Here is a 57,671-nt window from a genome sequence, read left to right as displayed (position 1 = left end):
GCAAGGACAAGGAAGCTGGGCCAGGCATCGAGGTGGCGGTGAGCCAGCTTCTCCACCTCCCGATCAGAGACTCTGGCCGTCACTCTCAGAACCAAATTGCCAGGACGCAGATCCAGACCGTGCAGCCCGACGGACAAGGACTGTTCGATCGCCTGTTTCACCTGGGCCAGCACCAGGCGTACTTCTACTGGCTTCAGGCAGCCCCGCTCTCGCAACACATTCAGCAGCGGCAGGTCATGAGCGCGCTCTTCCAACAGAAAGGCAAGACTCCCCCCCTCCCAGGCCCCTGCGCATCGCATGATGTTGGGGTGCGCATCCGTCTGCAGGTCCCCCAGCTGCGGAGCGAGGCATGAAGGGTTGAGCACCGTCATCACTCCTGGAGGTGGCAGCAGCTGCACGGTCAGCTTCCTACCGGATGGAATCTCCGTCACTGGAAGCGAAAAGGGATGTCGCTCGCCTCCCACATCCTCCAGTTGATACCGCCTGGCCAGCACCTCCATGTTGGGGGGATTAGGAAACAACAAATCCCTCAGCGAGGAATGCGGCACCATGCTCTCCAGCGCCACGACATGCCGGCGGGTGTCCTTGCCATGAAGATCACGACTCTGCGCCAGGAAGGACTCCAGCACTTGGGCACGGAGGGCTTCCAGCGTCGCTGGCACCTCGCCCGGCACCCCCAGGCAGGCCCGCAGACTGTTCCGCAACCGACCCGGCAGAGTATTCAGTACGGCCACTCGATCTGGATGAATGCCAGCTCGCAGTGGTCCGGTGAGCAGACGGCTCAGCACCAGGGAAACCTCACGCACCTGGCGGGCCATTTCATCGGGCGGATTGCCCCCTGACGAGCGACAGTGGCCATAGTCCAGAATGCGCAGCCGCAACAAGCTGTCATCCTCCAGACAGACCAATACCCGCTCCAGGCTCACCCCTTGTAAGTTCCCGCGCACTTTTTCCAGTTCCAGAAGTTCGTCCAGGAGATGCAGGACGAGACTGAAGGCCGTGGGGGCAATGAGAGCCCCGCGACGGGAAATATAGTGCTCCAGCAGTTCGCCATCGCGGAAGGCGGTGACATAAAAAGCAGTGCCTTGAGCCTCACCCGAATCCAGCACGGGGTCCCCGCCCTGCTCACTCCCCGCTGGGAGGTAAATCTGGAACTCAGGTGCGGTTTCAGCAACAAGATGCACCTCTACGAGCTGGCGGTGCCGCCGGTCCACCGCCAGGTACACATCCTCGCACGACGCCCTAAACAAAGGCATGGGGGCCTCCCCCGCGCTCATCGCCAGTTCGTAGTGTTTGAAACTTCCAATGTGCCGCATGACCGATCACGATCCCCTTCCAGATCCGCGTTTGCGCCGGGGGTGCCGCTTGTGATTTCCTGAATTTCGAGGCACTTAATGTACCATCTTGCTGGCCTACTGCCACGCACATTCGCGTCCGCAAGCACCTTGTTACGAAAAATTCTCTCCCGAAAACGGCACGCCTCGCACAAAAGCGCGCAAAGGTTGGACAACCTTCATCCCGTATTGGTATTGAATGGATATCCGCACCCAGCCATGACCGGAGCCCCCCGCCCTTCCCGTTTCCTGTCGGCCCTCCCAAAGGCTGGCCTTCTCCTCGCCACCACTGCCCTGCTTTCCTGCCAGAATCTGGCTCAGAAGAAGGAGGGTGACCAAACCACGAACTCTCCGCCAGTCTCGGCCCCTGCGCCCCCCACTCCCACGGATGCCCGGTTCATCTACAAAATGGCCGACGTTGAGTCCGTCGCCGCCACCCTCGCTCCCGGCCAGACCCGCCAGGCCACGGTGACTGTTTCCGGCCTGCTACACGATGGAGCCACCAGCCTGCACGAGGTCAAGCAGCAGCGCATCTCTGGAGGAGTGTTCATCACGGTGATCACTTCCAGACCTCGCGATGCCATGGCCACCTTGGCCATCATCCCCTTTGAGCGCACGGTGGAAGTCGATCTCGCAGGTCTGCCTCCCGGCACCGCCGTCATCACGGTCAATGGCAAGCAAGCTGCGCTGGAACTGCCTTGATCGGCCAGCTACGGCCGTTTCTTGAATGCGCCAGACTCCCAATCCGCCTCTGTGATCCGATCTTTAAATGGGTAGGGCAACAAGGCGCCGTCCACCAGATAGCCGCGATACCGCGTGAGCTCATCATGGTTGCCAAAGTCGATGATGGTCGCACTGTCCAGCTTCAAGACCTCGCCATCGAGTTGGTAATCCGCGAGCTCCTGCCGAGTATAGGCAACTACTTTGCTGGCGGCAGCATCCAGGCAAACTAGGGAAAAGTGCCCTCTGGCCGGCGGCACATCGCTTCCATGATTTCGAGAGCGGATGTAGAATGCCGTCACGAGCACGACCGTCTCGTCCTTCCAGCTCAAGGTACCCAGATATCTGGCCTCCTTCAGATGATACGTTGTGCGGACACCACCTTCCTGGTGCTCACCTGAGGTCAGTTCATCCACCCCGGAACTTTCCAGAGCACCGACCACCTTGAGCATGACCTTTGGCTGCACCACCGGAGCCTCTGCGCCCTCCCCCATGGCCATACTCCATGCCATGCCTCCGCAAATCAAAATCGCGAGCGCAGCACGACGAAGAACTGACGCTGTATCCGCCAGGAGTATTTTCATAGGTGACACAGACGCCAGTCCCTCCAGTCATGTTCACCCATCATCACCTGGCTTGCTCTGATGCTGGTACCGCCGTCTTGGCGGGTGACTCTGGGTTGGCCGGCGCAGGAATGATCTTGATAACCAGCCTCCCTTCGGTTTTGGGACGGTCGGGATACATGAGCCGCACACACGTGGCGGCCGAGTCCACCACCTGCTCGATGGTGAACGGATAGCCCTCGGGGACTTTTGCCTTCGCAGCATCAATGGTCACCACGAAATCCTCATCGAAATTGCCTACGTGGCAGGTAATGGAGAGGCCGTACCGTGAGACCATGTTCACATCGCCTTTCTCCCGCCAAAACTGGTCTGAAGGCGGCACAAAGGGGAGCCCTAGTGCATGCACCCACCACTCAGGTGAAGCACCTCCAGCGACAAAAGGCACATCGATGACCTGGAGGTAGGTGTCGCTGTCCGAGCCGTGAAGGTACACGGGCAGCTTGAGGGTTCCAAGACCCAGCGTGGTGGCCTGAACCCGGGAGCACACGATAGCCAGGAGGATCGACAATGACAGGAGGAGGGCTTTCATGTGGCCCATTTTACCCTGCCGCCTCCCCAACGTCGAGGTGCAAACGGGCCGGACGCTGGCCGGACGCTGGCCTGTCTCGCATGCAGGAAACAACCTTAATTCGAAATCCCCGCTCGACCCGCCTCCCTCCCTCTTCTAACTTGCGACCCCATTCCATGCCCTCCTTTCCCGTTCTTGAAGCTCTTGCGAGGCGCTATCACGCCTCCAAGCAGGGGCGCACAGGGACCGGAGTACGGGATTTTTTGGTGGACTACCCCGATCTGTTAAAACTGGCTGGCTGCACCGACGGAGATTCCCGAGTCCAGGCAGAAAAGGAACTGAACGCCGCTTCTGGACTGCCAGGCAGCAAACTGGTTCTGGAGCGCCATCCACGTGATCCCTCCATCATCTGGCAGGTTCGTCTGCTGGCTGACGGAGGCGAAAGCTGGCTCTTTGAAGTGCTCGGGCAGCCAACCCCCACGGCTCTTCGTGCCCAATGGGCTGCCTTTTTTCACCATGCGGCTAAAGACGTGTCCGACCTGCCAGCGCTATGGCAAGAAAGATGGGACCGATGGTGCACCAGGCTGGCAAGCGCCGCTCACCAGGGACAGTCGATCGCGCCCTTCGCGTTCAACAACCAGGATACCGCTGCGGAATTGCTGATGATCTTGAAGGGCGTGCTGAACTGGCAAACCCCGACGCTTGTGCGAGTGGCGAGCTGCACGCTCTGTGGTGATTCCAAGCAACTAGAAAGAATGGCCCCCCGCCTTGGCCAGGCCTTGGACCAGATCACCGGAGGACAATGCTCGAGTCTGGCCGACATGGGCCTGATGGAGACGCCGCGATCCGTACTGCTTCACGGCCCCCTTCAGATTCATACGACAGCGGGCGTCGTGGATCTGGGACCGCTCAAGGAAGCTTCCCGCATCTCTGCTGCAGACATAGAAAACGCCATCACGTTGGCGACCAGCGCCACCCGCTGCCTCAGTGTGGAGAATGAAACCACCTTCCACGGCCTCGCCCGCCTTCAGAGCGGCGTGCTGCTGATTCACACCAGCTACCCGGGTTCTGGTGTGTTGCGCCTCTATGAACGGCTGCCTGCTGAATTGGAATTCTGGCACTTTGGCGATACCGACCCTGCTGGATTTGACATCCTCAGGGACCTGAGAACACGCATCGCCCGGCCCATTCAGCCTTTGCACATGAATTTTCGCGAAGACGAAGATTCACCATGCCTCACGTCTCAAGAGATTCGCCTGCTTGAGCGATTGCTTGTGAGTCCGCAACTCGCGGATGTCCGGAAAAGCCTAACGGCGCTGCGATCCTCTGGCCGAAAAGGCCGTTTTGAGCAGGAAAGCCTCGGGCACCCCACCGCCAACTGGCCGTTTTTCGAATGCGCCAACGAGCCACAAACCTAATTTTTAACCGACAAAACCTCAATACACCCCCTCCGCCGTGGCTGATTTTGACAAGACAATTGAGACTTTCTTTTGCCTCTTCTTGCCAAACGGCGGCGTATCGCCATCTTGGAATATCTGCCTATGAGCGCCCTGACTAAGTCCCTTTCCGCGTTTGTTTGTTCATCCATTGGCAAGAAATTTCTTGTAGCCCTCACCGGGGCAGCTCTGGTCATCTTCATTTTGGGCCACATGCTCGGAAATCTCCTGGTCTTCTTGGGGCCGGACGCACTGAATGCCTATGGGCACAAGCTGCAAAGCATGGGAGCTCTGCTGTGGATCGCCCGCATCGGCCTGCTCGTCACAGTGGCCATCCATATTATCTTTACCATCAAGCTCACGCGTGAGAATCGCGTGGCCCGCGCGGACCGCTACGGTTACCAGGCCACCATCCAGGCCTCCAAGTCCTCCCGCTACATGATCTTCAGCGGGCTCACCGTCCTGGCGTTCATCGTTTACCACATCCTCCACTTCACGCTGCATGTGGGGAACAACTACGGCGACCTTCATGCCAACCTCCATGGCGAGACCGTGCATGACGTGTACACCATGGTAATTCACGGCTTTTCCTGGATTCCGGCCTCCATTTTCTACATCTTTGCGATGGGTCTGCTCTGCTCCCACCTGAGCCACGGGGTCTCCAGCATGTTCCAGACGCTCGGTCTGGCCACCGCTCGCTCTTGGCCGGTATTCAAGGGCCTGGGTCTTGCCTACGCCGGACTCATCTTCATCGGCAACTGCTCCATCCCCCTCGCTGTCATGTTCGGCTGGGTGAAGTAAGCGCGATTCACCACCCCTTTTCCCGCTCCGATCCCCTTTTCTGACCACGACCTTTCTCCGCTGCCTGCCATGACCATCGATCCAGATCCTGCTTTGAACGCCAAGATTCCCTCCGGCCCGCTGGCTCAGAAGTGGTCCAAGCACAAGCAGGACTCGAAGCTCATCAACCCGGCGAACAAGCGCAAGTACACGGTGATTGTGGTCGGCACAGGTCTGGCAGGCTCTTCCGCAGCCGCTTCGCTCTCAGAGATGGGCTATAAGGTGAAGTCCTTCTGCTTTCAGGACAGCCCGCGTCGTGCCCACAGCATTGCCGCTCAGGGGGGCATCAATGCGGCCAAGAACTACCAGAACGACGGTGACTCCGTTCATCGCCTCTTCTACGACACCATCAAGGGTGGCGACTTCCGTGCCCGTGAGGCCAATGTGTACCGCCTGGCCGAGGTCAGCGCCAGCATCATCGACCAGTGCGTGGCCCAGGGTGTGCCTCTCGCCCGCGAGTACGGTGGCCTCCTCGCCAACCGCTCCTTCGGCGGCGCCCAGGTGAGCCGCACCTTTTACGCCCGTGGCCAGACGGGACAGCAGCTCCTTCTCGGAGCCTACTCCGCACTGAACAAGGAGATCGCACGCGGCAACATCCAGATGTACGCCCGCACGGAAATGCTGGAGCTAGTGATCGTGGACGGTCATGCCAAAGGCATCGTGGTGCGTGACCTCGTCACTGGGAAGGTCAGCAGCCACTCGGCTGACGCCGTCATCCTCGCCACCGGAGGTTATGGCACCGCCTTCTACCTCTCCACGAACGCGATGGGCTGCAATGTGACCGCCAACTGGCGCGCTCACAAGAAGGGAGCCTTCTTCGCCAACCCCTGCTACACGCAGATTCACCCCACCTGCATTCCCGTTAGCGGCGACTATCAGAGCAAGCTGACGCTCATGTCCGAATCCCTGCGCAATGACGGCCGAGTCTGGGTGCCGAAGCGCAAGGAAGACTGCCCCAAGCCTCCGCATGAGATCGCGGAGGAAGATCGCGATTACTACCTGGAGCGCAAGTACCCCAGCTATGGGAACCTGGCACCGCGCGACATCTCCAGCCGTTCCGCCAAGGAAGCCTGCGATGAAGGTCGTGGCGTCGGCCCGGGCGGACTGGGCGTGTATCTTGACTTTGCCGATGCCATTCTGCGCTACGGCAATGACAAAGCCGGCGGCAAAGAGATGCCGAAGGAGAAGCTCATCGAGATGGGAAAGGCCGTCGTCGCTGAGAAGTACGGCAACCTCTTCGAGATGTATGAGAAGATCACGGGGGAAAACGCCTACAATCAGCCAATGCGCATCTACCCCGCCGTGCACTACACCATGGGCGGCCTCTGGGTGGACTACAATCTCATGAGCACCATCCCAGGCCTGCATGTGCTGGGTGAGGCCAACTTCTCCGACCACGGCGCGAACCGCCTGGGTGCCAGCGCACTCATGCAAGGCCTCGCGGATGGTTATTTCGTCGTTCCCTACACCATTGCCAACTACCTGGCGGCACAAAAGCCAGGCACCGTGACGACCGCTCACCCCGCCTTCAAGGAGGCCGAAGAGGCAGTCGCGGTTCGCACCCGGAAGTTCCTCGACAGCAAGGGCAAGCGCAGCGTGGACAGCTTTCACCGTGAGCTGGGCCTCCTGCTCTGGTCTCAGTGTGGCATGGCTCGCAGCCAGGAAGGCCTGCAGCTCGCCATCGACAAGATCCCGCAGCTCCGCGAGGAGTTCTGGAGCAATGTGGTGGTGCCCGGTTCCGGTGAGCAGTTCAACCAAGAGCTTGAGAAGGCCGGCCGCGTAGCAGACTTCCTGGAGTTCGGTGAACTCATGTGCCGTGACGCTCAGCACCGCCAGGAGAGCTGCGGTGGTCACTTCCGCGTGGAGTATCAGTACACCAAGGAAGACGAAGCAGCCAAACGTGGCCAGGCCGGTGAGGCGCTTCGTAACGACGATCAGTTCGCCTACGTTGCCGCCTGGGAGTACTCCGGCGACGTTTCCAAACCCGTTCTGCACCGCGAACCGCTCAACTACGAAGAAGTGCACCTCGCTGTTCGCAGCTACGTGTGATCCCCGCCCCGTTCCTCGTCTTTTCGCATCCTTTTTCCCCGTCCCCACCATGGCCCGCTCTCTCAATCTCCACATCAAGGTCTGGCGCCAGGCAAGTGCCAACGCCAAAGGTAGTTTCCAGGATATTGAAGCCACCAACATCCCGGAAACCGCCTCCTTCCTGGAGATGCTGGACATTGTGAACCAGCGCATCATCGAATCCGGTGGTGATCCGGTTTCCTTTGACCACGACTGTCGCGAGGGCATCTGCGGCACCTGTTCCATGGTGATCAACGGTATCCCCCATGGTCCGGAGCGCGCCACCACCACCTGCCAGCTGCACATGCGGAAGTTCCATGATGGCGACACCATCTGGATCGAGCCCTTCCGCGCCAAGGCTTTCCCGGTGATCAAGGACCTGGCGGTGGATCGCAGCGCCTTCGACCGCATCCAGGCCGCAGGCGGTTTCATCAGTGTGCGTACGGGCTCCGCTCAAGACGCCAACTCGCTGCCCATTTCCAAAGAAGCGGCCGATGCCGCCATGGACGCTGCCGAGTGCATCGGCTGCGGTGCTTGCGTCGCCTCCTGCAAGAACGCGAGCGCCATGCTCTTCGTCTCGGCCAAGGCCGGCCAGCTCAACAGCCTTCCTCAGGGTCAGCCCGAGAAACACCGCCGCGTGCTCGGCATGGTGAAAACCATGGACGAAGCTGGCTTCGGCAACTGCACGAACCAGTACGAGTGCGAAGCCGCCTGCCCCAAGGAGATCAGCGTGCGCTGGATCACCAAGCTCAATCGCGACTACGCCATGGCCGTGACTCACGAAGCCCTCCTCGCCCCCGTGGGCAAAGGCAAGGGTGAAGGTGGCGGCTAGGCGCGTTGAAGAGAATTGGAGGATTTTTGATCCTGCTGGATGAGCTTGGTCTCCGGGCCAAGTAAATCAGTGGGCAGTGCGTCAGTGAATGTCGCTTGGACGGCTGGTGAGTTTGCGCCGCCGTTCCGCCTCAAGTCAGGCCGACCTCATTAGAAGCTCTTCCTCGAAGAGGATGCTGCTAAAAGCCCAACGTTAACGAGCTTCCAGCGAGTCTACGTTGGGGTGACCAGAAGACGAACCCTACTCCAAAGGAGTTGCGGCGGTCTTCCGCGCTCCGACTAAGCGGCTACCACATACACACGTGGCCGGGAGCCATGGATGGACGCAAGCAAACTGCGGCCTCGCAAACCACATGTTGCACCAGCGCCGCGTCTCAACCAGCGCCGCGTCTCAACTTCTTGTATGTACTAAGCAACTTCTTTAGAAGGTGCAATTCTTCTAGGTTTTGCCGCTCGGGTTTGATAAATTTCACCCCGAAAAATCAAAACCCCCAATGCGCTTTCATACTTCGGCCCCTTCAACGGGAAATGTCCGCCTGCTTCGTCGTGGGATGAGTCTCATCCTGAACGTCCTGGCAGCAACAGTCGGCCTCTCGCTAACGCCCGCCGCACAGGTTCAGGCCCAGTCTTTGTATTGGGATGCCAACGGTACCACTGCAGGCACGGGTGCTGCCAGCAGCAGCACTTGGGACACGACAACCTCGAACTGGAACACCGACGCCACGGGAGCCGCCGCACCGGGCCTGTGGGCAGATGGCAATATCGCTGTCTTCAGCGCTGGCGCGGATGGTACAGGCATCCAGGCCATTACCGTCACGGGCACCATCAATCCTTTGGGGATCACCATTGAAGAAGGCACCGTAAATCTCTCCGGCGGCACGCTTGATCTGGGCGGAGACACGGTTTCCGTAGCGTCAGGCACCAGCACCATCAGCTCCGTGGTGAGTGGCACGGGCGCTTTGACGAAGACCGGCACGGGCACTTTGGTCCTCAGTGGCAACAACACCTTCACAGGCACTATGACTACCAACGTGGGAACACTGCGTGCCACAGCGAACGTCAATGCCTTGGGGACCGGTGCCGCCACGGTGAATCTCAATGGTGGCACGCTCTGGCTGGCCAATGACACCAGCCTCGCCTTCAACCGGAACACCACCGTCTCCGCCGCGACAACAATCACCCTGGGCCGCGCCACCGCTGGCAGTGGCTCGCAGACGTTTGGGATGGGCACGCTCGCCATGGGCAGCGCCACGCTCACCGTCAATGCCGACAGCACGACGTTGAATGTGGCGAACAATGCGGCGACCACCCTGACCTTTGGCGCAACCACCTTCTCGGCTGACGCTACATTCAACATCGTGAACTCAACGGCAACCGGTGGCAACACCACCGTCAGCTTGGGGGCCATCACCAACGACGGCACCGCCCGCAACTTGATCAAGAACGGCAACGGGCGGCTCACCCTCACGGTGGCCAACAGCTATGGCGGCAAGACAACGGTCAATGGAGGCCTGCTAAGCGTTGGCGCAGAAGATAGACTGGGAGCAAATCCGGCAGCCTACGCAGCGGACCAACTGACTCTGAACGGGGGTGGTCTCGAAGCCAGCGCCAGCTTCACCTTGGATGACGCCAATCGTGGCATCACCTTGGGAAGCAGTGGCGGAACACTGGATGTAAACTCTGGTGCCACCCTCACCCTGGCAAATACCATGGTCATCTCGGGCTCAGGCAACCTAATGAAGGCTGACGCTGGCACCTTGATTCTGGGCAACGCCAACACCTACACTGGCACCACCATTGTCACGGGTGGCACGCTCCGGGTGGACCAGGACATCGCCAGCGGCGGCGGGGCTGGGCAGTTGGGCAACAGCACTGCTGCCATCCAGGTGGCATCCGCAAGCCTGGTTACGAGCGGCAGTTACACCATCAGTCGGGGCGTCCAGATCAACGCCTCGGGTGGCACCACCACGCTGGGCACGCAGGCGACCACTGGCACCACGACCTTTAACGGGAACATTACCCACAACAACAGTGGCAGCAGCCAGCAACTCGCCCTGCGGGCCGAAGGGACAAGCATCGTAGCGTTCAACGGCAACATCAGTGGCAACTCCAACAACAACTTCGACGGCGACTCCTCCGTGTACACCAGCAGTACGGGCACGGGCACAGTGGTGCTAGGAGGAAACAACACCTACCGCGGCTACACCCAGGTGAGCGCGAACACCACCTTGGTAGCCCGACACAACAATGCACTGGGCACAGGCACGACGGGCGTCACCTTAGGCACAGGCGTGGTCTCAGGGGCCACGCTGGAGTTGCAGAACAACATCACCACACCTGAGGAGATCATCATCAATGGTACAGGCGTCGCGAGTGCCGGAGCCCTCAAAAGTTCCGGAGGAAACAACACAGTGAGCGGTCCCGTGACACTCGGTTCTGCCGCCACGGTGAATTCTGCCACTGCCGGCCAGACGCTTACATTGGCCGGGAATGTGAAGGCCGACTACACCCTCACCATCACGGGAGCAGGCAACACCACCATCAGCGGCGTCGTCTCAGGCCAGACGGGGTATGTGGCAGGCCTGAGGGAGGGGCGCGTCACAGCTGGATCATCGTTCAACACCACCACGGCCAACCCCGGCGGAGCCCAAGTGCTCTCAGCCATTGCAGGGTACTCGGCAGACAAGACGACTGCCGGAAAATGGGCCGATCAGGAGACATGGGTTTACACTGGTCAGTTTTTTGATGCCGATGGGAAGTTTGCCTTTGCCGAGAACATTGACGACTCCGTACAGATCATCGTCGATGGCAAAGTCGTCTTGACGAACTCAACCTACAACGTCGTCACCACCACCAACTCGACGACGGCCAACGGCGCTCCAGCTGGCAACATCACTTCCGATTTCGGCATGGGGACCAATAACGATGGTTGGCACACGATTGAGATCCGCTTTGGCAATGGTGGCGGCGGGGCCGGACCCGTGGTGGGGTCAGGATGGACCTCCACCTTCGGATTCGGCTACAATCCGATGGCAAGTGGGACTCCGGTCGTCTCCTTCAATGCGAGCGATTACCTCAAACTCCAGGACGATGGCTCCGGCACGCTGCTGCGCACGCAGGTATCCAACAGCCTAAATAAAACCGGCGTCGGCATCCTCACCCTGAGCAATGCCAACACCTATGATGGACCGACCACCGTCACCCAAGGCACCCTGCTGGTGACCAACCTCTCCGGCTCCGGCACGGGCACGGGCGCTGTCACGGTTGCCAGCGGTGGCAGCCTGGGTGGCACTGGCCGCATCGCGGGCAGCACCGTCATCAGCGTGGGAGGAAGGCTCATCATGGGTGCGGATACCGCCGCCGTGGGCACAGACTTCGGTACCGGCACCTTGAGCTTCGCGTCAGACCTCACGGTCTCAGGCACGATCAACTTCGATCTCGCTTCCAGCACCGTTTTCGACAAACTGAGCGTGGGCGGACTTTTGAGCCTGGATGCCAATACCGTGATCAACATCAGTCTCGGTGCATTCACCCCCACTGGCACAGAAGTCTTTGACATCATTGACGCCAGTTCCATCGCCCTCAATGGCTTCAACCCCGACAGCTTGGGCGACCTCGTACTGCCCAGCCTCTCATCCGGATACCAATGGGACACCACACGCTTCGCCTCCGAAGGCATCATCGCCATCGCCGTGCCCGAGCCATCACGGATGATACTGTTCTTCCTGGGGTTTGCAGCCTTGGTTTTGAGGCGGAAGCGCGCCCAGGGTTGATGAGGGCACCGCCGGGCACGCCACCTATCAAAGATTGCCCCTTGCCTGCCCCAAGCGTAGCGCCTAAACCAGCGTAGCGCCTCAACGGCCCGCTTGCGGCCCACCTCAACCAGCGCAGCGCCTCAACTCCCTCGCTCCTCTCCCCTTGAACTTGTTCATCACCGGCACCGATACTGACGCAGGCAAGACCTATGTAACCCGCCTGCTATTGGATGCACTGAAACAGAGCGGCATTCAGGCGGCGGGCTTCAAGCCTTTTTGCTGTGGGGGTCGGCAGGATTCCATCCTGCTCCACCAAGGCAGCGCCGAAGGGCCGGGATTCACACTGGAGGAGATCAACCCGATCTGGCTCAAGACGCCCGCCTCACCGTTCACCGCGGCACTGATTGAGAACCGCAAGCTAGACTTCGCCGATTTGAAGCGCAGCCTGGACAACCTCACCTCCCGAGTCGATCACGTGCTCATTGAAGGTGCCGGCGGTTGGGAAGTACCACTCGCTCCAGGATACACCCTGGCGGACTACGCGCAGGAAATTGGCTGGCCTGTACTGGTGGTGGTCAACAACCGTCTCGGAGCCCTTAACCACACCATCCTGACAGTAAAGAACATCCAGGCCAGAGGGCTCAAGTGCGCAGGCTTGGTGCTGAACTACGCCCATGAAGAGCGAGATGCCGCCAGCATCTCCAACCGCATGGTGCTGGAATCCATGGACCTCGCCCCAGTGGTGGCAGACATCATGCACGGCGAGACAGACGGCCGGGAGTTGCTGGACGCACTGCAAGAGTGGATGTGAGGCGGCCGAAATGCCGCTTTCGGGACGCCTGTGTGAAGCTCGAACCGCAGCACGCGAGGCGGAGACAGTTGACCGGCAGCGCAGATTGGCAATCTGCTGTGCCGCCCATTGGCAATCGGCACAAGGTGGGAGCGGAGGAAGATTGGAGAAGCTGCCGCGACGCTCGATCGAGCAGACTGAAACTGTGCTCCGAACAGCTAGCTTCAGGCGAAAAGGAGCTGGCCCCGTAACTCGCCAAGATCCCTCAGCGAGCCCCTTTCTGAGTGCACGCCCTGTGCACCCCACATTAGATCTCGCCTAACCCATCATCCATAACTCCTAACTCTCCCCCTCCTCCTTCACCTCAATCCCCACACCGTGGTGCTTGAGATACTTGGCGCAGGCTTCTTCCCCCATGTACTTGCAGAGCAGCTTGGGATCCGTTTCCGTCACGTCCACGAGGATCAAGCCATCAAGACAAGAGCCGAAGTCCTTGTCCACGTTGAAACTCAGCAGCGTGCCATTCAGACGCAGGTAGTGCTTAAGCAACACCGGGATGCCCTTGCCGTCCTCCTCCAGGCTGGAGATGAGGGCGGAGAAGTCATCCACGTTGCCCAGGTCTGCGGAAATAAACTCCCGCAGCAGCTTGCGATTCTTCCCATAGCGGAAGGGCTTCCGCGGCTTCACCAGGGTGGCCAGATCGGGATGAAAGTTGTTCTCCCGCAGGAACTCCACCATGAGCTTGCGTGAGAGCCCCTGATAAGCCTGGCTGATGCTGACAGGTCCGTAGAGCTTGGTGTAGTGGGGATTCTGGCACACCCAGGTCAGCACGCCTTTCCACAAGAGTGGCAATGCCGAGACGCTCCGCTGATAATTCGGGGCCACAAAACTGCGCCCCATCTCCAGCGCCTGCTCAAGGTGTTTCAGGAAAGGCTTCTGGAACTTGAACAGAGTGCTCGTGTAGAGCCCCTTGGCGCCATAGCGACGCATGATCATATCTGCACGGCCAAGACGATAGGCTCCCGCGACGCGGCGCTCTTTCTCATCCCATAGGAAGACGTGCAGGTAGTAGTCATCAAACTTGTCGAGATCCACATCCTCACCGGTCCCCTCTCCCACAAGACGGAAACTCACCTCGCGCAACCGGCCAATTTCCCGCAGAAGGTTGGGAATCTCCGGAGCCGCGGCAATAAACACGCTGAAGTTGCCCTGCTGCGCAATGGGCCCGCCCGCCTGCCGAAGGGCGGCGATCTCGGCCTCAAAGACCTGCTGCAACTTCGGGCTGTCAGGAGAAAGCGTCAGCGCGGGAGCCCCAGTCGGAGCCGGAGCGTCAGCGTCAGGTGCCGCGACTGCACCGGGCCCTCTGAGCGGCGCCTTGGGTCGCTGGCTCAAGATGAAAGTGTGAAGCCTGAGGTAGCGGGTGAGACTCTCATCGTCCTCAAACTTGCGCAGGCGGTTGAAGGGTATGGGCTGCCCCACCTTCACAGACACCACGCCCTGGTCATTATGAAATAACTCGCGAAAGATCAGACCGGTGCGCAACATGGGATGCACCAGACCGGCCCCATGAAACAACATGCTGTTCTGCCCCTCAAAATAGACCGGCAGGACGGTGGCCTTTGTGCGACGAACGAGAGCCCCCACATGGGAGCTCCAGGGGCTCTCCTCCACGCCGCGGCCCATCTTGAAGTGGGCCACTTCTCCGCTCGGGAAGATGGCAAGCGCACCCCCCTGCTTGAGGAAGCGCAACGCCTCTTTCATAGGACCGAGGTTGCGCTGGGCACTGTTCTCCCCGTTGAAAGGATCCACCGGAATGATCCAGGGACGCATCTCCTCGATCTCACCCAGAAGGAAGTTCGTCATGAACCTCACATAGGGACGATACTGGGAGATCAGATCCCCCAGAATCACCGGATCGAGAATGCCAAAGGGGTGATTCGAAACAATGATCAGCGGTCCTTCCGCGGGGAAGGTAAAGTTCTGAGGCAGATCCACCTCATACTTCGTGCCGATCTCCTGAAGTCCCGATGAGAACCACGCCCGTGCGGAAGGGTAGTCCGGGTGCTTCAGGTAGCGGTCGCGAGTGCGTTCATACAAGTGGTTGAACGAACGGATGGCGAGTCCGCGCTCTACGACAGGAGCTGCGAGTTTGTAGAGATTCCGCTTAAGGGGACCCTGCAAACGTGAGGAAAGATCAATGACCATGCGATGTGCGTCGGCCAGGTAAAGGCGTTGGGGGTTGAAGGTGCGGCCGGAACACGGCGGCAACGGTGGTGGGCGCGCCGAAAGAGTCAAGGAACAAGCCTGTTACCTTTCCTGTATGAAAGGTCCTTCATGCCAGGACATACCGACTGGTCGGGTGACATCTTCGCCACTTAGAACCTGTTTGGATAAAAACGCTGGGTGTGTTGCGAGGCATTTTGAGTCTGGACAAGGCGTGAAGAGGGCGTGAATCGAGATTCACAACCGATAAGCAACGCCGTCCAGGCTCAAAAGGACCGCAATCCGGAGGGGGCAGTTCTCAGGCTCGGCGAAGCCGCTCCTATCTCATTCCCTTAATTGAACCTGCCACACCCGGAGGTTTTTATCCAAACAGGTTCTCAGTACCTTTTTATCCGAAGAGGTACTTAGTCATCAAAGCGGACGTCCTCGACAAATTCCCCCACTTTCAGCCCCGATCCTTCTGCGGTGACAACGGGCAATCCAGCGACTTCCAGCCCGGCGAAAGTTACCCCTTGGATGCAATGGTCCGCCCCCAGGCCCCGCAGAAAACCGGGGCGGAATTGCTTGAAGCTTACATTCTCAAACCGCACCCCTTTTACGCCCCCTCCATCCAGTAGCTGAATCACGATGCCGTTCCTGCCACAGTTCTCCACGCGGATGTCCTTGAAAACGATCTCTCCCCACTCTCCCTTGCCCTCCCCGTGCATCACATTCATGGCATCCCGGCAGTGAACGATATCGACGTCCTCAAAACGAATGCGTTGGAGCGCAGAATGGGCCGGAGGCCCACAGCGGAGCGCCCGCGCACTGGTCAGCGCGATAAGGCGGCGCATCACGACCTGCTCACTCACCGCATCTTCTGGTGAAGTCACAGCAAAGGCATCCTCGGTGGTGTGAACAAGACAGTCCTCGACCAAGGCGCGCTGGGTGCCAGCGAGCCGGATCCCATCCACCCGGTCCTCACTGCTCAGGTCATTGATCACCTTCACCCGCCGCATGGCCACGTCCTGGCAGTGTGTCACGGGCAGCGCCACCGCCGTAGCTTCCTTGCAAATCACCCCCTCCAAGGTCACGCACCGCGACCGCTCTACCACCACGCAACTGGCAAGCAGCCTCTGCCCCTCCCGGCTGCTGGCCGCACCAGCGAGAGCCAACCCGCGGGCATCCAGCGTGCCACGCCCAAAGATGCGCACATGCTCCACCCCGTCCACCTTGACCAAGGCGGCGGTTCCCGTCTTGCCGGGAGTGGTAGGATAGTCCGGGTAGCTCTCGGCATCGTCGCTGCCTTGCAGCACCGCGCCAGGTGCCAGATAGAGCTGGGTGCGGCTCCTCAGGTGGATCCCCGTAGTGGTGTAGAGCCCAGGGGGCAGCATGACAACGGCTTCGTTAGCCAAGGCTCCCGCATCGTCACAGGCCTTCTGCAGCACGGCGGTCCCATGCTTGGCCCCCGAGCGGTCTAGATTGTAGGGCGGAGCGGTCACATCCAGCACTTTTTGGCCCTCTGGCAACTCGTCCTCTGGCGGATCCGCTAACAGCAACAGTCGCAACCCGTTCACTGTCACCACCATATAGCGGGAGGTCAGCATGGTGAACTTCAGGCGACCATGCTCCATCCGCGTGGGGACATCGCATTTCTCAGGGCTCATCGTCCAATGCCTCACTCCACCAGGGACTTCCACCTCCACCTCTGCAGAACCTGGGAGGGTGACGGGTGCGTAGGTGCAGTTAAGCCGCCCCCCTACCCAATGCTCAATCACCGGCACCTGCTTGTCATTCACCCAGACGCTGATCACGGGTGGCCGATTCCCGGCCTCACGCGCAGATGCACGCCCTCCGCCGACCAGAAAGAAGCCCCCCGCCACAAGGACCAGCGCTAGAGGATGGAAAACAGCTCTCCGACCGGTCCGCGCCGGTAATCCGGAGAATGGCAGCTTCATGACAAGGCGGAGACGGGTCGCAGGTGGCAAGCATCCCATGGCGGACAGGCCAAGCCTGTTCACCCCATCCGTTCTTGAGACAACTCCTGCCCGTGCGGCGTTGCGAAAAAGATTCAGCCAATGCCGCCCCTACTATCGGACCGGACATCTTATTCGATCTCGGTTGCAGTCATCACCCTCACGGCGGGTTGCGCTTCGGCGAGGCGCTCCAGAGTCGATCGCATGGAGGCATCAGACCGCATCACCTGCAGGTCCACCGGCTTCACAACACCTGCAAGGTCCAGGACGAAGTTCTTCCCCACCGCATCCGATACAGCCAGTTGCAGCCCGGGATGGTGATACATCCCCTCTCCCACCCGCAAAAAGCCCAGCGTCGTCATGTACGACCAGATCTGCAGATCATCGGGATGCACCGCCGCGCCGTTGCGGGTGCGATACCATGGCTGCGTGACCACCAGCCGCACTCCCTGCTCCCCGGGAAACTCGACCCAACCAGCCACTCTGTAATCATCACCAAAGACCTCATTGGTGAGCGCCAACCGCTCCAGATAAAGCTCGATCTCCGAGTCGTTGACATCCTCCATCGGATGCAGGGTGAACTTGACCACCCGGTCTGCTGCCAGGTCAAACCTCACCTCGTGCTCCGCCCCTGCGGCACGGATCAGGGGAACGATATGGCTCAGGAAGGCTCTCGGTTCGAGGAATTCAAGAACTCCAGGGCCGCCGCTGCGGGATCCGGCGAAGCTGGATTCACCCCGTGCTGCGCCTTCAGCGCCTCCAGGGACTCCTCCACCGGCACCGCTGCGTAGGCGCTCAAGGAGTCTGCGAGGGTCGATATTTTGACCGCCGGAAGCTTCACAGTGTTTTGATTCATAGCGGGGCATGGCGTGGCGCGAGGAGACTCAAATCGAGCACAAGCGGTGGAGAGGCAGCTTCTGGCCCCTTCAATCCTGGAAAAGTTCAGTGCGCCCGCAGGGATTCGAACCCTGGACCAAGGGATTATGAGTCCCCTGCTCTAACCGCTGAGCTACAGGCACGTGAGGGAGAAATCTCCATCCGACGGAAGGTACAGTTTACCCGGGATTTCTATTCGTCTCCTAGTTTTTTACAGAAGTTTCCGCACCACCAAAGTAAAGCCCGCAGGCAACGATCACGGCGATGCGGGGATGGGTAGCCAGCGGGCCTCCCCATTGGGCAAATACTGCAAAGCCATGGGACGAGGGCCAGCCAGAGCGAAAAGTTCTTCCGTGGTAATGCGAGGTGTAACGACGGTAGTGACCACATGATCGACCTTGCGGGTTGTCTGGACGACAAGATAGGGTTGTGGTTGAGTTTGGACCGTTGAGACTGAGGGCTGGGATACGACCCCGACGAAGGCAGGCTGGACCACGGTATCGTTCTTTGCTCTTTGCATCACAGCGTGGGCAGGTGGCGGTGGAGATGAGGATGGAGCCAATTACCACCACAGCAACGCAATCAGCGCCATCGGTATGACACTGGCGCGCACAAGTCGCCGTTGACTTCGACGACGGGCCGCCTGACGTGTTGCGGCCAGGGAGGCGGCGAAAGCAGCGGACGGCAAGGCTGCGTCGAGCAATAGATCGGATGGGACGGTTTCATCATCGCAGGTGACGCAGGAGTTCATCTCGCAGGCGGGCGCGCGCGGGTCAAGCGGGACTCAATAGACTTTTCGCTAGTGCCTTCACTGGCTGCGAGACCGCGCACGCTCGCACCGGCATAGTAGATGCCAATCAATAGGGAGCGCGCAATGAGGTGAATCATAGGTGAGTTTGCTGATAAGTGGCAGCCGCGCGGATGATTGTGGTGGCGACTTCATTCCGAGACACGTCACCCCCTCCAAAATCCTTCGCGAAAAACAGCTTCTCCACGCGAAACGATGATGACGGGCAGGATCAGGCCATCAACTCCGACCGCTAGCCATGACCTCGCGCCAGTCGAAATAAAATGGCCAATCCATCCCCTGTTTATACAGGTAACGGATTGGCCACTTTCGAATGTAACGTCGCATCAATCGTCATCCGCACGGATGGAGACATCCGTCCAGATCAGCAGTGGTCGGATCGTGTCTCGAGATGCTTCTCGCGCCACTGTTTCCGCGCTCCACGATCTTAGGGAACGTGTTGGCTGATAGCCGGAACGGAGCTCTTGCACCAACCCCGCGCCCGTCTTGCCCGGCAGAATGTCCTCAGCCAGGAGACCTCCCACCACCGACACACTTACCAATAGTGATAGAACAATTTTCTCCATACCAATAGACAATGTCCACCCTGCCTTCTGAGAAAGCTGAATATCGAAACGCTTTGTTCGCTCAACACCAACGTCCAATAGGCAGTTGGCAATCGACCAGCGTCACCCTCTTCCATCACCGCGGGGGATGGGGTGCTTTCTGCCTCGCATCAGAATCACCAGCCTCGACGAGCTTTTGCAATTGTGCCACAGCATCCCACCCCAATGGAGTCGGCACCCCGCGGCTGTGCCACCGATGTCCCGCCGTCACCCATCGTTTTCTGGCGTCTTCATAGGTGATGCCCTTGTCATCATCATCCACTCCAAACTGGAAACCACAGCTGGGACATATTTCATAAGAACCGCCGCTGGAAGGGGCACGAGGAGGCTCACGCAAGGCCGGATAGCCGCATACAGGACAGGTGTTCATGGGAGATCGAAGAGATTGGGAGGGTCAGGGTTTTCTCAGTCGTACCGGGCGGCCAGGCTGCCGGTCCCAGTACCCGGAGCTGCCGGGTTTGAAGTAAGTCTTCGTGGTACCGTCGCGATTGTAGGCGGCGAATGCCCCGCTGGCAGGATCGTAAACGCGCAATGTCCCGTCCGACGAATCCTGCTTCGCTGGCAACCCCTCGGCCATGGCATGCTGGAGGAATTCCCACGCCTGCCGCGCATAGTCCTCCTCACTCTTCGCACCGAAGTCGGGACCATGCCGCTCAAAGTGATCCCGCAGACTGGGCAGGTACCCCCATGTCACCTTGGCCGGTGGAGCCCGTGGGGCTGCCGGGGATTCGGCTGGGGGCTTCTTCTTGAGGACAGGCCCCTCAGGGGTCGCCTCTTTCACCGGCAAGGTGAACTGCCCGGACTTGAGCCGGACCTTGGCAGTGCCTACCGTGTAGTAGTAGGTGGTGCCGGGAGTCAGGCCCTCCAAAGCCACCGAGTGCTGCACGGCCACCCCATCCCCCGCTTTCCACTCCAGTTTGTCCGGTGCCAGTCCGTAACGGACGCGGGTGCCACATTCAGCGTCTGTCCGCCAGCTCAGCGTCACTTGCGTTCCTGAGGCTGCCACCACCGCGTCCGGTCCCTGGGTCACCTCCACCGCCCGCAGACCTCCCGTCAGGCAAATCAGCAGCCATACTGCTGACCATATGCCCGTCATCCAGCTCCGTCGGTCAATGCCCATCATCCTCAAAGGCTAGCGAAGAAAAAAATGAGGATCAAGCGCAAGAAACAGCACTTTCCAGTTGCACGATTTCGAGTGCTCGGCATACTAGCAGTCCCTCAAACGAAAGGCTCGGTAGCTCAGTCGGTAGAGCAGAGGATTGAAAATCCTCGTGTCGGCGGTTCGATTCCGTCCCGAGCCACTTTCTTCCCATTTTAGTTGGAAGAGTTTTGGCAGCAGACACCCTGCCCCACTGAACGTCGCCCAGCTGGTCTTTGGCTTTGGTTTCAGGAATGCACAAGTCATCCCAGAGAACGTGGGTCCTTTGGAGATTGTCTCCATCGCATCATTGGTTCTTGCGACCCGCCTGCGCGCCGCACTATATCTGGCGAAGAGTGTTCCCCACTTCCACATACCATGATTTCTGCTCCGCGACTCGCCAGCCTGTCCACAACTCTGCTGCTCCTGCTGTCTCAAGGAAGGGCCGCTGATCTGAGAGAAAGTTATGAGTGGAACCCCATGAAGATTGGCGGGGGCGGCTGGGTGGTTGGTCTGAGTGCCAGCCCCGCGGAGAAGGGCCTGATCTATGCTCGCACTGATGTATCAGGGGCCTATCGATGGGATGCCGCCAAAGCTGTCTGGAAACAGGTCGTCACCTCTTCCAGCCTTCCCCCAGACTCTGTGGGTTATGGTCGCTATCTCGGGGTGGACAGCATCGTCGGTGCGCCGGGCGACGCCAATGTCGCTTACATGGTGCTGGGCAGTCAGCCCTATGCGCTGACGGTGGGACAGGTCTTTCGCAGCGAGAATCGCGGCGAGGCCTGGACCGCCACCCAGTTCAAAGCCACCGGCGTGAAAGTCGAGGCGAACGGTGAAGGCCGACAGGATGGCGAACGGCTTGCCGTGGATCCGACCAACAGTCAGGTCGTGTACTTTGGATCGATTGCCGACGGATTGTGGACGACGGAGAACGGAGGAAACAAATGGCTCAAGGTGGATGCAATCCCACCGGGCAAAGCGCCCCACGGGGTGTCCACCATCGTCTTCGACCCGACAGGAGGCACCACCAAGGGGCCCGATGGCACTTCAAAGACAAACGTGATCTACGCCAGCGTGGAAGAAGGCGGCATCTTCAAGACCATCGATACGGGCAAGACCTGGCGCAAGATCTCTGATTCCGGTTTCGGTGATGGTGGCAAGCCCCGCGATGCCACGGTGGGACCGGATGGCACCTACTACGTCGTGTATGATCATGAAAAAGGGGCCACCGGTGGCGTCTGGAAGTGCAGCCCAGAAGGCAAGTGGACGGAGCTCACCCCTCCTGGCCAGGAAGGTGGGAAAAAACAGTCCTACTGGGCCATCGCAGTGGATCCTTTCGATGCCACTCACGTCGTCGCCATGATCCATGGTGGCAAGACCTTTGTCTCCCATGACCAGGGCGCAACGTGGAGCCTGCACCACTTCGCCCTGAACAGCCCGAACATCGGATGGCTGGGCACGCAGACGAATTATTTCCTCAGTACCGGTGAGCTGGCCTTTGATCCTCATGAGCAAGGGAAGGTCTGGTATGCGGAAGGTTTTGGCGTCTGGTGGACTCGCGACCTGTCTCCTGCCCAGGTCCCCTGGCAAGCCGCGAGTGAAGGCATTGAAGAAGTCTGTGGCAATGACGTCATCTCACCTCCCGGTGGGAAGCCGGTGGCCGCCATGTGGGACACCGGAGTCTTCCACTTCGGGAATGTGGATGCGTATGATGCCCAACGATCCCAGCCCACCTTCATGTCCGCGTGGTCTCTCGACTGGTGCCCGGCCGATCCCAAGTTCCTCGTCTCCGTCTTCCGCAGTCATCTCGACTTCGTGCCGAATGCCAAGTCTAGCGGCTTCTCGACGGATGGCGGCAGGACCTGGACCCGATTCCCCGCCGTGGAAAAAGCCACGGTGCCGAAGGAACTCGACTACGGAGTCATTGCGGTATCCGCGAATCAAACAGACAACATCGTCTGGTGCCCCACGGCGGGCAAGCTCCCCTACTTTACCAGGGATCGCGGCACCACCTGGCAGCCTTCAGATTTTGGCGGCCCACGCGAGACGGGACTTCATGCCCCCTACACATCCTTGAAGCCGCTCTGTGCCGACCGGGTGGCGCCAGACACCTTCTACTTCTACACCCCGCAGGAGGGCCTTTTCCGCTCCAGCGATGGCGGCGGACATTTTGCCAAGGTGGGCAACCCCATGGCCAATCGCTGGAACGCAATCCTGAAGTCCACTCCCGGCCTTGCCGGAGATCTCTGGTTTGCCTCCGGCCCCGGCACAGGGTTGCTGCACTCCAGTGATGGAGGCGTCACCTGGCAGGAGATTGCTGGCGTGAATGCCGCGCACAACATCGGCCTTGGAAAACCCGCCCAGCCTGGTGGCTACCCCACTCTCTTCCTCGTCGGCACGGTTTCAGGAGTCCACGGCATCCATCGCTCCACAGACAAGGGCGCGAGCTGGGACCGGATCGCCGAGTATCCATTGGGCATCTTCGACTCCATCGATGCGATTGACGGAGACAAAGACAACTTCGGCCAGGTTTACGTCGGATTTGCCAGTGCAGGATTTGCCTATGGGAAATCGAAACCCTGACGAAAACAAGTTGGCCAGCCTGACGCTAGTGCGTCGAGGCTGGCCAAGAATGCTACTTTCAGTGCGGAGGAGCCGGGGTCTAGGCGACCATGTCCTTCAGCTTCTTCAAGGGGCGAACCTTCACCACGGTGGAGGCAGGCTTGGCCTTGAAGACGGTCGGCTCCTTGGTGAACGGGTTGATTCCCTTGCGAGCCTTGACCGCCGGCTTGCGGACGGTTTTGATCTGCAAGAGGCCGGGAAGAACGAACTCACCGACGGAGTTTTTCTTCAGGTGGGAGCTGATAATCTCCGTGAGGCTGTCCAAGACGGCGGAGACTTGCTTGCGGCTGAGTTCCGTGTCCTGCGTGATTTGCTCCAGAATCTGAGTTTTGGAGAAACGATCTTTGATGGTTGCTGCTTTTTTCGCCATGGGAAGAAATTGTGCAAAAATCTCCGTAGAGTCAAGGCTCCAACCGCGGGGTAAGGCGCTATTTCTGCTGGAAAACACGGTCTTGGGTGCAGAATTCACGATTTGGCACCGCATCAGCCAGTCTGGGGAGAGACGTACCTAGCGGCAGTCACTCCACCATGAACCACCCTGAAAGCCCCTTTTCCGACCCCAAAGCCGTAGCAGACTATGCCGCCAAACCTCCCCGTCTGGTCCCGGGATTTGCCAGTCTGCAACGCATGACCGCTCTGCTGCTTGCGGAGCGCACCCCCGCCACCGGACGGGTTCTGGTGCTTGGGGCGGGCGGCGGACTGGAGCTCAAGGAGTTCGCCACCGCGCATCCCGGTTGGGAGTTCGACGGCGTCGATCCTTCCGCAGAGATGTTGAAGCTGGCCAGCGATACCTTGGGAACTCTGGGGACACGAGTCCGACTTCACCAAGGCTACATCGATACAGCTCCCGCGGGCCCTTTTGATTCCGCGTCCTGCCTGCTCACGCTTCATTTTGTGCCACGGGAGGAACGGCTCGCAACCCTGCGGCAGGTGCACCAGCGGCTCAAAAGCGGCGCGCCATTCGTCGTGGCCCATCTCAGCTTTCCGCAAGCTGAGCCAGAACGCTCGCTTTGGTTTTCACGCTATGTCTCCTTTGCCGTGGCCTCCGGAGTTGAGCCCGCCATGGCCGAGAAGGCGGTGCCAGCCATCCAGGCCAAACTCGACATTCTGGACCCGGCAGAAGAAGAAGCGCTGCTGCGCGAGGCAGGTTTCACAGGTGTCAGCCTGTTTTATACGGGGTTCACCTTCCGTGGATGGGTGGCGTATGCGTGAGCAGGAGGAAAACTTCTACACACCCAAGGGCATTCGATACGGGTTCCCCTCGCGGTTATGGAGTTCCCCTTAAGCACGCGGCCGCACCCTACGATTCAGCTATCGCAGACGGAGAAGCTAGTGCCTGCCAAGGAACCTGGATGCGAAAGGCACTCCGACCGCCACAACTCCTTCGGAGTAAAAACCTCCAACACCCGTACCCAACGTAGACTCGCTGAAAGCTCGTCAACGTTGGGCTTGTCGCCCCATCCTCTTCGAGGAAGAACTTCGACTGAGCGAGTGGATGGCACCGGTTCCTTGGCGGCCACCACAGTCCGAAGCTGATCCCTAGCGGGATCTCTAACACAGCCCAACGTTGGACGAGCCCTAAGCGAGTCAACGTTGGGTACCACCGCGGAAGATGATCAGGTGGGAAGGCCAGCAGCATCTGCTTTCTCCCCACTGCCATCAACACCTCCACGTCGCTCGAATGCGATATTGCACGAATGTTGGGTTGCGATATTGCACGAATGTTGGGTTGCACCTCGCGAGGCCACCCGCTGGCTGACGTTCCCGGCAAGATGCCGGAAACAGCACGCAAGATGCGTGCGCTCCCCAGGTTCTTTGGCAGGCACTCGCTAAAGCGTCTGCAAGCTTCGCCTCCCCGCCGATGTCGCCAAGTTTCGACAGACTTAGGCACCCCACGAACTTGGCGCGGGATGCATGCCACTAGCCCACGCACTTCATAGACAACTCTCATCTTTGCAGCCACACTCCCCTCTGATGCCTGCCACATCCAGCTTGATCGCGTTCAGTCTCGTCGCCTTGGGCATGGTGCTGACACCGGGGCCCAACATGATCTATCTGGTCTCGCGTACGATCTGCCAGGGGCAGCCAGCAGGATTAATCTCACTCATAGGCGTGGCGCTGGGATTTCTGTTCTACATGCTGTGCGCTGCATTGGGCATCACGTCCCTGGTCATGGCTGTCCCTTACGCCTACGACACACTGCGCTTTGGCGGGGCCATGTATCTTCTCTATCTCGCCTGGCAGGCGGTGAGACCTGGTGCACGATCCGTGTTTGAAGTGCAGAATCTGCCAAAGCAGGGCCCGGCGAAGTTGATCACCATGGGCTTCATCACAAACCTGCTCAATCCCAAAATCGCAGTGATGTACCTTTCCCTCCTCCCGCAGTTTATCGAGGTGCAACGCGGCAGCGTGCTCACACAGGCTCTGGCACTTGGCACCGCTCAAATCATCGTCAGCGTCACCGTGAACACGCTCATCGTCTTCACGGCAGGGGCCGTTGCAGTCCACTTGTCCCGCCGTCCCCTCTGGGCCCGATTTCAGAGGTGGTTCATGGGCACCGTTCTGGCCGGACTGGCGGTGCGCATGGCGTTTGAATCAAGGAAATAACAATACACCCCAAAACAAACACAGATACGCCGGCATAAAAAAGGAGCCTCCGCAGAGGCTCCTTCTTGGTGATTCGAATTGGCCTGGCCCACTCCTCAAATCCCCTGCAGCACACCTGTGCTGTCGCCCACGCGCTCGGCGTTGACGCCCATGCGATCCAGCATGGAAAGGTAGAGGTTGGTCATTGGCACCTTGTCCTTCAGGGCAATGTGACGTCCAGGATTGAGCGTACCATTCGCGCGACCGGCCACCAGCACGGGCAGACGGTCATGGTCGTGCGCGTTGCCATCGCTGATGCCGCCACCGTACACAATCATGGAAGTGTCGAGCAGGGACTTGTCCCCTTCCTTGGAGGCCTTCATGCGCTCCAGGAAGTAGGCAAACTGCTGCACATAGAACTGGTCAATCTTCGCGATCTTCTCCAGCTTCTCCGGGTTGTTCTGGTGGTGGGAAATGTTGTGGTGAGAGTCCGGCACGCCGATCTCAGGGAAGCTGCGGTTGCTGCCGTCATGCGCCATCAGGAAGGTGGCGATGCGGGTGGAGTCCGTCTGGAAGGCCAGCAGCAGGAGATCAAACATGAGGCGGATGTGCTCCTGCGTCGTGGAGGGCACTCCAGCCGGCACCTGCACCCCGGAAGGCAACTCGACCTTCATGGTCTCTGACTTCTGGATGCGCTGTTCGATGTCACGCACGGAGGAGAAGTACTCATCCAGCTTGCGATTGTCGTTTCCGGAAAGACGCTTTTGCAGGCTCTTGGCGTCGGCCATGACGAAGTCCAGAATGCTCTTCTGGTACTTCATGCGGCGCTGGGCCTCTGCGGAGTTCCCACCAGCGGCAATGGTACCGAAGAGACGCTCGAACACCAGGCGCGGGTCCATCTCTGGAGCCATCGGCATGGACTCCGTCTTCCAGGAAAGGTTGAACTGGTAGGCGCAGCTGTACCCGGAGTCGCACTTGCCAGAGCTACGGTCGCCGTCCGTGCTCAACTCCAATGAGGAGAGACGAGTGAGGTGCCCCAGCTGGGTGGCAGCGATCTGGTCCACGCTCTGGCCGATGCGGATGTCGTTGCCAGCGGTCTTCTTCGCCTGGCAGCCGGTCAGGAAGGTGGCCGTGGCCCGGGCGTGGTCGCCAGCACCGTCCCCGTTGGATTCCGCCTTGTCGTGGGCAAGATTGGAAATGACCGAAAAATCATTCCGCAGGCCCGCCAACGGCTGCAGCGTCGGGGAAAGCTCGTACCCTGCACCCTCGCCTTTCACGTTCCACTTGTGCACGTTCACCCCGTTGGGAATGTAGAGGAACGCCATCCGTGAGATCGCCTCAGGGGCCTTCTCCGCCGCGAATGCCCTGAATCCGAAAGATTCCAAAGCAGGCAAAGCCAGCAGCGTGCTGGCGCTGCGAAGAAACGCCCGGCGGGAAACTTGTGATGCAGATGTGGACATGGTTGCTGAGTTAAGGGGGATTTGAAAGGGTTGGTTCTCTTCAAGATACGCCTGCCGGGACCGAAAACTTTCGTGCTTCCCGGTCCTGCTGCAAAAGAATCTCAGCAGGCACCATGCCGCACCGACAGGGGCAAATTGTTTCGAACGCGGCAAATTTTTGAGAGAGCTCTCCCGCCTTTTCGTTTGCAAAAGCCCTCCCAGTGAGTCCGTTTGTTGTCTCCCCTTTGCCGTGCCTGCCGCGGGAAAGGGCGACCAACACCCACCATTGCCGAAATAATGATCCGTACTCTGCTTACCGCCGCCTGCGCACTGACGCTGCTCTCCACTGTGGCCCGCGCCCAGGATGTTTCCGTCACCATCAAGCCGGACAACGCCAACCCCCTCATGTACGACACCAAGACCTTCACGGTGAAAGCCGGCCAGAAGGTGAAGGTGACCTTTGAGAACAAGAGCGCTGTGCCCCAGCCGCACAACTTCCTCGTGGTGAAGCCCGGCACCCTGATGAAGGTGGGTGCCCTTGCCAACGGCATGCTGAGCGACCCCCAGGCGATGACCAAGAACTACATCCCCGAGTCCACGGACATCCTTTTCCACACGAAGCTCATTCAGCCCGGCCAGACCGAGTCCCTTGAGTTCACCGCCCCCGCCGAGGCTGGCGACTACCCCTACCTTTGCACCTTCCCTGGCCACTGGATGCTCATGCAGGGCAACATGAAGGTCGAGAAATAAGCCACTCCGATCTCCGTACAGGACAAGGGTCAGCAGCAGTTTCTGCTTCCGCCCTTGTCCTTTTTTCTGCCCAGTGGCAGGAAAACCCCTGCGAACATCCCCTTTGCTCCGTTAAAGAAGCTCCGTCATCACCCTATGAAAACCGCACTCTTCGCCGCTGCCGCCCTCCTCTTCACCGCCGTCACTGCCTCTGTTCAGGCGGAAGACAAGACCGTCGCCGTCGGTGACTTCAGCTTTGCCGTCGCCGCCCCGTGGACTGAGGCCCAGAACACCGGCATGATGACCAAGGCCGTACTCTCCCATCCCGTGGAAGGCGGCACTCCGCTTGAGGCCAAGTTTTATCACTTCGGCACTGGCCAGGGCGGTGATGTGGACGCCAATGTAAAGCGCTGGATCGGTCAGTTCGAAGGCACGCCTGAGGTGAAGAAGGAAGACCTGGACTACAGCGGCACCAAGGTGACGCTCGTGACCATCCACGGCACCTACCTCGACGGCCCTCCCTTCGGTGGCACCAAAACTCCCCGTGCGGACTACACCATGCTGGGCGCGATCCTGGTGGGCAAAGACGCTCCCGTCTTCATCAAGCTGACCGGCCCGAAAGCCGCCACCGCCGCCGCCACCGACTCCTTCAAGAAGCTCGTGGCCAGTCCGTTCAAGAAGTGAGGAAAGTTCCCCGGGAACTGCACTGCCTTAGTTTTAATGCATCAAGAGCCGCCTGAGAAGGCGGCTCTTTTTTGTGTTCGCAGCGTTGGAGAAGGGCGGCATATGAAATAACCAACAGTGCCCCACAGAGAACCCATCACCCGTCGGCTCAGTTGCCGCGGGGACGCGCGCTCAAGCCATCCCTCCCCAGCCTCAGAACCCTACCTCCCAACCAGCAACAACACTCCGGCAATCAGTGCCAGAATGGGCTTCACAATTTCCGCCTGTCCCAGCCTCAGGCCAAACAGGGCACTGACGCCAATGAGAATGAGATAGATGGCGAGAAGGAGGGTGCCGATGCTGGTGTTGAGCTTCATGGATTACTGTTTGGTGGATGAGTTGCTGCTGAATCGCGGACCGCGGCTGTTTGCGCGCATGCCATGCCAAAAGGCGAAATCTGAAGCCCTTCGTGTTCAATCGGTGGCAAGCCCGTCAAACTCTTCGGCGCCAAACACGCTGGGTTGCAGGGTGACCGCTTCGGTGGCCACATCAGGAGACATTCGCGGGAGGCCAAGAAAGAGCAATCGCGACATCGGGAGTTGCCGGACTCCCCCACCCTCCGTCACATTCGCAAGAAATTTGCAAAATCCCGCTTGAGGATTTGACGCGAGGATGGAGGCTCTCCGGCTCCAGCCCTCCGGGGCGCCCATCCCCTCCCTATGATCGAAATCCTTCTCTGGTGCCTTGCCGGCTTTGTCGCCAATTTCGCCTTTGCCTCGTTTTTTGAATGGTACTTGCACAAGTACGTGATGCACCGCCCGGTTGGAAAGTTCCGCTACGCCTTCGAGGCCCACGCGGTCGTCCATCACCACATTTTCAAGGCAGACCACACCTACCATCTGGTAAATGAGAAGGACAAGGAGAAGATCCCCATGGAATGGTGGAACGGCCCAGTTCTGATCCTGCTTTGCTCCCTGCCCACCACTCTCAGTGCCTTGGTGTTTGGCATCTGGCCGCTGGCCTTGGGCGGCGTGCTCGCCGCAGGTGCCTACTACGGCATCTACGAGTACCTTCACTGGTGCATGCACCTCCCGAAGAACCGCCGCGTGGAGAAGCCCTGGATCTTCCAGCGCTTGAACGGCCACCACCTGCTGCACCACCGCTACATGCACAAGAATTTCAACGTGGTGTTCCCCCTGGCGGATCTCGTCCTCGGCACTCTGATGCTGCGCGCCAAGACCCACTTCGCCCAAGCCCGCGGCCCCTCCGTCCCAGACGTTCAGCCCAAGCAGCCCTCCGGCACCATGGCTGCCGCGTAGAGCCCGCCTCGCATCCCGATTTCAAATACAAAAGCCCGCTGGATCATTCCAGCGGGCTTTTTGTTTGGGGGTTTATGCTCTCTGTCTAAGAACTAACTGAGCCGCGTAAACGCGGCTCAGTCCATCTTCCCCCACCCCCAAAAACTATAAGAGGGGACAGGCCCGAGACCCATCCCCTTTTCACCATCTTGTTAATCTGTGCTAAATCTTGTCAATCCTGTCTCGAGAGTCGCCTACTTCCCCAGCGCATTCTCCCGCAGATACGCCGGGCGGTCCGTTGTGATCGCATCCACCCCGGCCTTCACGTGCCGCTTGGCGATTTCGGGATCATCCACCGTCCAGGTGATGAGCTTCAGCCCCTGATCCTTCAAGCCTTTCACAAAGGCCGCATCAATCGGCCAGCCATGGTTGAGGTCCAGACCATCCAGCTTGGCAGCCTTGGCTTTTTCCACGAACTCAGACAGCTCAGGCAGTTTGCCGGTCTCCTTGTCCTTCTTGTAGCCGGCCAGCAGATAGTGCTCCACCTCGGGGAAGAGGGGCTTGGACTGCTTCATGACCTCGTAGTTGAAGGAGATGATCACCAGTTGCTTGGGGTACAGCGGGGAGGTCTTGATCACCTTTGCCAGTTCCGGCAGGATCTCGGGTCCGCATTTGATCTCCAGCACCATCTTCTTCCCTGCCGGGGTCGCGTCAAAAATGGACTCCAGAGTGGGGATTCTCTCCCCCGTAAATTTGGGATCCTTCCAACTGCCCACATCCAGCTTCTGAAGCTCCTCCCAGGTCTGGTCGACGATCTTCTTGTCCACTCCGCCAATTCGTTTGGTGGTGCCGTCATGCATCACCACCAGTCGCCCGTCTTTGGAAAGCCAGAGATCCAGTTCCGCGCCATCGGCCCCCTGCTTCCAGGCCTCTTTCATGGCAGAAAGGGAGTTTTCAGGGGCGTCGTGGGAGGCTCCGCGGTGGCCGACAATCTCGGTGGCGGAGAGGGGCAACGCCAGACTGGCGGCCAGGAGTGGAAGCAGGCGATTCAACGTCAACGTCATAGCGAGCAAAACGGGCCACGGACACCCGATCCTTTCAAGAGACATTGAGTGACATCCTGTCCGCACTGGACACCCGCCCCGGAGCGGGGTCTATTGCCCGCCCCATGAGCGCCGTCGTCCCTGCCCTGATCTCCGCCACCGACCTGTTCCTGTCCTACGGACAGCAACACCTGCTGGAGGGCGTGACCTTGGCTGTGGCCCCGGGAGAGAAAGTGGGCCTCGTGGGCCGCAATGGTTGCGGCAAAACGAGCCTGCTCAAGATTCTGGCGGAGGAGCACCAGGCCGACAGTGGGATCATCTCCCGCCGACGTGGTCTGCGCGTGGGCTACCTCCCCCAGGAGTTCGTGCTCGACGGCACCAAGACCGTCCGGGAGAACATCGAGTCCGGCGTCGCCGATCTGATGGGCTGGCTCCAGCGCTATGAAGCCGGCGAGGGCAGCGAGGCGGAACTCGCGGAATTGCACCATCTCATTGAGGCCGCCGATGGCTGGAATCTGGAAGCCCGCATCAAGGCCGATGCCACCGCTCTGGATGTTCCTCCCCTGGATGCACCAGTCGGCCCCCTTTCCGGTGGAGAGAAGCGTCGTGTGGCCCTTTGCCGGGCGCTCGTCACACAGCCGGATCTCCTGCTGCTGGACGAGCCCACCAACCACCTGGATGCCGAGTCCATCCGCTGGCTGGAAGACTACCTGCGCACCTTCGCAGGAGCCGTCATCTTCGTCACGCACGACCGTTATTTCCTCGACGTCATCGCCACCCGCATCATCGAGATTTTTGACGGCAAGGCCTATTCGCATCCGGGAAACTACACTGCCTATCTGGAGTCCAAGGCTCTGCGGCAGGAGATCTCCGAGCAGACCGAGCGGCGGCGCCAGCGCTTCCTCAAGGTGGAGCTGGCATGGGTGCGCTCCGGGGTCAAAGCCCGCGGCACCAAGTCCCGCCATCGCATGGACCAGTACTACTCCATCGCCGGGCAGGACGCGCCGGTGGAGGAGCGCGAGATGGATGTGCTCATCCCCCCGGCCCCGGAGATGGGGAACATCGGAGTGGACCTGCTCAACGCTTCCGCCCGCGTGGGCGAGGGAGACGAAGCCCGCTGGCTCTTCCGTCACCTGACCATGTCCCTGAAACCCGGCCAGTGCACCGGCGTGGTGGGCCGCAACGGGGTGGGCAAAACCACGCTACTGCGCCTGTGTCTCGGTGAACGCCAGCCGGATGAGGGCTCCGTCACCATCGGCAAGAAAGTCAGCTTCAACTATATTGACCAGAACCGCATGCAGCTCGACGGCAGCAAGACTGTCATCGAGGAAATTGCAGACATGGATGAGACCGTCTCCTTCGGTGGCCAGAAGATGGGGGTGCGCACCTACCTGCGCCGCTTCCTGTTCAATGACGACCGGCTCCGCGAGCGCATCGACCTCATGTCCGGCGGTGAACGCGCCCGGCTCATGCTGGCCAAGGTGCTGAAGCGGGGTGGCAACATCGTCGTGCTGGATGAACCCACCAACGACCTCGACCTGCCCAGCCTGCGCATGCTTGAGGAGGCCCTCGTGGACTTCGAAGGCAGTGTGCTTGTGGTGAGCCACGACCGCTATTTCCTCGACCGCGTGTGCGACCAGATCGTCGCCTTTGAAAACGGCGGTGTGTTTGTCCAGCCAGGGAACTACTCCTACTATCTGGAGAAGAAAAAGGAACGCGACCTGCTCGCACGTCCCTCCTGGGCAGAGCCGGGCAAGGCTGCCCGCAAACCCACTGCGTCCGCTGCCGCGAAGCCTCGCAAGCTCACCTACAAGGAGCAAAAGGAACTGGAAGGCATGGAAGCCCTCATCATGGAGGCAGAGGGCAAGGTCGAGGAGCTGGACCGCACCCTGAACGATCCCGAATTCTTCGTCACCCGCTCGCTTGAGGCTCCCGCCAAGATCGCGGCCCTGGAAAAGGCCCGAGCAGAGGTCGCCCGTCTCTATGCTCGCTGGGAAGAATTGGAGCAGGTTCAGCAGGCAGCGACAGCGTGAGTTCCTGCCCCACGGGCTGAATCGACGATAGTCCAAGGGAGCGGCAGTTTGTGCCTCAAGCACAACCGCCGAACGTGAGCAACGCGACGGATCACCCAACCCGGGATCGCCAGATGAGCCGATTTAGGCATCGCCTCATGGCAACCTCCAAGCCCTTTGCCCCCTCCCTTCCGATTGCCAAGCGGCGGCAAAGCGAATTGCCAATCTGCGCTGCTCATTGCGTTTCCACACAGTGCGTTGAACAAAACCCCCACACCCTTCGTCTCATCGTCACCGCAAGCACGGGTTGAAGCGAAGAATTGACATTCGGCGCTCCCTGTCGCTAACTATCCGTCGTGAACAAGTCCGTCACCAACTTCTGCATTCTCTTCCTCGCGTTCGTCGCGGTGGGCTGGGCGCAGGTGGCGGGCCTCAATCACCACTATGTCTGTGTCTGCACCGGGGAACCGGTGGAAGTGGCCTCTGACCACTGCCACGCCCACGGGAGCCAGGTGGCCACGGATGAAGAAGGCAGTCACCATGAACATGCCGACCATCATGACTCCCAGCCGCACACTCCGCTGAAGAAGGAGTTCAAGGCGCAGAACAAGACGTCTGCCACGGTTACCATTCAGGCCCCCGCACCTGTGATGCTTTTCGACCTGCCCGACTTTGCGCGGCCAGTCATTCCTCTTTTGATTGCAGAAGATCAAATCGACTCTCGTCCGCCGCATCATCTGGCGGAGAGCCCCCCGGCGGCACTCCAGGTCAAGGAGTGCGTCGTCCTGCTCGTTTGAGCCGGAACGTGGTGGTGATCATACCACCTTCTACGCAATAAAACCTGCGCAGCTTCGTCATGCTCGCGCATCACCTGCTTCATGCACCCGTCATGCAACCACGTTCCTATTTCACTTCCCTGCTTTTTTCCAGCCTCCTGCTGTGCCCCGCCCTGCTAAGGGGCGACGTCCAGATCTCAATCAACGGCGCGCCTTCCTACGCGCTGAAACACAATCCTGACATCGCTGCCGCCCGCATGCGCATCGTGGAGGCGCAGGGCCGCCTCCATCAGGCCGGCCGCCTCTCCAACCCCGAGCTGGAGTTCGACAACAACAAGAACCCGCGGAGCTCAGAACGAAATGTCGGGGTCGCCTTCAACCAGAAGTTCCCCCTCACTGCCCGGCTCAGCCAGGAGAAGACCCTGAGCCGCCAGCAACTGGCGCAGGCCGAGGCGGAAGTCCGCAACGAAGAGCGCAAGCTCATCGCCGAGGTCAATGCCGCAGCGATCAAACTCCTCGTGGCCGACCAAAAACTGGCCCTCGTGGAAGCCCAATTGAAGGTCTCCAACTCGCTCGTCGAGGTGGTCGAGAAACGCACGCAAGCGGGAGAAATTGCCGCCAGCGATGCCGCCCAACTGGCGATCGACAACCAAAACCGTCTGCTGGAGTTGCAGCAGATCACCGGACAAAAAGCAGTCCTTGTGAATGAGCTCAAGCCCTTGCTGGGCGTGAGTGCGACGAATGGCCTGACGCTCACCGGATCGCTCCCGGCCATCAGCAATGGGGCCAAGGGCATCGACGTGCAGGGTCGTCCCGATCTGAACTCCTCCCGGATCGCTCAATCCGTCGCGCAGAGTGAGGTGGATCTCGCCAAGTCATCCCGATGGGAAGACATCGGCGTGGGTCTGACCGTCGAGCATGAGAAGAGCGAGGACGCTCCTGAAGGCATCCGAGGCGACAGCTTCGTCGGCTTCCGCATCAGCCTACCTCTCCCCCTCTGGAACAAGCAGAAAGGATTGATCGCCGAGAAAGAGGCCGCCCAACAGCGGGCCGTCCTTGAGACCAAGGCGCTCGAGTCCCGCATCCAGAGTGAAGCCGCCGCCGCCCGCGCGGAGATGGCCGCCAGCGCCCGCCTCTATAGCGAGACCAAGACCAAACTCCTCCCCACGATCGAGCGACACTCCCAGACCATCGAGAAGGCCTACAGTGTCGGGGAAGCGGACGCCATGGCGTTGTTGCGATCCAGAGAACAGAAGCTGCACGCCGAGACGGCTGCACTGGATGCACTCCAGAGCTACCACCTCGCCCGGGCACGGCATGAGGCCGCCACCGCCACCCAGCCTGCCCTGCGCAGCAGTGGCAGCAGCAAATAATTTCCTCGCTCCCCCTTTTCATACTTTTCGTTACATGACCCCATCTATTTTCACCTCCGCCTGGCGCGGATTGCGCCTGCTTCTGCTTGCGGTCTGCCTGATGCTGCTGCACGCCCTTCCTGCTCACGCCGCAGAAGGAGGCGGCAACCGCAAGGACAGCACCATCATTCTTGACGAGACCCGGATCAAAAACCTGGGCCTGGAACTTGCGGAGACCGAGGAAACAGAATTCGAGGAAACCATCTTCGCCCTCGGCGGCATCGAGGTGCTGCCTGGCAAGAAAGCCGTGGTGAGCAGCCGCATCCCCGGTCGCGCCTTCTCTGTGCTGGCCCTGCCAGACCAGGAAGTGGACGAGGGCGAGGAACTGATGTGGGTGGAGAGCCGTCAACCGGGCGATCCCCCGCCCACAGTGCGGCTGGAGTCACCCATTGCTGGTACCATTGCCAAGGTGGACATCGCTCAGGGCCAGCCCATCAGCCCGGACCAGTCCCTCATCGAGATTGTGGACCTTTCCCAGGTGGAAGCGGCTGCCCGCGTACCTGAGCATCTGGCTGGCAGGCTTGCCAAGGAGCAACACGCGCGCATCCGCATTGCCGCCTACCCTGACAAGGTGTTTGAGGCCCAGCTCAACCACCTTGGTGCCTATGCAGATGAGACTGCTGGCACGGTGGAAGCGGCCTTTCACGTGCCCAATCCAGACAAATTGCTGCGTCCCGGCATGCGGGCGGAGTTCAGCATTGTCACCAGCAAACGCGACGCCGTTCTCTCCATCCCCCGCTCTGCCCTCCAGGGTGATGCCGGGGAAAGGTATGTCTTCATCGCGGACTACGAGTTGAAGCATGCCTTTGTAAAAACACCGGTGCAGATCGGCGCCCAGAACGATGAGCGTGTGGAGATTCTCAGTGGCCTCCTTCCCGGAGACCAGGTGGTGACCAAGGGAGCGTATGCCTTGAGCTTTGCCGGAGCGGGCAGCGTCTCCCTGCGTGAGGCGCTCGACGCCGCCCACGGCCATCCTCACAATGAGGACGGCACAGAGATGACCAAGGAGCAGATCGCGGCGGGCGGTAAAGGCGGCCACGATCATGACCACGACGGTGGTGGCGAAGGCGGTTGGACCCGCCTGACCACCTTCTTCGCCGGGACCAGTGCGCTGCTTTTTTGCATGCTCGCGCTGAGTTTCATCTTCCGCAAACGCAGCCTGTAAGCCCCGGCCATGCTGAATCATCTCATACGATTCTCGCTGCGACACCGCCCCATCATTCTGGCGGCAGCGCTGTTGATCTTGGTGTCTGGATGGCAGGTCTTGAAAAACCTGCCGGTGGAAGTCTTGCCAGACATGACCAAACCAACCGTGACCATCCTCACGGAATCTCCGGGCCTTGCTCCTGAGGAGGTGGAAACCCTCGTCACCCAGCCCATCGAATCCGCGCTCCAGGGTGTGGGCGGTTTGGACCGCTTGCGTTCCAGCTCAGACGTCAGCCTCTCCCTGGTCTTTGCGGAGTTCAAGTGGGGCACAGACATCTACCGCGCGCGTCAGCTCGTGCAGGAGCGCATGCAGGCCGTGCTCAACACTCTGCCAGAAGGCACCCAACCAGGGATGACGCCCGTGTCCTCCCTCATGGGTGAGATCCTGCTGGTGGGCATCCGCAGCAAGGACAACAAGACGGTCCCCATGGACCTTCGCACGCTCGCCGACTGGACCGTCCGCAGGCGACTGCAAAGCATCAACGGCGTGGCGGAAGTGCTGGCCATCGGTGGTGGTGTAAAGCAGGCCCAGATCCTGCCAGATCCGCAAAAGCTGGCCGCATACGGCATCACGTTCGAGGAATTACAACAGGCGGCCACCCGCGCTGCTGACAATTCCACGAGCGGCTACCTGACGACCGACACCCGGGAAATCATGGTGCGCAATCTGGGCATGACCACAGACCTCGATGAACTCGGGCGCACCGTGGTCAAGCAGCTCGACCATCGCCCCGTGCTCATCCGGGATGTGGCAACGCTCCAGTACGGCCCCCAGCTCATGCGTGGCGATGCCAGCATCGATGGCACCATGGGAGTCATCCTCAGCATCGACAAAGCACCCGGCTTTGACACGCTCAAACTGAGCGCCAGCATTGAGAAGGCCTTGAAGGACCTGAAACCCTCCCTCCCCGAGGATGTCGAGCTGGAGATTCTTTTCCGCCAGGGAGACTTCATCCAGAGTGCTGTGGACAACCTCAAGCAAGCCATCCTCGAAGGGGCTGTCATGGTCGCCGTAGTTTTGCTGCTGTTCTTGCTGAGCGTCCGCACCACCCTCATCACTCTCGCGGCCATGCCCCTCTCCTTTGGCATCACGCTGCTCGTGTTCCAGTGGCAGGGAGTCAGCGTGAATTCCATGACTCTTGGTGGCCTGGCCGTGGCCATCGGCATGGTGGTGGATGACGCCATCGTGGATGTGGAAAACGTCTGGCGTCGGCTTCAGGAAAACGCCTCCTCTTCCGCTCCCAAGCCCAAGCTGGAGGTCATCGCCACCGCCTCGGGTGAGGTGCGAAACTCCATCCTCTACGCCACCGTGCTCATTGTACTGGTCTTCTTGCCCCTCATGGGACTGGAAGGCCTGGAAGGTCGCCTCTTCACCCCCATTGCCATCGCGACCATCACCAGCATGATCGCGTCCTTCGTGGTCTCACTGACCGTCATCCCGGTGCTCTGCTCTCTGGTGCTCAATCCCAAGCCAACCAAGGAAGCCCACGGCTCCCACGATGGCTGGCTCGTGCGCCTGCTCAAGAATGGCGTGAAACATACGCTGCTCAAGGTGGCTCTGGGCAATCCGCTCCTGGTTCTAGGTGTCACCGCGGTGCTGCTCATGGGCTCCTTCATGCTCTACCCCAGCATGGGCAAGGAGTTCCTGCCCACCTTCAACGAGGGCAGCGCCACCATCTCCCTGGCCGGACCACCCGGCACGGGACTCCGCCAGTCCAATGAGATCGGTGAAGTGGGCGTGCGCATTCTTCAAAGCATTCCCGAGGTGAAAAGCGTGGGGCGCCGGGCGGGACGAGCGGAACGCGACGACCACGTGGTCCCGGTTTCGGTCAACGAGTTCGATGTCGAGTTCAACAAAGACGGGCGTCATCGCAACGAGGTTTTCAAGGAGATCCGCGAGAAGCTGGGCACCATCCCGGGCACCTTTGTGAACGTGGGGCAGCCCATCAGCCATCGCCTGTCCCACATGTTGAGCGGAGTCAGCGCAAAGATCGCGGTCAAAATCTATGGCCCCGACCTGCAGAAACTGCGCGAATACGGCAAGCAGGTGGAGGCGATAGCCCGTGGGATTCCCGGGCTTACCGATGTGAACCTGGAGGCCCAGGTGCCGATCCCCCAGCTCAAGATCGAAGTGAACCGCGAGCGGGCCCATGCCTACGGGATGCAACCAGGTGAGCTCAACGCCCAGCTTTCCGCACTGGTGGGCGGCACCACAGTGACCGAGTTGCGGGAAGGTCAGCGCACGATGGACCTCGTCTTGAGGCTGCCGGAATCATGGCGGGATTCCCCGGAAAAAATCCGGGACCTGCCCATCGAAACCAGCACCGGTCGGCGCATTCCGCTGCATCTCATCGCCGACGTGAGAGACTCCAAAGGTCCCAATGTCATCAACCGCGAGAACACCCAACGCCGCATCGTCATAGGAGCCAACACCAGCGAGCGCGATCTGGAGTCCATCGTGACTCGTCTGCAAAAAGAGGTCAGGGAAAAGCTCAACCTCCCCACCGGCTACTTCGTGAGCTTTGAAGGGGAGTTCCAGGCCCAGCAGGAGGCGGCCCAGCGCATCACAATGCTGTTCACCCTCGTTCTCGCCGTGGTGAGCGTGCTTCTCTACGGGTACTTCAAGAGCGCCTCTCTGGCGCTCCAGGTGCTGGTGAACATTCCCCTGGCCCTCATGGGTGGTCTGGTGCTCACGTGGCAGGTGGTGAACAACATCTCAATCGCCACGCTTGTGGGCTTCATCGCCGTGGGTGGCGTCGCCGCCCGCAACGGCATCATGATGATCTCCCACTACCTCCACCTCATGAAACATGAAGGCGAAGGGTTCACCCGGGAGATGATCATCCGCGGCACGCTGGAGCGCCTTGTACCCGTGCTCATGACCGCCCTCAGCGCTGGCATCGCCCTTATCCCGCTGGTGCTGGCTGCTGGTGAGCCGGGCAAGGAAATCCTCCACCCGGTGGCTGTGGTCATCGTGGGCGGTCTGGTTAGCTCCACACTCCTCGATCTGCTCGTCACACCTGCCGCCTTCTCCCTCTTCGGCCGGAAGGCTGCCGAGCAAGCCATCCGGCTGGAGGCACCCGCCGCTCATTGATTCCCTGCAATTTTAGCCCCTTTCCCCTGAATTCCAGGGGACCGACGATAGTCAAAAGACAAACCAACAGAAACCGAATCGAATCGATTCAAATCAAACCGAGTCCAACCACCTCACAACCCTGAGCCAAACCAGAACGAACATGAAAACCCAATTGAAAATCGCCTCCCTCTTCGCTGCTGTGCTGCTTGCTGCCAACTCCCTCTTCGCCCATGGCGGCGTGGAACTGGGCCCCAACGGCGGCCGCATTCTGGAGTTCAGCAAGGACGAAACCATGCACGGCGAAGTCACTGCCAAGGACGGCAAGTTCCAGATCGCGCTGCTCGACAAGGACATGAAGCCAGTCGCTCTGGGCGACCAAGTCCTAACCGTCACGGCAGGTGATCGCGACAAACCCACCAAAGTGGAAGTCACCAAGGCCGATGGCAAGTTCGTGGTGCCCATGCAGAAAGGCGAAGCCTACTGGGTCATCTTCCAGTTCAAAGCCAGCGCCAAGGCCAAGCCCGTGACCGCCCGCCTTCACTACAACGCGGAGATCTGCGAAGAATGCAAGGCCGCCGAATGGCTCTGCAAATGCGCCCCTGAAGGCGAAACGAAAGAAAAGAAGAAGTAGTCGGGTGTTCCCCTCTCGTCCCTTCTGATCCACGGCACCCTCCCTGCTCCTTGCATGGAGGGTGTTTTTTTGAAGGCAGCGGATTCCTGCAACAACTCAGCCGCCTGAAAACTAAACACTGAAAACTTCAAACTCTTCATCCTCATGACCGCCTTCCAGATTCTGAAGTTTCTTCTCAGTGCAGCGGTGATCGTTGTAGTGACAGAAGTTGCCAAGCGCAATAATTTCGCCGCCTCCATCATCCATTCACTTCCTCTCACCTCCCTGCTCGCCTTCATCTGGCTCTATACGGAGAAGAAAGACACCGAGCTGATCGCGAGCCACGCCTTCGGCACCTTTTGGTTCGTGCTTCCCACTCTGCCGATGTTCCTGGTGCTGCCCATCCTGTTGCGACGCGGCTGGGGATTCTGGCCCGGACTGGGACTCTGCATCCTCGGCACCTTTCTCCTCTACCTCCTCACCATGTGGTTGTTGCGTGTCGCCGGGGTGAGGTTATGATTCAGTGTCCGTGGAAGTTTCTATCGCATTTTACCCGTTGGAACCGGGTAATGTGACGCAAACTTCACATGCCACCATTCGCTTGCAGCCCCCCTGTGATGTTGGGTGGTGCACAAATTCCACCATTCCATCTCAGTACGTCTTCCGTCATCATGAACGACCGCCATATCCTCTCCAGCTTTGACCAAGCCCTCGATCAACTGCGCCAGGATCTGTTTCATATGGCCAGCGTCACCACACAGAACCTGAACGATGCTGTGCGTGGCTTGATTGAACGTGACACTGACCTCTGCAATCAGGTCATCGCCGAAGATGAGCAGGTAGATCAGTATGAGAAGAAAATCGACGCCACCGGCATCGCCATCCTGACCCGCTTCACCCCCCTTGCGCAGGACCTCCGCCGCGTGGTCAGCACTATGAAGGCATCCAGCAATCTGGAGCGCATCAGCGATCAGGCCGTGAACATTGCCCGCCGTGCCAAGCGCATCCTTCAGAGCCTGGATCTGCCAGAGACCCGCATGATCGAGCCGATCCACGCCCAGGCCATGGCGCTCCTCAAGGACTCCGTGCAGGCATTCAGCGTGGAAGACGTGCCTTTGGCGACGAGCCTCAAGGCCCGCGACAAGGAGCTGGACCACCAGCAGAACGAGTTCATCATCCGCCTCACCAAGCGCATGGAGGAAGATACCTCCCGCCTCAAGGATTACATTGACCTTGTGTTCATCGCCCGCTTCCTCGAGCGTGCTGGCGACCACTCCGTGAACATCGGCGAAGACGCCGTGTACGCCGGCGTGGCCCGTGACATCCGCCACGAGCACTAAGAGCTGCCCGGCAGGAGCATCTCCCGAATTCATCCCAGGCTGGCAACGTCCCGTCTGGGATTTTTATTTTGTGGCGGTGAGTTGGTCCGCCAGAGCGGTGTCATTTGACTCCTCTATCCCGCCGGCGCGAACGATTCTGGCATCCCTTCAGGATGCATGCGCTTTTCGCCCCTTTCCAGGGGCATGGACTCGCAAAGCTCGCCCGGCCCCTGGCTACCCTCTATCATGCCTTCGGCATTGTAGTTTCATGAATACCCACCAATAGGGCAATGCCATCAGGGAAAAGGATAGTCTTGCTGTTTTGCGCTGGTGAGTTCCGGAGTCGCGATGGGATATCCGCCTGGCCAGTGGCACGGATGCCACTTCAGGAGGGCCGAAGGTCCGGCGTCATGCCAGACGCCATGATGGCGGGATCAGCAAACAACAGGCAGCGTGCCTGGTGCCACGCGAAAGGCACTGACCCACACCATCATGACCACCTATACTTTGCACACCCCCATCCCTTGTCACGCAGCGATCTGCAAGGCCCTCAATCTTGCTGGCCAGGAACGCCGTGTCACCCTGGGCCTGGACCTGGAGCTAAACACTCCCGCAGGCGCCCTGATCGTCGCCGGAGGCCAACCGCTCAATCTGGACAAGCATCCTCGCAGCCTCTGGGTTGAACTGGTTGGCTGGCTCATCAAGCAAGGCTGTGAAGTCCATTGCGTCCAGGAGGCTTGTGGCTTCGGCTGGGAGTTCCACCGCGAGTTGGAAGGGGCCGGAGCCGGCAGCATGGTGGTTGCTCCCCAGGAGCTCAGTGGCAAACGCAAGACCGACAAACGCGATGCCCGCATGCTGGCCTCCCTGCTCTGGGACTATGTGAGCCGGGGCAACCGAGCCTGTCTGCGCCCGGTCAGGGTCCCCTCGGTGGAGAAACAACAACAACGAGGGTATCACCGTCGACGGTCTCAGCTGATCAAGATGCGTTGTCAGATTGCGGCCCAAGGGTGCAGCCTGCTGTGGGACCATGGCTGGTTGAAGGAACTCAAGGGCTGGTGGACGCCCAAGAACTGGGAGCAGCTCAAAGCCGATTTGCTCGCCGCCTGCCGCACGTGGCTGGTGGGCATGCTTGAGCCCATGCAGAGAATGTGCCTGCAGCTAAACAGTGATAGCGACGAGCTCAAAAAGAAGGCCATCAGCAAATTCAAGACGGTGAAGGCCGGTGCATCTGAGGCGACGCAGGAGAGAACCCCGACAGGCGAAGTTCGCCCCAAAGGACTGGGTGAACTCAGCTATGCCATTATCACTTCGGAAGTGGGTGACTGGAACCGGTTCAAGAACCGGGGTCAGCCCGGCTCCTTCATCGGCTGCTGCCCCAGTGAGTACAGCAGCGGAGAAAGTCAAAAGATGGGGCAGATTGACCGCATGGGCAGCTCGCGGATCCGCACGACGCTGGTGGAAGCGGCGTGGAGGATCTGCAGGCTCAATCCGAACTGGAGGGGGGTGAGGAAATATCCCGAGGAACTGGGGCCTGAGGCCACGGTCCGTGGAGCCAGGAAGCGCAAGGCGATCGTGGCCTGCGCCCGGATGCTCATGGTTGATCTTTGGAGATTGCACGTAGGAACGGCAACGTTGGAAGGCCTGGGCTTGGAGCCAGCCACCACCTAAGAGCCGCCCTGCTGAAACACTTTCAGTCGGAGAATCTGATCGACCCAAGGCTTGGCCGCCGCAAGGTTTAGCCCGCATTACCAGAATGATCGATTCCTGACTGATCCTTGTAGCCCGCAAGGGCGAGATGCACGGCCCTGAGGGCCTGTGCGGATAGGAGCATGAGAGCAGGAGTAAAGCTGCTCAACAGCGCGTGTCGTAGACCGAGCTGCATCAAGGATCAGACGACAGAAAGAATCACGACGAACCCTCCACCCTCAAAGAGCAGCAACGCCGAAGAAAACCGCAAGTCACCTCACAAACCAATTGACCCGCCTCATAGGAGCCTTGGGCAACGCCCAAGGAATGGATGACCCATTAACCCTTGAGGGCTGAAGGCCCGGCCTCATCAAACCTGCCTATGATGAGCATCCCAGAATGACGTCGGGCCTGCAGTCCGGCAGGGGCCGAGTCGCACTGGCACGGTCCTCGCACACGCATCAGCACCTCAGCGCCCTGTCACTCCAAAACCACTCTTCGCACTACACAGAGTCTTCCGCCCAAGGTGTGCAACCCAGCCGAACGCGTGTCGTTTCATAAATCCCCACCTGTTTGGCGCCCCCTCGGTTGGCCCAATCAGGAGACACTTGCGGCAAGCGGAGCGCTTGCCCTACAGTCCCCCGTCACACTCGCACGGTCCTCGACACGGCATCCGCAACCCAGCTCTCCGCCAACAAAATCGCTTCATCTCCATGCCGAAGGCATCCCAGACGGTAGCCAGGGGTCAGGCGAGTTAAACGAGCCCTTACCCCTGGGAAAGGCAAAAAGAACCCTGCATCCTGAAGGGATGCCAGAGATGGCCTCTACTTCCTGGGCCAGGTGACCCGCTCTGCTTCAGCTCGGCGATTGGTGCTCAAAGCACAAATCGCCGCTCCTTGACATCCTCCGCAACATACCTCCCATTTCCTCGAACCCACCTCCTAAATCACGTCATCACCTCAAGTCTTCCAGTCTAGTGTCTCCCCCGCAGCGGCCTACACCAACCCCTTCAACGGCTCCTTGCTGTCGCCAAACCGCTCCGTCTTCATGCCAGCCGTCTGCAGCATGCTGAGGAACAGATTGCACATGGGCGTGTCCTTCGGATTCATCAGGTGACGTCCCGTCGCCAGCTTCCCGCCGCCCTTGCCCGCCAGAATGAGGGGCAGGTTGTTGGGGTTGTGGGAATTGCCATCCCGCAGGCTGGAGCCAAACAGGACCATGCTGTTGTCCAGCAGCGTCCCCTCGCCCTCCTTGATGGACTTCATGCGGTCCAGCATGTAGGAAAACTGGTCCACGTGCCAGGTGTTGATCTTCTCGTACTGGTCGAGCTTCTCCTGGCGGTTCTCATGGTGGGACAGCTCGTGGTGACTCTGGGTCACGCCGGGCAGGAATGAGAAGTTCTTGCCGCTCACCGCCCAGCCAAACATGAAGGTGCTGGCGCGGGTGCTGTCGCTCCAGAAGGCCAGCGTGATGAGGTCCATCATCAGGCGGGAGTGCTCCGTGTGATCCAGCCGCAGACGACCGCCAGGGTCGGCGTTGTTCCCCGCCATGATCTTGCTGATGCGCTCGTCCAGATTTTTGATCTCCCCCTGCAAGCCGGGGTCGAGGTTTTCACCCGTGGCCACGCGGGCGATGTCCGCCTCGATGCGTTGCTCCACAGAACGGATGCTTTCCAGATACTGATCCAGCTTCTGTTGATCCTCCGTTCCCACCTTGGAACGCAGCGTCTTGGCATCAGAGAGCACCAAATCCAGCACGCTCTTGTTCTCCAGCGCCGAGGCACGGCGCTGCTGGGCGTTCTCGCGGAAGAGACGATCAAAGACAAAACGCGGATTGATCTCCGGCGGCAGCGGCGAGGTCGGCGTGCGCCAGGCGATGTGTGAACCATACAGCATCGTGTAGTTCACGTTGAAGTCCACGCCGGTATGGATGGGCTCCGTGCCCAGCTCCAGGGAGGAGAACCGCGTCTCGTGCCCGAATTGCTGGGCAAAGGCCTGGTCCACGCTCACGCCGCAGTGCAGGTCCTTGCCCGTGGTCTTGGCGATCTTCGTCCCAGTCAGCCAGTTGGCCGTCTTCGCGTAGTGCCCGTCGCCGCCCTCGCAGTTCTCGTGACCGAGGTGCGTGAGGATGTTGATATCGCCCCGATGGCGATCAATCGGCTGGAGGATGGGCGAAAGTTTGAAATCAACCCCTTCGCCTTCCGGTGTCCAGCGATCCTGGCGCACGCCGTTGGGCATAAAGATGAACGCCATCCGCACCGGAGGTTTTCCAGCGGTGGCCGCTGCCGCCCGAGCCGTGGGCACCATGGCATTCAGGAAAGGCAGCGCAATGGTAGCGCCAAGGCCACGAAGCACCTGACGGCGAGAAAGCGGTTCACGGGGGATGATGAAACTCGGCATGGACTGAGAAACTACGTGCCTTGAAGGACGAATGTTGCGGAGGTGACTGCGAAAAAGTCTCAATTCGCAACGTAGCAGCGGGTGTGCCCAGATCATCGCCATTTGCCTGATGGGCCGCTACGCTTCTTCCTCACTCACATCGCATGAAGCTCTCCCTCCCCCGGGCACCCCGCCCGTCCGTCGCCCTGCTGGCTGCTCTGGCGGCCTTCACCACCCTCTCCGTTGCCCCCGCTCAGGCGAAGGAACCCGCCCCCCTTTTCCGGGAGTTTGTCGGACTGAACGGCCACACGGTGAACTTCAAGCCCGACCTCTACCAACCCGTCTGCCGGGTGGTACGGGACTACCACCCCGTGGAGTGGGACCTGAAGGACGACACCAGCACCCTGCCCGAGTGGCCCTTTGCCAAGAACCGCGTGTCTTGGGAAAAGGTGTACGGCTCCTGGCACGCTGCGGGGCTGAAGATCAACGTCTGCCTCATCTTCGACAACATGAAGGTCACGACGTGGAAAGACCTCGCCAAGGACGCGGAGGCCTACGCGCGCAGCTTTGCCGAAAACTTCGGTCCGGGCGGAAAGTGGCCCTATGTGGAGACGGTGGAGATTGGGAATGAGCCGGGGCTGTACGACGACGCCACCTACATCACGCTCTTCAAGGCCATGACCAAGGGCATCCGGGAGGGCAACCCCAAGATGAAAATCGCCACCTGCAATGTCGAGGGAGGCAAGAGCGATCGCTACTGGAAGGGCGCGGAGCTCTTCCGGAATCTCGGCAGCCACTACGATGTGCTGCAGATTCACCGCTATGCCATCGCCGAGCAGTGGCCGGTCTGGCGTCGCACCTACCCGGAGAACCCTAAGGTGCCTTACCTGAGCGCCATCCAGGATCTGATCGACTGGCGCAATGCTCACGCCTCGGGCAAGCCCGTGTGGGTCACGGAGTTTGGCTGGGACGCCAGCAGCAAGACCCCGGACCCCAAGGGTGAGTGGGCCAAATGGCAGGACAGCACTGACGAAGAACAAGCCCGCTGGCTGGTGCGCTCCTTCTTCCTCTTTGCCGAGATGGGTGTGGACAAGGCCTTCGTTTACTTCTTCAACGACGAGGACGAAGCCAAGCTGCACGCCGCCTCCGGCCTCACCCGACACTACCAGCCCAAGCCAGCCTATCATGCGGTGGCGTGGATGCTCCGCTCACTGGAGAACTACCGCTTCACCAAGGCGGTCAAAAAGTCGCTCGACGACGGCTATGTGTTTGAGTTCGCACCTGAGAAAGCGGGCGATCCCATCATCTGGGCTGCCTGGCATCCTACCAAAGAAGATCACTCTCTGACTCTGGATCTCGCCGGCAAAAAAGTGCTCCGCCAGGAACGCATGCCGCTCGCCAAGGATGAATCACCCGCCACCGCTGCGCCTGAAGCTTCAGGGGCCCTCAAGGTGGGTGAACGGCCCATCCTGCTCTGGCTAGAGGCAGGGAGTACCGCTCCCTAGCGACTTGCCTTGTTCATCACGACTTAGGTAGGGCTGCGCCCAGCCAAAAAGACGGGCGGAGAACCTAACCCGGCGTGCCTGATCGATTTCACCCTACCTGAACGGTCATACTGAATTCTGTACTTTCCGACCTCCTCAGCCTCTTGGACGGCGGCGTCAACGCCCTCTCTAGGCAGATAAATAGAGATTTCGCGAAGCTGAGAAACACACTTGGGCTCGGCACTGTGTGGGCCGTAGGCAAAAGAAATCAAACGCATCAACGCCCACTCAGTGCCCGTCCAAGTTTCCAGAAAGTTTTGCCGCACCTGATTCAAAGCAACCAGCGCCGAGTACCCATATCGCACCCTGCGGACTAGCCCCCCATTCTCCGTAAGGGTCACTGCGACCAGCCTCGGTGTCCCCGCGAAACACCTTTCATAGTCGTATTGCACTTCAGTCGTCCCTCTACTGTCGAGCCATGCTACCCGGGATACTTCATCATGATCGCCGTAGGCAACTTTGGCAGCTCTTTGCCCATGGTCAGTGAGTTCCTTGAGCCTGCCACGAACTTGCCTCGGCAGTTCATCATCGAAGCTATGAAAGGTGTAGCCATAGCTGTCCCCTAGAGTGAACTGAAAAGAGCGCGTCACCAAATCGTCATGCAACCCTCCCTGTGAACCAGTTCCAGCCAGCCAGCCACCTCCCGCACCCAAATTGAACCACGACACTGACACGCCGCCTCCTACAACACCTAAAGCCAAGTTCCCGTCTGGATTCATCGCTACAACGAGAAAAGGAATATCTGACAGGATCCATCCAGCCCCCAGCACACCATGGAGATTGCCCGGCTGCATGCGGGCCGCAAATGCAATCCCGTGCACCCAAACACCACCAGCGAGCTGACTGGTCAACCCTGTACAGTGCACCCAAAGATCCCCATCGATCACACACACGTGCAAGTCATTTTCAGCTTGTGAGGGCAGCTGGGCTGATTCAACAACACCCTGGCCCATCGGCAGTCCGTCGTGTAAAGGATACTCACGGGTCCAAGGACCTGGTCCTCCCGATGAGCTACTTTCGCTAGATGCTGCGTTCATGATTAGCCTCACCTTTACAGAAAAGGACACCTATTCCAGAAGTCGCTTCGCAAAAGATGGACTCGCACTCTCAAAACTGTCTTGTTCATCAAAAAAACGATGCCAGTTCTGTCTTGCCTCGTTGCCGAAACTGCCAAAGAACCAATCTTAGCCGACGCTCGGAATTACTCAAGACTCGTACTGTTAGTCAAGATCCCCGCACAAGAACCTCCCGTGAGATCGGGAGGAGCGTTGTATCAATGAGTGTGCAGGCCTGGGTCAGTAGTTGCAAAGCACCACGAACGGACGAGAAGAGGGCAACAGCCTGCTTTTGACCACCATTGGCAAGTGCTGTTGCATTTCGAGATTTTGGCTAGAAGCCGGATGCGGCATGTGTTGAACGACTGAGTCGATACGTCCCGGGTGCTTGATCTTTGCTCGAAAACGCCTTAAATAGGTGCCATTCGTGTCACTTCCACAGCGGTGTTTCTATAGGCACGTCAAGACATGAAAGTGTGCATGCTTATGCAAAAATGCCCTTCCCTATCTCTCACAGACATACCCGTCTACATCATCAATCTGGAGGAATCACGAGAACGCTGGGCACAATGCTTTCGCCGTGTATCGAACGTGTGCGGCAGCAAAAATATTCAACGTATCCCTGCCATAGATGGAAGCGACTTTTCAGAACCCGCCCCCCCTTTGCAGTGGAACGCCTCAGCACTCGATCAGCTGCGCCGCGAAGGACATCTCACGGGTGAGCCCACCCTTGATCCAGTACGCACCGCCCTATGCCTCAGTCACCAGCGGGCCCTTACAACTTTTCTTCACGAACTGCCCTTAGATGAGCAAGGCCAATGGGCGCTGATTCTTGAAGACGATGCCCGGCCAGCAGAGTGGCTGCTATCCTTGACCTCCGAAGCGCTGCAAATCACGGTGCCTGCGGACGCCGAACTCCTGTTTCTGCATGATCGCGTCTTGGGTATTTCGACTTCGATGTCAGTGGAGACGACGCACCACACCTCAGTCCAATGGCGCACCGTCACAGGAGGCTATGGCTTGGAAGCCTATCTAGTCACTCCTTCCGGCGCACGCAAGATGCTGCAAGCCTGGCGACCTCTACACTTCGAGTGCGACGTGCAACTCATGACATTTGCGCGATTCCATGCCAACCCGTCGAGTCGACAACAAATTTGGCAAACTCTGCATCCTACGGCAAGCACAGATCCATCTGACAATGAAGATCGCCTGATCAACTGCTATACTCCCCATCGACCACTGTTTCAGTCCGATGAGTTACTCCCCTCCGTGAAGCAGCAGAGGCTGCGCTGCATCACACACGCAGAAGGCAGCAAACAGGAGCCATCAACTTCCTCCACCTTATCCCACGCCTCAGCCTTTTGCTTTCCCAGCAGTCTACCTCTTGCATTTGCCACCAGTTGGTTCAATCCCTGTCACTACCGCTCCAGACTGGAAAATTTCTTGCGTTTTCGTGACGCCATACGGGAGACCAATCTTCTCATAGTCGAGCTTGCCTTCAACGACGATGATTGGCAGTTGCCAGATGATACACCCAACCTGATCCGGCTACGAACCAACACTGTCTGTTGGCAAAAGGAAGCACTCCTGAACCATGGGCTCAAACTGCTGCATGATCAGGGCTTTGCCCACCTCGGCTGGTTGGATGCCGACATTATCTTCGAGTCCACGAGTTGGCAAGAACGCCTCTTGGAGGAACTCCAGACCAAACGACTATGCCAGGCATTTGAGACAGTGAACACCACATTCCCAGATCGGGGCCATCAGAGGGAATATGGTGCGGCAGCCTCGTGGATCGCCCACTCTCAGCATCCGCTGCGATGTGCGACTACAGGCTTTGGTTGGGCAATGCACCGGGAAGTCTGGAACTCAGCCCACCTTTATGATCACGCCATTGTAGGCGGCAGCGACAAAATCATGTGGAATGCCATCTTCCACGACTACTTGAAGACAGATTCGATCTTCCCCCCTCTCGCGCAATCAGCCGACTATCAAACAAACAAACTAGACTGGGCAACCCGATGGTCGAAAGCTGTACAGATGAAGATCGGCTTCAATCAAGGCGTTCACATCAGGTCCCTGCCTCATGGCCATGTGCACCGTCGACAGTATGGCTCACGAGATCGCCTGCTTGTCCAGCACGTCTTTGAGCCGACCCAACACCTTTCGCGCGATGCCAAACAATTGCTCCAATGGCGCCCCAATGTCACCGCCAAGCTCCGGCAGACCGTCGCAGAATACTTTGCATCTCGCAAGGAGGATGCCAGCACGTAGATCACGTAGTTCTAGCTGATAGCACGATTGACGCCGTTGAGTCCAGAGCCTATTTCGAGGTCCCTCGATGCTACTTGACCATCGGCGCGTATACGTTGGAAGTTAAAGTCCATCAACTGGATGGGTACATGATTCTCTTCCAACCAGGCTGCCAGCACAGATTCGGGATTTCTGAGATGCGACTGGTCCAGTGACTCCTCGTAGAACCTGCGCCTTTGACAATAGATCCCCATCTGTTGCCGTGAGCCAATAGCGAAGCGGTCATTGACCCCACCCCAACCATGAAAGTTTGGGATGCCAATGCAGCCATCGCGCAGTGAATTTAGCGGCAATGGCTGCATGAATCGAATGTCAGCCCGCGTCGCGATCACTAGACCTCTGTCGCTATCGTCAATCATGTTAAACAATCGCCACACACGCTCTAACGACTCCAGTGTCCGGACGATATTGCGAAACGTCACCTTGCCTCCCGACGTCGATTGGCGGAATTCACTGTAATTGCATGCCCCGAGTCTTTTCCAATTCACCGAGCAGTCAAACTCGGCCTCTGAATCAACTCCACCACGCGCTTCTGGCAGTAGGCGTGCAATCTCCCGCACATCGATCTCCGCATCCTCACTTGCTCTAGGATTATGCAGACGGGCTGTGTCCCACGAGTGAAAGTAAAGCCGCACTGGCCCTCGAACGAGCAACGGCGCTATGACATGATCCCTCAGAGATTTGACTGTGTGCCGAAGGCTGCGGTGGACCAGCCCGTATAGCAGAATGGATGATGTTGGAAATCTGGCATTTTCAGATTGGGGCACATTGTGCGGCAACATCTTGGCCTCCATATTTTGATAGAATTCAACGGCAAGGATCCTTGCACTCAAAGCCTCCGAACTACGTGACTAAAATCCGAGAGGTTCACTCTTCTCAAACTATCCGGAAGTCAACCGGCGGCCCTGCCCGTTGGTCAATCGACCAACACTTCTGGCAACATGCCCACAACGAACCTTCCTTGTAGTTTTGCAGGAAGATGGCCTATTTACACCGTTGTCAATTGTTACTCTCTATTGATAACCAGCCTCAAAATATCACAACTCGAATTCAGTCTACGAACATCTTCCAAGTCAAGACCTAACTCATCGCAATAACTCAACGAGATATCTATAAATTCCACTACTAATTTAAGATGTTTCTTCGGAAGAAACTTCACACAAACATCGGTCACAAACCTCTCATCCCCGAGCGCAATGTACGTTTGCGCGAATATGAAAAAATCAAGAGCCAACCCTCCTTTGATCTTAGTGGGAAGCGTTTCCACAATAAAAATCAAATATACGCAAAGATAGTAGGCAGAGGCATTGGGCTTCATAAACACAAGCGCCATTCCCGCTAGGCAAGTCACCTCCTTACGATCAATCATGTCAACCGATAGGCCCGCAAAGCACTTCATAAAATAGTCCCCAAATTCGTACTCCAAACCACGGACATCCTCCACAGAGGGAACGCTCAACTCTCGCCAGGCCAACTTTAGCTTGGTTGCAAGATCCTCAAACTCGGTGCCGTCATTTTTCATCTAATTGCAAAACCTCTCAAGACTCTTTTTGAGGTTATTTACAGCTTTTGTCAAACCATCAATAGCCGTTTGATGCTTCGCTGCCCTTTCAGCTTCACTCGACCCTTCATTATACCAATCAAATTCGTCACAGTTGTCGTTTTTGTAGGCATCTCTTCCATCCAGCGCCTTCTCAAGCTTAGACAATTGATCAGCAAGCATTCTACAAAGCGGGTCAAAATCAGTCAATCGACGATTATTCGCATCATCCAGCAACTTATTCGTTTGCCTCGCTCCCTGAACAAAATCCTTCTCAAGTTTCTTGTACAGCTTGTACCGTTCATTGCACCTGTCCCACTTTTCGTCTTTCACCTTGGGAAGATTGCCCGGTTTTGTCGGAACTCTAGTGATCTTTGGCTGTGGAGATGGGGCCGAAGGAAGCCCCTTGGGATCAGGTATTGCAGAATAGATCAGAGGCTCCGTCACCTGGATTGCTAGATAGTAGACGGTAAGTCCATATGCTGAACCTAACACAAGCGCATCTGCAAAAGGCAACGGACCATCTGCGCACGCCACCCCGGCAACGGCTGGCAATGCTCTTGAAGCCACTGCAGTTCTTGAAGCCACTGCACGACCAGCCGTTCCCGGATCAATCGTTCTCGGCCCTTCAAACAACCCAAGTAGATCATACCTATTTAGTAGATCATTCCGACACATTGCATTCAAATTCAATGACCCACTTTCTCCAAGCGGATCTCTAGACGTCCACCGACCTCGAACAACATCGTAATAGCGATGACCGTAATACAAGAGATCCGTCTCATGGTCCTGATACTTCGTGCTATAACGAATCGGATTCTCATAAGCCACGGCCCTCCCTTCTATCAATGTGATTCGCCCAAAAGCGTCGTACTCATAGCGCGCCTCGTCCTGTCCGCCGGCCGCATTCACCAGTGCAGTTGTATTGCCGTTCCCATCATAGGTCGCATAGTGACTGTACTGTGTTGAGAATACAGGATAGTCCCCCGTGACGTGATTCCGCCATAACAAGCCACCCACCCCACCAGCCCCCTGGTCTGCCTGCGAAACATCCATACCCCACACATAGAACTCACGGGTCCCGGCTTCACCAGATCTATGTTTAATTTCCGCAATGAGATTCCAACCATCATAGATGAAATACACGTATGCCAACTCTACCCAACCGCTACCGTTCCAACTGTCCTCGGCTTTCAAATAGCGCCGATGACTGCCATCGTAGACATAGCGAATTCGTTTCTTAGGCGCGCCTGCAACCTCTGCCACGTTGGTGGTTTCCATCGAGACAAGGCGATTCTCTCCATCCCAGGTATAGTTCCAGCGCCCATCGCCTAGTAGATTACCATCCAAATCATAGCTCAGGGTTTCTACAGCACTCGGGACATAGTAGTTGCCCTGCCGCTGGGTAACGATATCCCCCCCTCCGACACCGGCCCCTGGCAGTCGTACTTCCAATTCCACGGGCTCCCATACTGGCTGCGTGCTGTTCGCGGTGGGCAGTTGTTTGCGGAAGTATTCACCTTGCCGCTGCGCGCTAAGGGTGTTCACCTTCACTATTGCGGCACTTAGGGCAGAGCCCGTGACATCGAAGGTGGAAGGATGGCTGATCCCTGTGTATTGGTTGAGTTCATTACCGGCGTAGCTCTGTGTCCGATTACCACCGCCCTCCGCGTCCACGCTGGCAGTAAGGCGATTGCCAATTTCATCAAACGTATAACCCAGACTCAAACCAGGGTACACTGCATCAAGAGCGTCTTTCTTGACAGCGGCAACAACCTCACCCTTGTCATTGTAAGTATAGGCCCAGTAGGCACCATCAGCAAGTGTAGCGCGCAATCTGCGCCCGGCTCCATCATGGGTGTATGCGTGAGAAGACACGGTCTGAGTAGCTGCGTTCACCCAGGTGATTGACCCGATACGTCCGACATCATCGTAGCTGCGCGTTCCAGTGAGTCGGGTGGTGCCACTGTTTTTCAATGTCACGCTCTGGAGGAGGTCACTGTTGGGGACATAGCCATACTCAGCGACCTGATCGCCCTCACTCACCGTAGCCAGGCGAGAACTGGGATCATAGGTGTAGTTCACCGTCATAAACAGATCGGCGTTGTAGTCAGCCCTGAACTGTGTGAGCCGCCCCTGCCCATCATAGGTCCTGGAGATGCGTTGGTCATTGAAAAGATTGTCAAATACCTGCAAGCCGGTATCAGCCTGATAGGAAAACTCATGCCCGTTGACGCCACCGCCCGCCTGAGCCTGGCCATCTGTGGTATTGACCACTTGCCCATCTCGCCGGTAGGAATAGGTGACGTCCGGGGTGGCGTCAGAATAGTCCACGCTGTTCATGCGCCCCGCATTGTCGTACCCATAGCTGGTCACCACCCCGCGCGCCCACGTGCGCGATGCCAACAAACCGCTGTCATAGTAGCTGTAGGAGACGGCCTTGGATGCAGCATCCGTTTTGGAGCTAAGCAGCCCGCTCGCTGCGTGATAGGTCCAAGCTGTGACCGCAGGAGACGCCGAAAGGAATGAGGAAGGGAGTGAACTACTCGTCCAGTCGCCTGACGCACGATACGTTTTGAGCTGAACCATTTCACCGGTGAGGTTGTAGCTGTAAGCCAATGGGCTGCTCCCGCCCCCCCACTGATGCGTCAGCCTGCCAAGATGGTCATAGGCATACCGGATGACTTCCCCTTCGTCGTTGGTCTGGCTCGCCAGCATGCCTGCGTTGGCATGAGCGCTCCCATAGTACGCGTAGGTTGTGACATCACCCTCGCCATTGGTGACACTGGTCACCTGCCCAACACTGTCGTACACGTTAACGATGGCTATGTCTGTGCGTGGGTCCAGCATCTCAATCTGCCTACCGAGTGAGTCGTAGCGATACAATACGGGTTTGCTTACCGTAAACGTACTATTCTTGACTACAAGACCATTAACTCTCGTCGTCACCGCAGACAGATTCGAGGTGGAACTGCTAACGCTGGTTACGGTTGACTTGTTAGCACGATCAACACCAGTCGTGCCGACAGCCGTGACGCCAGTGTGGCTCACGCTCTCCACGACTGATTCGACACCAGCACCCAGCTTCTGCCTACTCAGGCTAACGGCGACATCGCCATTGTCATCATCCTTCAAATAGCGGCGATTGATACTAACTTGCCACCAATCGTTGTTGACGTCTTTTTCAAAATAGGTGTCTACCTCGGATACTGGATCCGCCGACACCAAGTCCAAACTGCCATTGTTGTTCAAATCCTGCCCCTGCCTGATCAGCCCACCGAGATCATCATACACATAGATCGTATCCGCATAACCTGTACGCACGGTCTTGATGCGCTGACCCAGTACATTGTAGGTGTGCTGAGTGACGATGGGATTGCCATTAGGGCCCGGCGAAGATTCCTCCAGAAGTTGACCCAGCCCATTGGTCACAGTCTTGCGCCAACGTGCCGTGACATTGTCCCCAGTACCATAGTAGACAGTGTGCACCACATTTGCACTGCCATCCAGCGTGTAGTCATGAAACTCAGGAATGACTCCTGTACCGGTGACGCTCTTCAACTGACCATCGAGATAGTTCGTCGTGATTCGGGTGACTCCCCCTGGACCTGTTTCCGTGGTCACACGACCGCCGCTGGTGAAGGCATAAGTGGTGACACGCCCTTGCTCATCTGTCTGGGATACCATTCGCCCAACTTTGTCAGACGTTTGACTGCTCGTGAGAGTCAGGCCCCCGGCCGTAATTGTAGTGGTGCTGGTTAGCACATCATTGGCATGGCTTGTGGTGATGTCGGCTTGGGCTTGATAGTCAACCCCCGCTCCAATACCCACTTTCACCGCGCTAAGCAGTTCTCCACTAGCATCGTAGGTATTGTTGGTAGTGACACCGTAGGCGTCTGTCTCTGCGGTCTCAGTCGCACTCGTGTAGACAATACTGGACGTCACATCCCCATCCTGACTGACAGAAAGTAAGCGCCGACTCAAACCTGTTTCATATTCGTAGGTTGTCGCACTCACCCTTTCATAGTCGGCACCTGTGTAGACCTGCTCCTCCTTTCGACGCGGCCCTTTGGCATCTGAGATTGTGATCGTTCGCCGGGTTTTATTGGCAATGCCAGGAGCATCCGTCACGGTGCCTTGCGTGCTCACACTGCGAGTGTACGCCCCACCGCTGCTTTCCGTAAAAACACCGGTACTTTCGTTGAAGTTCCCCTTCGTTTCAACATATCGCGTCGCCGTCCCATCGGCCGCCACGGATCGATAGAACTGCGTCAGGTACACATAGGCACTGCTGGTGGACAACCCCGCAAAGCCACCCCCGTGATACCTCCAGTTCTCAACGATGTTAAAGTCCCACGACTGCTCCCCATCAAATTCGCTCCCCCAGTTGTACATTGTCTGAGATCTGGAAGTCTGGACTCCGAGAATGAAGTTCCGGGTACTGCTAGCAGAAACGATCTCCGTGTATTGACAATTTGAGTCTGTGGCGTCATCCGGATGCGCCGGCAGGTCTTTCCAGGGGCGATAGGTCTTGATCAACCCACCTGTGCTACCGTAAGCCCTCTTCGTCCACGAACTGTCCGGCTGAATCACATACTTCAGTTTGCGATAGGCAGCTCCGTCATTGATCTCGTCCTCATAGTAGGCATACTCTGTGATCAGATTGGCTCCGCTAGGATCAGAAATCGTGCGCTCCAACACTTCGCCCCACGGACGGGAGGCATACTCCCGCCGGATGTACGAAGTTTCAACTTCCACGCTGTTGTCAACGACCAATTCGCGACTCTCCACGGTCCTCGTCCAGATGGAATCATCAAGCGGATCCACATCCAGCACGTTCATGGTTTCACTGATACGCCCATCAAGATGCACTGTGCGCATGATGGAACCGACGGTGTTGCCGGAGCCGTAGAACCCTTCCGTCGAAGTAGCACCATTTCTGGTTGTGCTATGCAGAATTCCACTTCCTGCGACCGTATTCATGCCCACCTCCAACCGATGCTTCACAAATGCGGCCCCCGTGGTAGTGTACAGACCACCATCTTTCGACCCAACATTTGAGTTTGAGTAAAACTTCAGGACGATGCCTCCACTGTCGTCGACAATGTCAATCAGCCCTTCGTGCACGCGGATCTGCCGGAGACCGCCGCCATCCGCAATGGGAGTCTCAATGGTCGAGTCCAGCGAATTTACATCAAAATCTTGGCGACTGAGCGTACCGGCTGAATCCAGTGGTTTAATAAGGAACAAGTGGCCGAGACTCTTGCCTGAACCCTCTCTGCCAGCTCCAAATTGAAAAGTCGCTTCAGGGACCTTTACAGCTTCAGAAGATGTAGGCGGACCCGCCCCCCCGCCACCAGAACCACCGCAGCAGCTGCTTTCGGAGCTTTTGTTGCTCCCTGACGTGGAGCTTCCCAAATCGTTGTCTTCAGAAGAATCAGGCTTTGCGATCTTCAAGATATAGGTGCTCTTGGGATACCAACCAAGATCGGATTTTGAGGTCATTACCCTCACATTTTCCCCGAGAAGCCTTTTAACAATAACTCCATCCAGATTGACCACGTGACAGGTCTCGATTCGACAAGTAATTGAAGGAAGACTGTTGGGAATACCATTGTCAACAGTGCCAGTGTACTCCCCGCTAAACGCAAGTGTGTAGGCTTTCCCCATGACAAGCTCAATATCACCAACCTCGTCCGCCAAGGCATTTAGCTCCTTCCCATTGAGAGTCACTTTGGCACTAGTCCACTCCGCAGTCGTCCCGGGATAGAGTGAGTTCCCGGAGTCAGTCTTGACATGAATGGTCACTTTCATTTCATCCTCCGCCAAAGCTGGCGAAAGGAAGGCAGTCAAGC

The 57,671-nt window shown here is 58.6% G+C and carries 42 protein-coding genes and 2 tRNA genes (1 of these 44 running past the window's edge); 25 read left to right on the top strand and 19 right to left on the bottom strand.

Translation table 11 applies throughout. The features are described 5' to 3' along the window. A protein-coding gene (locus BV034_RS12140; RefSeq protein WP_265592910.1) for a hypothetical protein crosses the window boundary here: on the bottom strand, positions 1 to 1,316 show its 5' portion. Its footprint begins 595 nt before the window's first position; only the first 1,316 of its 1,911 coding nucleotides appear in the window; it begins with the start codon at positions 1,314 to 1,316; the stop codon falls past the left edge of the window. 237 nt (positions 1,317 to 1,553) lie between these two features. On the opposite strand from BV034_RS12140, the gene BV034_RS12135 reads away from it, so the two are divergent. Continuing rightward, positions 1,554 to 2,036, top strand: a complete 483-nt coding sequence (locus BV034_RS12135; protein WP_050027276.1) for a hypothetical protein — start codon at positions 1,554 to 1,556, stop codon at positions 2,034 to 2,036. Positions 2,037 to 2,044: 8 nt separating this feature from the next. Here the strand turns inward: BV034_RS12135 and BV034_RS12130 are convergent, their stop codons facing one another. Both BV034_RS12130 and BV034_RS12125 read right to left on the bottom strand, forming a co-directional pair. Further along, positions 2,045 to 2,638, bottom strand: a complete 594-nt coding sequence (locus BV034_RS12130; protein WP_265592909.1) for a hypothetical protein — start codon at positions 2,636 to 2,638, stop codon at positions 2,045 to 2,047. A gap of 43 nt (positions 2,639 to 2,681) precedes the next feature. Beyond that, positions 2,682 to 3,206, bottom strand: coding sequence for a hypothetical protein (locus BV034_RS12125; protein WP_265592908.1), 525 nt, complete (start codon positions 3,204 to 3,206; stop codon positions 2,682 to 2,684). Between the two features lie 155 nt (positions 3,207 to 3,361). Here BV034_RS12125 and BV034_RS12120 point away from each other — a divergent pair, with 155 nt between their 5' ends. The 6 genes from BV034_RS12120 to bioD all read left to right on the top strand — a co-directional run bounded on the left by BV034_RS12120 (position 3,362) and on the right by bioD (position 12,925). Continuing rightward, positions 3,362 to 4,603, top strand: coding sequence for a Wadjet anti-phage system protein JetD domain-containing protein (locus tag BV034_RS12120; protein WP_050027273.1), 1,242 nt, complete (start codon positions 3,362 to 3,364; stop codon positions 4,601 to 4,603). Between the two features lie 123 nt (positions 4,604 to 4,726). Then, on the top strand, positions 4,727 to 5,422 hold the full coding sequence (locus BV034_RS12115) for a succinate dehydrogenase cytochrome b subunit (RefSeq protein WP_050027272.1): 696 nt from the start codon (positions 4,727 to 4,729) through the stop codon (positions 5,420 to 5,422). Between the two features lie 69 nt (positions 5,423 to 5,491). Then, positions 5,492 to 7,510, top strand: coding sequence for a fumarate reductase/succinate dehydrogenase flavoprotein subunit (locus tag BV034_RS12110; protein WP_050027271.1), 2,019 nt, complete (start codon positions 5,492 to 5,494; stop codon positions 7,508 to 7,510). A gap of 49 nt (positions 7,511 to 7,559) precedes the next feature. Further along, positions 7,560 to 8,360 carry a succinate dehydrogenase/fumarate reductase iron-sulfur subunit gene (locus BV034_RS12105; RefSeq protein WP_050027270.1) on the top strand — a complete coding sequence of 267 codons (801 nt, stop codon included), beginning with the start codon at positions 7,560 to 7,562 and terminating at the stop codon, positions 8,358 to 8,360. 550 nt (positions 8,361 to 8,910) lie between these two features. Next, a complete protein-coding gene (locus tag BV034_RS12100) occupies positions 8,911 to 12,132 on the top strand; it encodes an autotransporter-associated beta strand repeat-containing protein (RefSeq protein WP_050027269.1) in 3,222 nt (1,073 codons plus the stop codon). Between the two features lie 145 nt (positions 12,133 to 12,277). After that, a complete protein-coding gene (gene bioD / locus BV034_RS12095) occupies positions 12,278 to 12,925 on the top strand; it encodes a dethiobiotin synthase (protein ID WP_265592907.1) in 648 nt (215 codons plus the stop codon). Between the two features lie 318 nt (positions 12,926 to 13,243). Here bioD and BV034_RS12090 read toward each other — a convergent pair whose 3' ends face one another. The 7 genes from BV034_RS12090 to BV034_RS12060 all read right to left on the bottom strand — a co-directional run bounded on the left by BV034_RS12090 (position 13,244) and on the right by BV034_RS12060 (position 20,494). Then, on the bottom strand, positions 13,244 to 15,109 hold the full coding sequence (locus BV034_RS12090; RefSeq protein WP_050027268.1) for a lysophospholipid acyltransferase family protein: 1,866 nt from the start codon (positions 15,107 to 15,109) through the stop codon (positions 13,244 to 13,246). Positions 15,110 to 15,531: 422 nt separating this feature from the next. Next, the gene (locus tag BV034_RS12085) at positions 15,532 to 17,064 is read right to left on the bottom strand and encodes a glycosyl hydrolase family 28 protein (RefSeq protein WP_265592906.1); all 1,533 of its coding nucleotides are present in this window, start codon (positions 17,062 to 17,064) and stop codon (positions 15,532 to 15,534) included. Between the two features lie 149 nt (positions 17,065 to 17,213). Further along, positions 17,214 to 17,699 (bottom strand): hypothetical protein, encoded by a 486-nt coding sequence (locus tag BV034_RS12080; RefSeq protein WP_050027266.1) that lies wholly within the window; start codon positions 17,697 to 17,699, stop codon positions 17,214 to 17,216. A gap of 44 nt (positions 17,700 to 17,743) precedes the next feature. Further along, on the bottom strand, positions 17,744 to 17,938 hold the full coding sequence (locus BV034_RS12075) for a hypothetical protein (protein ID WP_050027265.1): 195 nt from the start codon (positions 17,936 to 17,938) through the stop codon (positions 17,744 to 17,746). A 90-nt stretch (positions 17,939 to 18,028) separates the two neighbouring features. Continuing rightward, positions 18,029 to 18,101 (bottom strand) — tRNA-Ile (locus BV034_RS12070). Positions 18,102 to 19,447: 1,346 nt separating this feature from the next. Further along, positions 19,448 to 19,741, bottom strand: a complete 294-nt coding sequence (locus BV034_RS34690) for a hypothetical protein (protein ID WP_081887753.1) — start codon at positions 19,739 to 19,741, stop codon at positions 19,448 to 19,450. Positions 19,742 to 19,765: 24 nt separating this feature from the next. Continuing rightward, the gene (locus tag BV034_RS12060; protein ID WP_050027263.1) at positions 19,766 to 20,494 is read right to left on the bottom strand and encodes a fibronectin type III domain-containing protein; all 729 of its coding nucleotides are present in this window, start codon (positions 20,492 to 20,494) and stop codon (positions 19,766 to 19,768) included. Positions 20,495 to 20,599: 105 nt separating this feature from the next. Here BV034_RS12060 and BV034_RS12055 point away from each other — a divergent pair. Next, a tRNA-Phe gene (locus tag BV034_RS12055) sits at positions 20,600 to 20,672 on the top strand. A 215-nt stretch (positions 20,673 to 20,887) separates the two neighbouring features. Further along, positions 20,888 to 23,092, top strand: coding sequence for a hypothetical protein (locus BV034_RS12050; RefSeq protein WP_050027262.1), 2,205 nt, complete (start codon positions 20,888 to 20,890; stop codon positions 23,090 to 23,092). Between the two features lie 79 nt (positions 23,093 to 23,171). Here the strand turns inward: BV034_RS12050 and BV034_RS12045 are convergent, their stop codons facing one another. Then, positions 23,172 to 23,501: an HU family DNA-binding protein gene (locus BV034_RS12045; protein ID WP_009963306.1), complete on the bottom strand. Its 330-nt coding sequence runs from the start codon at positions 23,499 to 23,501 to the stop codon at positions 23,172 to 23,174. A 158-nt stretch (positions 23,502 to 23,659) separates the two neighbouring features. Between BV034_RS12045 and BV034_RS12040 the strand changes: the two genes are divergently transcribed. After that, a complete protein-coding gene (locus tag BV034_RS12040; protein ID WP_050027261.1) occupies positions 23,660 to 24,343 on the top strand; it encodes a class I SAM-dependent methyltransferase in 684 nt (227 codons plus the stop codon). A 762-nt stretch (positions 24,344 to 25,105) separates the two neighbouring features. Beyond that, positions 25,106 to 25,738 (top strand): LysE family translocator, encoded by a 633-nt coding sequence (locus BV034_RS12035; RefSeq protein ID WP_050027260.1) that lies wholly within the window; start codon positions 25,106 to 25,108, stop codon positions 25,736 to 25,738. Positions 25,739 to 25,833: 95 nt separating this feature from the next. Here BV034_RS12035 and BV034_RS12030 read toward each other — a convergent pair whose 3' ends face one another. Then, the gene (locus BV034_RS12030) at positions 25,834 to 27,177 is read right to left on the bottom strand and encodes a DUF1552 domain-containing protein (protein ID WP_050027259.1); all 1,344 of its coding nucleotides are present in this window, start codon (positions 27,175 to 27,177) and stop codon (positions 25,834 to 25,836) included. Between the two features lie 276 nt (positions 27,178 to 27,453). Here BV034_RS12030 and BV034_RS12025 point away from each other — a divergent pair, with 276 nt between their 5' ends. Together BV034_RS12025 and BV034_RS12020 are read left to right on the top strand one after the other, a co-directional pair. Next, positions 27,454 to 27,906 carry a plastocyanin/azurin family copper-binding protein gene (locus tag BV034_RS12025; protein WP_038170430.1) on the top strand — a complete coding sequence of 151 codons (453 nt, stop codon included), beginning with the start codon at positions 27,454 to 27,456 and terminating at the stop codon, positions 27,904 to 27,906. Positions 27,907 to 28,041: 135 nt separating this feature from the next. After that, entirely contained in the window at positions 28,042 to 28,569 is a 528-nt protein-coding gene (locus BV034_RS12020) for a hypothetical protein (protein WP_050027258.1), read from the top strand. A gap of 200 nt (positions 28,570 to 28,769) precedes the next feature. Here the strand turns inward: BV034_RS12020 and BV034_RS35975 are convergent, their stop codons facing one another. Next, on the bottom strand, positions 28,770 to 28,925 hold the full coding sequence (locus tag BV034_RS35975) for a hypothetical protein (protein ID WP_009963313.1): 156 nt from the start codon (positions 28,923 to 28,925) through the stop codon (positions 28,770 to 28,772). A gap of 342 nt (positions 28,926 to 29,267) precedes the next feature. On the opposite strand from BV034_RS35975, the gene BV034_RS12015 reads away from it, so the two are divergent. After that, the gene (locus tag BV034_RS12015) at positions 29,268 to 29,867 is read left to right on the top strand and encodes a sterol desaturase family protein (protein WP_050027257.1); all 600 of its coding nucleotides are present in this window, start codon (positions 29,268 to 29,270) and stop codon (positions 29,865 to 29,867) included. A 233-nt stretch (positions 29,868 to 30,100) separates the two neighbouring features. On the opposite strand, the gene BV034_RS12010 is transcribed toward BV034_RS12015, so the two are convergent. Further along, complete coding sequence (locus BV034_RS12010) at positions 30,101 to 30,910, bottom strand: glycerophosphodiester phosphodiesterase (RefSeq protein ID WP_050027256.1); 810 nt, start codon at positions 30,908 to 30,910, stop codon at positions 30,101 to 30,103. Positions 30,911 to 31,014: 104 nt separating this feature from the next. Between BV034_RS12010 and BV034_RS12005 the strand changes: the two genes are divergently transcribed. The 9 genes from BV034_RS12005 (at position 31,015) to BV034_RS11965 (ending at position 42,968) form a co-directional block, all read left to right on the top strand. Further along, a complete protein-coding gene (locus BV034_RS12005; protein WP_050027255.1) occupies positions 31,015 to 32,922 on the top strand; it encodes an ABC-F family ATP-binding cassette domain-containing protein in 1,908 nt (635 codons plus the stop codon). 335 nt (positions 32,923 to 33,257) lie between these two features. After that, positions 33,258 to 33,698: a hypothetical protein gene (locus BV034_RS12000; protein ID WP_050027254.1), complete on the top strand. Its 441-nt coding sequence runs from the start codon at positions 33,258 to 33,260 to the stop codon at positions 33,696 to 33,698. A 92-nt stretch (positions 33,699 to 33,790) separates the two neighbouring features. Continuing rightward, positions 33,791 to 35,050 (top strand): TolC family protein, encoded by a 1,260-nt coding sequence (locus BV034_RS11995; RefSeq protein WP_265592905.1) that lies wholly within the window; start codon positions 33,791 to 33,793, stop codon positions 35,048 to 35,050. Positions 35,051 to 35,084: 34 nt separating this feature from the next. Further along, on the top strand, positions 35,085 to 36,254 hold the full coding sequence (locus tag BV034_RS11990) for an efflux RND transporter periplasmic adaptor subunit (RefSeq protein ID WP_050027252.1): 1,170 nt from the start codon (positions 35,085 to 35,087) through the stop codon (positions 36,252 to 36,254). Positions 36,255 to 36,263: 9 nt separating this feature from the next. After that, positions 36,264 to 39,389 carry a CusA/CzcA family heavy metal efflux RND transporter gene (locus tag BV034_RS11985; protein WP_050027251.1) on the top strand — a complete coding sequence of 1,042 codons (3,126 nt, stop codon included), beginning with the start codon at positions 36,264 to 36,266 and terminating at the stop codon, positions 39,387 to 39,389. 142 nt (positions 39,390 to 39,531) lie between these two features. Further along, on the top strand, positions 39,532 to 40,002 hold the full coding sequence (locus BV034_RS11980; RefSeq protein ID WP_050027250.1) for a hypothetical protein: 471 nt from the start codon (positions 39,532 to 39,534) through the stop codon (positions 40,000 to 40,002). A 144-nt stretch (positions 40,003 to 40,146) separates the two neighbouring features. Then, positions 40,147 to 40,500: a DUF3147 family protein gene (locus BV034_RS11975; RefSeq protein WP_050027249.1), complete on the top strand. Its 354-nt coding sequence runs from the start codon at positions 40,147 to 40,149 to the stop codon at positions 40,498 to 40,500. A 152-nt stretch (positions 40,501 to 40,652) separates the two neighbouring features. Then, complete coding sequence (phoU, locus tag BV034_RS11970; RefSeq protein ID WP_050027248.1) at positions 40,653 to 41,321, top strand: phosphate signaling complex protein PhoU; 669 nt, start codon at positions 40,653 to 40,655, stop codon at positions 41,319 to 41,321. A gap of 471 nt (positions 41,322 to 41,792) precedes the next feature. After that, positions 41,793 to 42,968, top strand: a complete 1,176-nt coding sequence (locus tag BV034_RS11965) for an IS110 family transposase (RefSeq protein WP_050027247.1) — start codon at positions 41,793 to 41,795, stop codon at positions 42,966 to 42,968. A 1,013-nt stretch (positions 42,969 to 43,981) separates the two neighbouring features. Here the strand turns inward: BV034_RS11965 and BV034_RS11960 are convergent. Further along, a complete protein-coding gene (locus BV034_RS11960; RefSeq protein WP_050027246.1) occupies positions 43,982 to 45,385 on the bottom strand; it encodes a DUF1552 domain-containing protein in 1,404 nt (467 codons plus the stop codon). A gap of 143 nt (positions 45,386 to 45,528) precedes the next feature. Here BV034_RS11960 and BV034_RS11955 point away from each other — a divergent pair, with 143 nt between their 5' ends. After that, complete coding sequence (locus BV034_RS11955; protein WP_050027245.1) at positions 45,529 to 46,869, top strand: hypothetical protein; 1,341 nt, start codon at positions 45,529 to 45,531, stop codon at positions 46,867 to 46,869. A 23-nt stretch (positions 46,870 to 46,892) separates the two neighbouring features. On the opposite strand, the gene BV034_RS11950 is transcribed toward BV034_RS11955, so the two are convergent. Next, positions 46,893 to 47,945: a hypothetical protein gene (locus BV034_RS11950; RefSeq protein ID WP_265592904.1), complete on the bottom strand. Its 1,053-nt coding sequence runs from the start codon at positions 47,943 to 47,945 to the stop codon at positions 46,893 to 46,895. Positions 47,946 to 48,443: 498 nt separating this feature from the next. Here BV034_RS11950 and BV034_RS11945 point away from each other — a divergent pair, with 498 nt between their 5' ends. Beyond that, positions 48,444 to 50,237 (top strand): glycosyltransferase family 25 protein, encoded by a 1,794-nt coding sequence (locus tag BV034_RS11945; protein WP_265592903.1) that lies wholly within the window; start codon positions 48,444 to 48,446, stop codon positions 50,235 to 50,237. Positions 50,238 to 50,248: 11 nt separating this feature from the next. On the opposite strand, the gene BV034_RS35970 is transcribed toward BV034_RS11945, so the two are convergent. The 3 genes from BV034_RS35970 to BV034_RS11930 all read right to left on the bottom strand — a co-directional run bounded on the left by BV034_RS35970 (position 50,249) and on the right by BV034_RS11930 (position 57,630). Continuing rightward, a complete protein-coding gene (locus BV034_RS35970; protein WP_265592902.1) occupies positions 50,249 to 50,635 on the bottom strand; it encodes a hypothetical protein in 387 nt (128 codons plus the stop codon). A gap of 647 nt (positions 50,636 to 51,282) precedes the next feature. After that, a complete protein-coding gene (locus tag BV034_RS11935) occupies positions 51,283 to 51,798 on the bottom strand; it encodes a hypothetical protein (RefSeq protein ID WP_050027241.1) in 516 nt (171 codons plus the stop codon). After that, entirely contained in the window at positions 51,799 to 57,630 is a 5,832-nt protein-coding gene (locus BV034_RS11930) for an RHS repeat-associated core domain-containing protein (RefSeq protein ID WP_265592901.1), read from the bottom strand. Between the last annotated feature and the right edge of the window lie 41 nt (positions 57,631 to 57,671).

It is taken from the genome of Verrucomicrobium sp. BvORR034 (genome assembly GCF_000739635.1).
GTDB lineage: Bacteria > Verrucomicrobiota > Verrucomicrobiia > Verrucomicrobiales > Verrucomicrobiaceae > Verrucomicrobium.
Note: the sequence above shows the minus strand (reverse complement) of the source record. Positions and strands in the feature narration are given on the sequence as shown.

Bases quoted from the DNA above. Each gene is read 5' to 3' on its own strand.
- BV034_RS12135 (WP_050027276.1), top strand. From the start codon at position 1,554: ATGACCGGAGCCCCCCGCCCTTCCCGTTTCCTGTCGGCCCTCCCAAAG.
- BV034_RS12130 (WP_265592909.1), bottom strand. From the start codon at position 2,638: ATGAAAATACTCCTGGCGGATACAGCGTCAGTTCTTCGTCGTGCTGCG.
- BV034_RS12125 (WP_265592908.1), bottom strand. From the start codon at position 3,206: ATGAAAGCCCTCCTCCTGTCATTGTCGATCCTCCTGGCTATCGTGTGC.
- BV034_RS12120 (WP_050027273.1), top strand. From the start codon at position 3,362: ATGCCCTCCTTTCCCGTTCTTGAAGCTCTTGCGAGGCGCTATCACGCC.
- BV034_RS12115 (WP_050027272.1), top strand. From the start codon at position 4,727: ATGAGCGCCCTGACTAAGTCCCTTTCCGCGTTTGTTTGTTCATCCATT.
- BV034_RS12110 (WP_050027271.1), top strand. From the start codon at position 5,492: ATGACCATCGATCCAGATCCTGCTTTGAACGCCAAGATTCCCTCCGGC.
- BV034_RS12105 (WP_050027270.1), top strand. From the start codon at position 7,560: ATGGCCCGCTCTCTCAATCTCCACATCAAGGTCTGGCGCCAGGCAAGT.
- BV034_RS12100 (WP_050027269.1), top strand. From the start codon at position 8,911: ATGAGTCTCATCCTGAACGTCCTGGCAGCAACAGTCGGCCTCTCGCTA.
- BV034_RS12090 (WP_050027268.1), bottom strand. From the start codon at position 15,109: ATGGTCATTGATCTTTCCTCACGTTTGCAGGGTCCCCTTAAGCGGAAT.
- BV034_RS12085 (WP_265592906.1), bottom strand. From the start codon at position 17,064: ATGAAGCTGCCATTCTCCGGATTACCGGCGCGGACCGGTCGGAGAGCT.
- BV034_RS12075 (WP_050027265.1), bottom strand. From the start codon at position 17,938: ATGAATCAAAACACTGTGAAGCTTCCGGCGGTCAAAATATCGACCCTC.
- BV034_RS34690 (WP_081887753.1), bottom strand. From the start codon at position 19,741: ATGAACACCTGTCCTGTATGCGGCTATCCGGCCTTGCGTGAGCCTCCT.
- BV034_RS12060 (WP_050027263.1), bottom strand. From the start codon at position 20,494: ATGATGGGCATTGACCGACGGAGCTGGATGACGGGCATATGGTCAGCA.
- BV034_RS12050 (WP_050027262.1), top strand. From the start codon at position 20,888: ATGATTTCTGCTCCGCGACTCGCCAGCCTGTCCACAACTCTGCTGCTC.
- BV034_RS12045 (WP_009963306.1), bottom strand. From the start codon at position 23,501: ATGGCGAAAAAAGCAGCAACCATCAAAGATCGTTTCTCCAAAACTCAG.
- BV034_RS12040 (WP_050027261.1), top strand. From the start codon at position 23,660: ATGAACCACCCTGAAAGCCCCTTTTCCGACCCCAAAGCCGTAGCAGAC.
- BV034_RS12035 (WP_050027260.1), top strand. From the start codon at position 25,106: ATGCCTGCCACATCCAGCTTGATCGCGTTCAGTCTCGTCGCCTTGGGC.
- BV034_RS12030 (WP_050027259.1), bottom strand. From the start codon at position 27,177: ATGTCCACATCTGCATCACAAGTTTCCCGCCGGGCGTTTCTTCGCAGC.
- BV034_RS12025 (WP_038170430.1), top strand. From the start codon at position 27,454: ATGATCCGTACTCTGCTTACCGCCGCCTGCGCACTGACGCTGCTCTCC.
- BV034_RS12020 (WP_050027258.1), top strand. From the start codon at position 28,042: ATGAAAACCGCACTCTTCGCCGCTGCCGCCCTCCTCTTCACCGCCGTC.
- BV034_RS35975 (WP_009963313.1), bottom strand. From the start codon at position 28,925: ATGAAGCTCAACACCAGCATCGGCACCCTCCTTCTCGCCATCTATCTC.
- BV034_RS12015 (WP_050027257.1), top strand. From the start codon at position 29,268: ATGATCGAAATCCTTCTCTGGTGCCTTGCCGGCTTTGTCGCCAATTTC.
- BV034_RS12010 (WP_050027256.1), bottom strand. From the start codon at position 30,910: ATGACGTTGACGTTGAATCGCCTGCTTCCACTCCTGGCCGCCAGTCTG.
- BV034_RS12005 (WP_050027255.1), top strand. From the start codon at position 31,015: ATGAGCGCCGTCGTCCCTGCCCTGATCTCCGCCACCGACCTGTTCCTG.
- BV034_RS11995 (WP_265592905.1), top strand. From the start codon at position 33,791: ATGCAACCACGTTCCTATTTCACTTCCCTGCTTTTTTCCAGCCTCCTG.
- BV034_RS11990 (WP_050027252.1), top strand. From the start codon at position 35,085: ATGACCCCATCTATTTTCACCTCCGCCTGGCGCGGATTGCGCCTGCTT.
- BV034_RS11985 (WP_050027251.1), top strand. From the start codon at position 36,264: ATGCTGAATCATCTCATACGATTCTCGCTGCGACACCGCCCCATCATT.
- BV034_RS11980 (WP_050027250.1), top strand. From the start codon at position 39,532: ATGAAAACCCAATTGAAAATCGCCTCCCTCTTCGCTGCTGTGCTGCTT.
- BV034_RS11975 (WP_050027249.1), top strand. From the start codon at position 40,147: ATGACCGCCTTCCAGATTCTGAAGTTTCTTCTCAGTGCAGCGGTGATC.
- phoU (WP_050027248.1), top strand. From the start codon at position 40,653: ATGAACGACCGCCATATCCTCTCCAGCTTTGACCAAGCCCTCGATCAA.
- BV034_RS11965 (WP_050027247.1), top strand. From the start codon at position 41,793: ATGACCACCTATACTTTGCACACCCCCATCCCTTGTCACGCAGCGATC.
- BV034_RS11960 (WP_050027246.1), bottom strand. From the start codon at position 45,385: ATGCCGAGTTTCATCATCCCCCGTGAACCGCTTTCTCGCCGTCAGGTG.
- BV034_RS11955 (WP_050027245.1), top strand. From the start codon at position 45,529: ATGAAGCTCTCCCTCCCCCGGGCACCCCGCCCGTCCGTCGCCCTGCTG.
- BV034_RS11950 (WP_265592904.1), bottom strand. From the start codon at position 47,945: ATGAACGCAGCATCTAGCGAAAGTAGCTCATCGGGAGGACCAGGTCCT.
- BV034_RS11945 (WP_265592903.1), top strand. From the start codon at position 48,444: ATGCTTATGCAAAAATGCCCTTCCCTATCTCTCACAGACATACCCGTC.
- BV034_RS35970 (WP_265592902.1), bottom strand. From the start codon at position 50,635: ATGATTGACGATAGCGACAGAGGTCTAGTGATCGCGACGCGGGCTGAC.
- BV034_RS11935 (WP_050027241.1), bottom strand. From the start codon at position 51,798: ATGAAAAATGACGGCACCGAGTTTGAGGATCTTGCAACCAAGCTAAAG.
- BV034_RS11930 (WP_265592901.1), bottom strand. From the start codon at position 57,630: ATGAAAGTGACCATTCATGTCAAGACTGACTCCGGGAACTCACTCTAT.